Source organism: Variovorax sp. 160MFSha2.1 (assembly GCF_048305075.1).
GTDB lineage: Bacteria > Pseudomonadota > Gammaproteobacteria > Burkholderiales > Burkholderiaceae_C > Variovorax > Variovorax guangxiensis.
Window position 1 is genome coordinate 6,330,734 of the sequence record NZ_CP157624.1, and the last position, 54,079, is coordinate 6,384,812.

General features: G+C 69.6%; 55 protein-coding genes (2 of these 55 cut by a window edge). 33 read left to right on the top strand and 22 right to left on the bottom strand.

The window, feature by feature from the left end:
• On the bottom strand, positions 1-826 hold the 5' end (the start) of the coding sequence (locus ABL838_RS29270; RefSeq protein WP_418123121.1) for a PEP/pyruvate-binding domain-containing protein. It extends 1,223 nt beyond the left edge of the window; the window shows 826 of its 2,049 coding nt (coding positions 1-826); its start codon is at positions 824-826; its stop codon lies off the left edge, out of view.
• A 182-nt stretch (positions 827-1,008) separates the two neighbouring features.
• Between ABL838_RS29270 and ABL838_RS29275 the strand changes: the two genes are divergently transcribed.
• A complete protein-coding gene (locus ABL838_RS29275) occupies positions 1,009-2,262 on the top strand; it encodes a hypothetical protein (protein ID WP_418123122.1) in 1,254 nt (417 codons plus the stop codon).
• Between the two features lie 11 nt (positions 2,263-2,273).
• Here the strand turns inward: ABL838_RS29275 and ABL838_RS29280 are convergent, their stop codons facing one another.
• Positions 2,274-2,606: a zinc ribbon domain-containing protein gene (locus tag ABL838_RS29280; RefSeq protein ID WP_418123123.1), complete on the bottom strand. Its 333-nt coding sequence runs from the start codon at positions 2,604-2,606 to the stop codon at positions 2,274-2,276.
• A 150-nt stretch (positions 2,607-2,756) separates the two neighbouring features.
• Between ABL838_RS29280 and gorA the strand changes: the two genes are divergently transcribed.
• On the top strand, positions 2,757-4,115 hold the full coding sequence (gene gorA, locus ABL838_RS29285) for a glutathione-disulfide reductase (RefSeq protein ID WP_418123124.1): 1,359 nt from the start codon (positions 2,757-2,759) through the stop codon (positions 4,113-4,115).
• On the opposite strand, the gene ABL838_RS29290 is transcribed toward gorA, so the two are convergent.
• A complete protein-coding gene (locus ABL838_RS29290) occupies positions 4,112-5,023 on the bottom strand; it encodes a ketopantoate reductase family protein (protein ID WP_418123125.1) in 912 nt (303 codons plus the stop codon). The two genes, gorA and ABL838_RS29290, sit on opposite strands and share 4 nt — an antisense overlap.
• A 67-nt stretch (positions 5,024-5,090) precedes the next feature.
• The gene (locus ABL838_RS29295) at positions 5,091-6,005 is read right to left on the bottom strand and encodes a LysR substrate-binding domain-containing protein (protein WP_418123126.1); all 915 of its coding nucleotides are present in this window, start codon (positions 6,003-6,005) and stop codon (positions 5,091-5,093) included.
• A 185-nt stretch (positions 6,006-6,190) separates the two neighbouring features.
• Here ABL838_RS29295 and ABL838_RS29300 point away from each other — a divergent pair, with 185 nt between their 5' ends.
• The 8 genes from ABL838_RS29300 to ABL838_RS29335 all read left to right on the top strand — a co-directional run bounded on the left by ABL838_RS29300 (position 6,191) and on the right by ABL838_RS29335 (position 14,261).
• The gene (locus ABL838_RS29300; RefSeq protein ID WP_418123127.1) at positions 6,191-6,958 is read left to right on the top strand and encodes an ABC transporter permease; all 768 of its coding nucleotides are present in this window, start codon (positions 6,191-6,193) and stop codon (positions 6,956-6,958) included.
• Between the two features lie 19 nt (positions 6,959-6,977).
• On the top strand, positions 6,978-8,006 hold the full coding sequence (locus tag ABL838_RS29305; RefSeq protein ID WP_418123129.1) for an ABC transporter ATP-binding protein: 1,029 nt from the start codon (positions 6,978-6,980) through the stop codon (positions 8,004-8,006).
• A 22-nt stretch (positions 8,007-8,028) separates the two neighbouring features.
• Entirely contained in the window at positions 8,029-9,108 is a 1,080-nt protein-coding gene (locus ABL838_RS29310; protein WP_418123130.1) for an extracellular solute-binding protein, read from the top strand.
• Between the two features lie 6 nt (positions 9,109-9,114).
• Positions 9,115-9,939: an ABC transporter permease gene (locus ABL838_RS29315; protein ID WP_418123131.1), complete on the top strand. Its 825-nt coding sequence runs from the start codon at positions 9,115-9,117 to the stop codon at positions 9,937-9,939.
• On the top strand, positions 9,887-10,438 hold the full coding sequence (locus ABL838_RS29320) for a TIGR00725 family protein (protein ID WP_369660527.1): 552 nt from the start codon (positions 9,887-9,889) through the stop codon (positions 10,436-10,438). Before ABL838_RS29315 ends, ABL838_RS29320 begins: the two co-directional genes overlap by 53 nt.
• A 38-nt stretch (positions 10,439-10,476) precedes the next feature.
• The gene (locus ABL838_RS29325; protein ID WP_126025474.1) at positions 10,477-11,994 is read left to right on the top strand and encodes an AMP nucleosidase; all 1,518 of its coding nucleotides are present in this window, start codon (positions 10,477-10,479) and stop codon (positions 11,992-11,994) included.
• A 125-nt stretch (positions 11,995-12,119) separates the two neighbouring features.
• A complete protein-coding gene (locus ABL838_RS29330; protein WP_418123133.1) occupies positions 12,120-13,133 on the top strand; it encodes a Bug family tripartite tricarboxylate transporter substrate binding protein in 1,014 nt (337 codons plus the stop codon).
• Positions 13,134-13,307: 174 nt separating this feature from the next.
• Complete coding sequence (locus ABL838_RS29335) at positions 13,308-14,261, top strand: Bug family tripartite tricarboxylate transporter substrate binding protein (protein ID WP_418125926.1); 954 nt, start codon at positions 13,308-13,310, stop codon at positions 14,259-14,261.
• A gap of 118 nt (positions 14,262-14,379) precedes the next feature.
• Here the strand turns inward: ABL838_RS29335 and ABL838_RS29340 are convergent, their stop codons facing one another.
• Complete coding sequence (locus tag ABL838_RS29340) at positions 14,380-15,084, bottom strand: ArsR/SmtB family transcription factor (protein ID WP_184639726.1); 705 nt, start codon at positions 15,082-15,084, stop codon at positions 14,380-14,382.
• Between the two features lie 112 nt (positions 15,085-15,196).
• Here ABL838_RS29340 and ABL838_RS29345 point away from each other — a divergent pair, with 112 nt between their 5' ends.
• Positions 15,197-16,345 carry a cytochrome P450 gene (locus tag ABL838_RS29345; RefSeq protein WP_418125927.1) on the top strand — a complete coding sequence of 383 codons (1,149 nt, stop codon included), beginning with the start codon at positions 15,197-15,199 and terminating at the stop codon, positions 16,343-16,345.
• Here the strand turns inward: ABL838_RS29345 and ABL838_RS29350 are convergent.
• A complete protein-coding gene (locus ABL838_RS29350) occupies positions 16,303-17,295 on the bottom strand; it encodes a pyridoxamine 5'-phosphate oxidase family protein (RefSeq protein ID WP_418123134.1) in 993 nt (330 codons plus the stop codon). The two genes, ABL838_RS29345 and ABL838_RS29350, sit on opposite strands and share 43 nt — an antisense overlap.
• Entirely contained in the window at positions 17,292-17,948 is a 657-nt protein-coding gene (locus ABL838_RS29355; protein ID WP_418123135.1) for a glutathione S-transferase family protein, read from the bottom strand. Before ABL838_RS29355 ends, ABL838_RS29350 begins: the two co-directional genes overlap by 4 nt.
• 115 nt (positions 17,949-18,063) lie before the next feature.
• On the opposite strand from ABL838_RS29355, the gene ABL838_RS29360 reads away from it, so the two are divergent.
• Positions 18,064-18,954 carry a LysR family transcriptional regulator gene (locus ABL838_RS29360; RefSeq protein WP_418123136.1) on the top strand — a complete coding sequence of 297 codons (891 nt, stop codon included), beginning with the start codon at positions 18,064-18,066 and terminating at the stop codon, positions 18,952-18,954.
• A gap of 21 nt (positions 18,955-18,975) precedes the next feature.
• On the opposite strand, the gene ABL838_RS29365 is transcribed toward ABL838_RS29360, so the two are convergent.
• From ABL838_RS29365 to ABL838_RS29380, 4 genes are all read right to left on the bottom strand, one after another.
• The gene (locus ABL838_RS29365) at positions 18,976-19,578 is read right to left on the bottom strand and encodes a hypothetical protein (RefSeq protein WP_369660522.1); all 603 of its coding nucleotides are present in this window, start codon (positions 19,576-19,578) and stop codon (positions 18,976-18,978) included.
• Complete coding sequence (locus tag ABL838_RS29370; RefSeq protein ID WP_418123137.1) at positions 19,575-20,267, bottom strand: hypothetical protein; 693 nt, start codon at positions 20,265-20,267, stop codon at positions 19,575-19,577. Before ABL838_RS29370 ends, ABL838_RS29365 begins: the two co-directional genes overlap by 4 nt.
• Positions 20,264-21,106 (bottom strand): hypothetical protein, encoded by an 843-nt coding sequence (locus tag ABL838_RS29375; protein ID WP_369660520.1) that lies wholly within the window; start codon positions 21,104-21,106, stop codon positions 20,264-20,266. The genes ABL838_RS29370 and ABL838_RS29375 overlap by 4 nt, the downstream gene beginning before the upstream one ends.
• 99 nt (positions 21,107-21,205) lie before the next feature.
• Complete coding sequence (locus ABL838_RS29380) at positions 21,206-21,571, bottom strand: hypothetical protein (protein ID WP_418123138.1); 366 nt, start codon at positions 21,569-21,571, stop codon at positions 21,206-21,208.
• A gap of 26 nt (positions 21,572-21,597) precedes the next feature.
• On the opposite strand from ABL838_RS29380, the gene ABL838_RS29385 reads away from it, so the two are divergent.
• Entirely contained in the window at positions 21,598-22,587 is a 990-nt protein-coding gene (locus ABL838_RS29385) for an ATP-binding cassette domain-containing protein (RefSeq protein ID WP_240650834.1), read from the top strand.
• Positions 22,588-22,589: 2 nt separating this feature from the next.
• Positions 22,590-23,417: an ABC transporter permease gene (locus ABL838_RS29390; RefSeq protein WP_184639706.1), complete on the top strand. Its 828-nt coding sequence runs from the start codon at positions 22,590-22,592 to the stop codon at positions 23,415-23,417.
• Here the strand turns inward: ABL838_RS29390 and ABL838_RS29395 are convergent.
• Entirely contained in the window at positions 23,407-24,468 is a 1,062-nt protein-coding gene (locus ABL838_RS29395) for a MerR family transcriptional regulator (protein WP_418123140.1), read from the bottom strand. The two genes, ABL838_RS29390 and ABL838_RS29395, sit on opposite strands and share 11 nt — an antisense overlap.
• Before the next feature lie 163 nt (positions 24,469-24,631).
• Here ABL838_RS29395 and ABL838_RS29400 point away from each other — a divergent pair, with 163 nt between their 5' ends.
• The 4 genes from ABL838_RS29400 to ABL838_RS29415 all read left to right on the top strand — a co-directional run bounded on the left by ABL838_RS29400 (position 24,632) and on the right by ABL838_RS29415 (position 27,968).
• Positions 24,632-25,087, top strand: a complete 456-nt coding sequence (locus ABL838_RS29400; RefSeq protein ID WP_418123141.1) for a MarR family winged helix-turn-helix transcriptional regulator — start codon at positions 24,632-24,634, stop codon at positions 25,085-25,087.
• 106 nt (positions 25,088-25,193) lie between these two features.
• The gene (locus ABL838_RS29405; RefSeq protein WP_126025461.1) at positions 25,194-25,619 is read left to right on the top strand and encodes an organic hydroperoxide resistance protein; all 426 of its coding nucleotides are present in this window, start codon (positions 25,194-25,196) and stop codon (positions 25,617-25,619) included.
• Between the two features lie 163 nt (positions 25,620-25,782).
• A complete protein-coding gene (locus ABL838_RS29410; RefSeq protein ID WP_418123142.1) occupies positions 25,783-26,898 on the top strand; it encodes a DUF2855 family protein in 1,116 nt (371 codons plus the stop codon).
• A 35-nt stretch (positions 26,899-26,933) separates the two neighbouring features.
• Positions 26,934-27,968 carry a serine/threonine protein kinase gene (locus ABL838_RS29415; protein WP_184639698.1) on the top strand — a complete coding sequence of 345 codons (1,035 nt, stop codon included), beginning with the start codon at positions 26,934-26,936 and terminating at the stop codon, positions 27,966-27,968.
• Here the strand turns inward: ABL838_RS29415 and ABL838_RS29420 are convergent.
• The gene (locus ABL838_RS29420; RefSeq protein WP_418123143.1) at positions 27,959-28,861 is read right to left on the bottom strand and encodes a LysR family transcriptional regulator; all 903 of its coding nucleotides are present in this window, start codon (positions 28,859-28,861) and stop codon (positions 27,959-27,961) included. The two genes, ABL838_RS29415 and ABL838_RS29420, sit on opposite strands and share 10 nt — an antisense overlap.
• A gap of 100 nt (positions 28,862-28,961) precedes the next feature.
• Between ABL838_RS29420 and ABL838_RS29425 the strand changes: the two genes are divergently transcribed.
• From ABL838_RS29425 to ABL838_RS29435, 3 genes are read left to right on the top strand one after another with little or no spacing between them, the layout of a single operon-like run.
• Positions 28,962-30,653: an acyl-CoA dehydrogenase family protein gene (locus tag ABL838_RS29425; RefSeq protein WP_418123144.1), complete on the top strand. Its 1,692-nt coding sequence runs from the start codon at positions 28,962-28,964 to the stop codon at positions 30,651-30,653.
• A 35-nt stretch (positions 30,654-30,688) separates the two neighbouring features.
• Complete coding sequence (locus ABL838_RS29430; RefSeq protein ID WP_418123145.1) at positions 30,689-31,666, top strand: Bug family tripartite tricarboxylate transporter substrate binding protein; 978 nt, start codon at positions 30,689-30,691, stop codon at positions 31,664-31,666.
• 10 nt (positions 31,667-31,676) lie between these two features.
• Complete coding sequence (locus tag ABL838_RS29435; protein ID WP_418123147.1) at positions 31,677-32,819, top strand: CaiB/BaiF CoA transferase family protein; 1,143 nt, start codon at positions 31,677-31,679, stop codon at positions 32,817-32,819.
• Here ABL838_RS29435 and ABL838_RS29440 read toward each other — a convergent pair.
• Positions 32,805-34,151 carry a UDP-glucose dehydrogenase family protein gene (locus ABL838_RS29440; RefSeq protein WP_418123148.1) on the bottom strand — a complete coding sequence of 449 codons (1,347 nt, stop codon included), beginning with the start codon at positions 34,149-34,151 and terminating at the stop codon, positions 32,805-32,807. The two genes, ABL838_RS29435 and ABL838_RS29440, sit on opposite strands and share 15 nt — an antisense overlap.
• 96 nt (positions 34,152-34,247) lie before the next feature.
• Between ABL838_RS29440 and ABL838_RS29445 the strand changes: the two genes are divergently transcribed.
• From ABL838_RS29445 to ABL838_RS29460, 4 genes are read left to right on the top strand one after another with little or no spacing between them, the layout of a single operon-like run.
• Positions 34,248-35,276, top strand: a complete 1,029-nt coding sequence (locus tag ABL838_RS29445) for a glycosyltransferase (RefSeq protein ID WP_418123150.1) — start codon at positions 34,248-34,250, stop codon at positions 35,274-35,276.
• Between the two features lie 52 nt (positions 35,277-35,328).
• Positions 35,329-36,339, top strand: a complete 1,011-nt coding sequence (locus ABL838_RS29450; RefSeq protein WP_418123151.1) for a hypothetical protein — start codon at positions 35,329-35,331, stop codon at positions 36,337-36,339.
• A complete protein-coding gene (locus tag ABL838_RS29455; RefSeq protein WP_418123152.1) occupies positions 36,329-37,099 on the top strand; it encodes a hypothetical protein in 771 nt (256 codons plus the stop codon). The genes ABL838_RS29450 and ABL838_RS29455 overlap by 11 nt, the downstream gene beginning before the upstream one ends.
• 3 nt (positions 37,100-37,102) lie before the next feature.
• Positions 37,103-38,230 carry a hypothetical protein gene (locus ABL838_RS29460; protein ID WP_418123154.1) on the top strand — a complete coding sequence of 376 codons (1,128 nt, stop codon included), beginning with the start codon at positions 37,103-37,105 and terminating at the stop codon, positions 38,228-38,230.
• A 7-nt stretch (positions 38,231-38,237) separates the two neighbouring features.
• On the opposite strand, the gene ABL838_RS29465 is transcribed toward ABL838_RS29460, so the two are convergent.
• The 4 genes from ABL838_RS29465 to htpG form a co-directional block, all read right to left on the bottom strand.
• A complete protein-coding gene (locus ABL838_RS29465; protein WP_418123155.1) occupies positions 38,238-38,603 on the bottom strand; it encodes a nuclear transport factor 2 family protein in 366 nt (121 codons plus the stop codon).
• 170 nt (positions 38,604-38,773) lie between these two features.
• Positions 38,774-39,766 (bottom strand): Bug family tripartite tricarboxylate transporter substrate binding protein, encoded by a 993-nt coding sequence (locus ABL838_RS29470; RefSeq protein WP_418123156.1) that lies wholly within the window; start codon positions 39,764-39,766, stop codon positions 38,774-38,776.
• Between the two features lie 100 nt (positions 39,767-39,866).
• On the bottom strand, positions 39,867-40,538 hold the full coding sequence (locus ABL838_RS29475; protein ID WP_418123157.1) for a hypothetical protein: 672 nt from the start codon (positions 40,536-40,538) through the stop codon (positions 39,867-39,869).
• The gene (gene htpG, locus ABL838_RS29480) at positions 40,535-42,571 is read right to left on the bottom strand and encodes a molecular chaperone HtpG (protein WP_418123158.1); all 2,037 of its coding nucleotides are present in this window, start codon (positions 42,569-42,571) and stop codon (positions 40,535-40,537) included. The genes ABL838_RS29475 and htpG overlap by 4 nt, the downstream gene beginning before the upstream one ends.
• A 350-nt stretch (positions 42,572-42,921) precedes the next feature.
• On the opposite strand from htpG, the gene ABL838_RS29485 reads away from it, so the two are divergent.
• The 6 genes from ABL838_RS29485 (at position 42,922) to ABL838_RS29510 (ending at position 48,415) form a co-directional block, all read left to right on the top strand.
• On the top strand, positions 42,922-45,171 hold the full coding sequence (locus ABL838_RS29485) for a hypothetical protein (protein ID WP_418123159.1): 2,250 nt from the start codon (positions 42,922-42,924) through the stop codon (positions 45,169-45,171).
• 62 nt (positions 45,172-45,233) lie between these two features.
• Entirely contained in the window at positions 45,234-45,839 is a 606-nt protein-coding gene (locus ABL838_RS29490) for a hypothetical protein (RefSeq protein ID WP_418123161.1), read from the top strand.
• 44 nt (positions 45,840-45,883) lie between these two features.
• Positions 45,884-46,474 carry a hypothetical protein gene (locus tag ABL838_RS29495; protein WP_418123162.1) on the top strand — a complete coding sequence of 197 codons (591 nt, stop codon included), beginning with the start codon at positions 45,884-45,886 and terminating at the stop codon, positions 46,472-46,474.
• Positions 46,471-46,965, top strand: coding sequence for a hypothetical protein (locus ABL838_RS29500; protein ID WP_418123163.1), 495 nt, complete (start codon positions 46,471-46,473; stop codon positions 46,963-46,965). Before ABL838_RS29495 ends, ABL838_RS29500 begins: the two co-directional genes overlap by 4 nt.
• Positions 46,962-47,774 carry a hypothetical protein gene (locus tag ABL838_RS29505; RefSeq protein WP_418118307.1) on the top strand — a complete coding sequence of 271 codons (813 nt, stop codon included), beginning with the start codon at positions 46,962-46,964 and terminating at the stop codon, positions 47,772-47,774. The genes ABL838_RS29500 and ABL838_RS29505 overlap by 4 nt, the downstream gene beginning before the upstream one ends.
• On the top strand, positions 47,771-48,415 hold the full coding sequence (locus tag ABL838_RS29510) for a hypothetical protein (protein ID WP_418123164.1): 645 nt from the start codon (positions 47,771-47,773) through the stop codon (positions 48,413-48,415). Before ABL838_RS29505 ends, ABL838_RS29510 begins: the two co-directional genes overlap by 4 nt.
• Positions 48,416-48,458: 43 nt before the next feature.
• Here the strand turns inward: ABL838_RS29510 and ABL838_RS29515 are convergent, their stop codons facing one another.
• The gene (locus tag ABL838_RS29515; RefSeq protein WP_418118309.1) at positions 48,459-49,499 is read right to left on the bottom strand and encodes an ABC transporter substrate-binding protein; all 1,041 of its coding nucleotides are present in this window, start codon (positions 49,497-49,499) and stop codon (positions 48,459-48,461) included.
• A gap of 56 nt (positions 49,500-49,555) precedes the next feature.
• A complete protein-coding gene (locus ABL838_RS29520) occupies positions 49,556-50,464 on the bottom strand; it encodes a LysR family transcriptional regulator (protein WP_418123166.1) in 909 nt (302 codons plus the stop codon).
• A 104-nt stretch (positions 50,465-50,568) separates the two neighbouring features.
• On the opposite strand from ABL838_RS29520, the gene ABL838_RS29525 reads away from it, so the two are divergent.
• Both ABL838_RS29525 and aqpZ read left to right on the top strand, forming a co-directional pair.
• Complete coding sequence (locus tag ABL838_RS29525; protein ID WP_418123168.1) at positions 50,569-51,582, top strand: zinc-dependent alcohol dehydrogenase family protein; 1,014 nt, start codon at positions 50,569-50,571, stop codon at positions 51,580-51,582.
• Between the two features lie 186 nt (positions 51,583-51,768).
• Positions 51,769-52,476: an aquaporin Z gene (gene aqpZ / locus ABL838_RS29530; RefSeq protein WP_126025443.1), complete on the top strand. Its 708-nt coding sequence runs from the start codon at positions 51,769-51,771 to the stop codon at positions 52,474-52,476.
• Between the two features lie 39 nt (positions 52,477-52,515).
• Here the strand turns inward: aqpZ and ABL838_RS29535 are convergent, their stop codons facing one another.
• Positions 52,516-52,854: a hypothetical protein gene (locus tag ABL838_RS29535; RefSeq protein WP_369660497.1), complete on the bottom strand. Its 339-nt coding sequence runs from the start codon at positions 52,852-52,854 to the stop codon at positions 52,516-52,518.
• A 192-nt stretch (positions 52,855-53,046) separates the two neighbouring features.
• Positions 53,047-54,079 carry the 3' portion of a sensor histidine kinase gene (locus tag ABL838_RS29540; protein ID WP_418123170.1) on the bottom strand. 335 nt of this gene lie beyond the right edge of the window, so the window shows 1,033 of its 1,368 coding nt (coding positions 336-1,368); its start codon lies beyond the right edge, outside the window; its stop codon occupies positions 53,047-53,049.

A 54,079-nucleotide genomic window follows, 5' to 3' on the forward strand; every position in this document is an offset into this window, starting at 1 on the left:
TCAGCACGGCCGCCACCGGCGGCAGGCCGATGGGCACCTGCCGCAGCACGGCGATGTCGTCGGGCAGCAGCGCGTTGATTCCCGCGTCGTCGTCCACGATGCGTACGCGGCCGGTAGCGGTGCCGAGGTTCATCGGCAGGAAGGGCTGCTCGCGGATCAGCGCCTCCTGGCTCACGAAGTCGATGCCGGTTTCCTTCGCCACGCGCTCGTGCAGCGTGGAGTTGGTCTTGAACTTCACCGGGCCGAAGAAGCTGGCCCTGACCTGCTGCTCGGCCTGCCGCAGCAGCGGCGCGGTGAGCTTGTCGCCTTCCCAGAATTCGTAGGTGAAGCTGCCGATGTTCTGCTGCCAGCTCAGCGTGCCGAACAGGAAGCGGCGGTCGGGCACGAGGTAGTTGCGGTCGATCTCGCGCTTGACGGTGCTGGGCGCGAGCCGCGTGTCGCGCAGGAAGCGCACATGCAGCTGGTAGCGCGGCGTGTCGATGTAGTACATGCGCGGCGGCTTGGCCTGCCGGTCGATGACGAAGAGCACGTGCGCGAGCTGCATCGGCGTGCCGGCGTCGTAGACGCGGGCGAGCTGGTCGAAATCGCCCTGGCTGCGCAGCGCGGGCAGCGACGAGGGCACCGCGGGGCGGGGGACGAGCTGCGCGGCCGGGCCTTCGGGCTGCGGCTGGTTCTGCTGCTGGTAGTACGACGGCTTGCGGGCTAGCTGGGCGGCAGCGGGCAGGGCCGCCAGCATGGCGATGGCAGCCGCGACGCAAAACGCAGCCACGCTATTGTTTTGGAAGCACGATGCGCCTACGGGCCGTGCGTTGTTCTGGTTTTTCATGCGGTGTCCCTCCTTACAACCGGTTGCCGAGTGCACGCGCGCTTCACCAAGCAACGCAGCGGCGCTGACAGCGGCAGCGGATTCTCGCGCGTTAGTCACAACGCCATCGCATTCGTACATCCGGGGATCAGAGAAATCACATGACTCGCACAAGAACAAGCCTTTCGGCCCTTCAACGCCCGTTGCGCGGCTTGCTGCTCGGGTTGGCGCTGGTGTGCGCCGGCTTCGCGGCCAACGCGCAGTCCATCGGGCGCCTGAACCTGCAGCAGGGAACGGTGAGCGTCTCGTCCGCCGGCGACGATCGCTGGTCCGCCGCCCGGCCCGGGCGCGAACTCGGCGCCGGCGACCGCATCTGGACCGACCGCAACGCGCGCGCCGAGGTCTACATCGGCCCGGCCGCGCTGCGGCTCGATGGCGGGACCTACGTGGAGTTCACCGGCATCGACGAGGACACCATCCGCATCAACGCCGGCCGGGGCAACCTGCAGCTGAGCGTGCGCGACATGGCATCGGGCCAGCGCATCAGCATCGACACGCCCAATCTCTCGGCGGTGATCGGCGCGCCGGGCGAATACCGCATCGCCGTCGACGAGGCCGACACGACGACCACCTGGGCGGCGGTTGCCTCGGGCCACCTCACGCTGCGTGGCCAGAACGGCATCTCGCAACTGCTGACCGGGCGCCAGCAGACCACGGTGTCGGGCCGGAACCTCACGACCGTGCGCACCACGCGCTCGCAGAACGGCAGTTTCGACACCTGGGTGGCCGAGCGTGGCCGGTACGACGACCCCGTACGCTACGCCCAGCCGGCCGTGGCGGTGCCGCCTGCGGCACTGATCGCGCGACAGCAGCAGATCGAATACGAACAGGCCCGGCAGCAAGCGCAGTGGATGGAGCAGCAACGCGCCGCCCAGGCGGCCCAGCAGCAACAGCTGGAGTGGCAGCGCGAGCAGGACTGGCGCCAGCAGCAGGAGTGGCGCCGGCAGGAAGACTGGCGCCAGCGGCGCGAATGGCGCGATCGCGCCGAACAGGACCGCTGGCAGCAACAGCAGCAACAACAGCAGTTGCAGCTGCAACTCCAGCAGCAGCAACGCCAGGCCCTGCGCCAGCAGCAGGAAATGCAGCAGCGCGCCGCGCAGGCGCAGGCCCTGCAGCAGCAACAGCTGCTTCAACAACAGCAGGCGGCACAGATGCAGCTGCAACAGCAACGCGCGGCCCAGCAACAGGCGTTGGCCCAACAGCAGATGCTTCGCCAGCAGCAGGAGCTGCAGCAACGCACCGCGCAGATGCAGCAGCAGGCGCAGGCTCAGCAACAGGCCTTGCAGCAGGCCCAGTTGCGTGCGCTCCAGCAGCAGCGCGGCACGCCGCCGCAACCGGGCCAGCCCGCCGGCGACGATCCGCGCAGGCTCTGGACTTCGCCGGACTCGCGCCAGTAGCCGGCGCTTCTTCAGCCGCGCGGTGCACCTTCCGCAGGCTGGCCGCACTGCGCACAGAACCTTGCGCCGGCCTGCACGGCGGTGCCGCACTGACTGCAGGCAGCCGGCTGCATCGAACCGCCGCATTGCTGGCAGAAGCGCGCGCCGGACGCGCTGACGGCGCGGCATGACGGACATGCGCTGCCCCTGCCCGATGACGATGCGCCGTTGCCGTATCCGCCGTTGCCATATCCGCCGCGCGAGCCGTGGTGGCCACCGCCGCCGCCGCCGCCATGACGCGACCCGCCGTGTCCACCGAAGAGTCTTTCGAGCATGCCCATATGTTTCTCCCAGAGAGCTGGCATCCCGCGCAAGCGTCGCCGGTGGCGATGAACTCCCGCGGGGCCTGCGGGCAGTGGAATCCCTGAAGCAGCTCCAGAGTCAAGCAAGCCCCGCCCGAAGCGCCGCCTTCGGCCCGCCGCTACAGTCAGCGGCCAAAGGAGCCAAGCTTTCCCATGCCCACATTCGACTTCGATCTCTTCGTCATCGGCGGCGGCAGCGGCGGCGTTCGTGCCGCGCGCATGGCGGCGCAGACCGGCGCCCGCGTCGCCCTCGCCGAGGCCGCCGAGCTCGGCGGCACCTGCGTCAACGTGGGCTGCATTCCCAAGAAGCTCTACAGCTACGCGGCCGGCTATGCCGAATCCTTCGAGGAAGCCGCGGGCTACGGCTGGACGCTTTCCGAGGCGCCGCAGTTCGACTGGGCGCGCCTGAAGGCGCAGCGCGCGAAGGAGATCACGCGGCTCAACGGCATCTACGCCTCGCTGCTGAAGAACGCGGGCGTCACGCTCGTCACCGGCTGGGCGCAGCTGGTCGATCCGCACACGGTGGAGGTCGACGGCAAGCGCCACACCGCGCGCCATCTGCTCGTGGCCACCGGCGGCACGCCCTTCGTGCCCGACATCCAGGGCCGCGAGCACGTCGTGACCTCCGACGCGATGTTCGACCTCGACCCGTTCCCCAAGCGCCTGCTGGTGGTGGGCGGCGGCTATATCGCCTGCGAGTTCGCGTCGATCTTCAACGGGCTGGGCTCCAAGGTCACGCAACTGCACCGGCGCGCGCACCTGCTCACCGGCTTCGACGACGACGTGCGGCAGTTCCTGGCGAACGAGATAGGCAAGGCCGGCGTCGACGTGCGGCTGAACTGCGAGGTCGCCTCGATCACGCGCGGCTCCGACGGCCTCACGGTCACGCTCGCGCGCGGCCAGCAGATCGAGGCCGACACCGTGCTCTTCGCCACCGGCCGCGTGCCCAACACGCAGGGGCTGGGCCTCGAAGCGGCGGGCGTGAAGCTCGACGAGCGCGGCGCGATCGCGGTCGATGCGCACTACCGCAGTTCGGTGCCGTCGATCTACGCGGTGGGCGACGTCTCCACCCGCGTGCAGCTCACGCCGGTGGCGCTGGCCGAGGCGATGGTGGTCGTCGACGAACTCTTCGGCAAGGGCAAGCGCCGCCTCGACTACGAGTTCATTCCCACCGCCGTGTTCACGCACCCGAACATCGGCACCTGCGGCTACACGGAGCTCGACGCGCGCGCGAAGTTCGGCGAGGTGACGGTGTTCTCCAGCGAGTTCAAGTCGCTGCGCCACACGCTCTCGGGCCGCAGCGAGCGCACCTTCATGAAGCTGGTGGTCGACAAGGCCACCGACCGCGTGGTGGGCCTGCACATGGTGGGCGCCGATGCCGGCGAAGTGGTGCAGGGCTTCGCGGTGGCGATGCGCGCGGGCGCGACGAAGGCGATCTTCGACAGCACGGTGGGCATCCACCCCACGGCTGCCGAAGAGTTCGTGACGATGCGCGAGCCGATGCCCGGCTAGGCTCGGGCCGCCTGCTGCTTGCCCTCAAGCAGCTTCACCATCACGAACAGCACGCGGTTGGCCGGCGTGGGCACGCCGAGCGCCTCGCCGCGGCGCACGATCAGGCCGTTGAGGTGGTCGATCTCGCTGGGCTTGCCGCGCGCGAGGTCCTGCGCAGTGGACGAGTACTGCGAGGGCATGGTCTGTGCGATGGCGCGCACGGCGGCGTCGGTGTCGCCGGACACTTCCACGCCCTCGGCCCTGGCAACTGCGAGGCATTCGGCCACCACGTCGCGGATCATGTCGGTCACGCCGGTGCCCTTCACGAGCACGCCGTAGGGTAGCTGCGTGACGGCGGAAAGCGCGTTGTAGGCGCAGTTGAGGATCAGCTTGGCCCACAGCGATCCGCGCACATTGGACGAAATCTGCGTGGGCACGCCGGCGGCTTCGAGGTGCCTTGCCACTTCCTCGCCGCGGCCCGAGGGGGCGATCACCAGCTCGCCGCGTCCGTGGTGCTTCACGTGGCCGGGCCCGGCCATTTCGGTCGCGACGTAGACGACCGCCGCCGCCACCTCGTTCGACGGCGGCAGCACCGAGCGCACGCGCTCGTCGTTGTCCACGCCGTTCTGCAGCGTGAGCACCAGCGCGCCAGGTGCGAGATGCGGCTTGATCTGTTCAGCCGCAGATTCGCTGTCGGTCGATTTCACGCAGAACAGCACGAGGTCCGCGCCCTGAACGGCCGAAGCCTCGGTGCTTGCGGCAACGCGCACGTGCTCGTCGAAGGCCTTGGTCTCCAGGCGCAGGCCCCTGGCGTCGACGGCTTCCACGTGCGCGGGGCGGCCTATCAGCACCACCTCGTGTCCGGCTCGCGCGAGCATCGCCCCGTAGTAACAGCCGACCGCGCCGGCTCCCATGACTGCGACTTTCATCGGTTCGTTTCCTTGCTTGTCCGCATGGAGGGCAAGCCTACCGAAGATGGCGCCTTCATGCTTCGCTTCATGCCTCAGTTTCCACGCCGCGCGACTTCAGCCCCTCGGCGAGCAGCCATTCGCGGAACGCCGCAAAGGCCGGCAGGTCGAGGCGGTCGGGCCTATAGCAGAGGTAGTGCCCCTGGTTCACGCTCACCGGCGTGCCGCAGGGGCTCAGCAGGGCGCCTTCGGCGAGCTCTTCCTGCACCAGCAGCTTCGGCACCAGGCCGATGCCCAGTCCGTTCAGTGCCGCCTGGATCAGCGCCGAATACTGGGCGAAGCGCGGGCCGGCCACGGTCTGCACCTCGGGCACGCCGTGCTGCACGGCCCACAGGCGCCAGGCGGTGGGCGCGCCCTCGTGGTGCAGCAGCGTATGGCCGACGATGTCGGCGGGCTGCGCGATGCGGTGTCGCCCTTCGACCAGCGCGCGCGCCACGATCAGCACGAACTCGCGCCCCGCGATGTATTCGGACACCACGCCGGGCCAGCCATCAGGGCCGTAGCGGATGGCTGCATCGACGCCGGCCGGGATGCCGTCGCTGGGCTCCAGGTGGCGGCTGAAGCTCAGCATCACGTGGCGGCTCTTCTGGCTGAAGGCCGGCAGGCGCGGAATGAGCCACTTGGTGAGGAAGGTGGGCACGCTCGCCAGCGTGAGCAGGCCGGCGCCCGCGTCGCCCGAACGGGCCTCGAAGGTGGCGGTCTCGATGGCGCGCAGGCCGCCGGAGATCTTCTGCCAGTACACGCGCCCCTGCGGCGTGAGCTGGACGCCGCGCCCGTTCTTCTGCAGCAGCTCGCGGCCCAGGAAGGCTTCGAGCCCCGCGATCTGCTTGCTGACCGCGCTCACGGTGATGCACAGCGCGCCGGCGGCCAGCGTGATGCTCTGGTGGCGCGCGACGGCGTCGAAGGCCAGCAGTTCCTGGATGGTGGGGCAGTCGCGCTTCATGCATGACCCCGCTTCATGAAAGCCGCGTGAAAAACGCTTTCCGATTGCTCAAGTGTCGTCATCCAACTTTCACCCATAAGTTCGTACGCGATTCCTAGAATTCGAGGCAACGCGGCGGCAAGCCCGGCGCGAACAGTAGCGCATCCGGAAAGTATGCCGGGCGCCCATGACATTCGGAGGCAAGCTTGGTTCGCGTCATCTCGCTCATCTACGGCCTGTACCTGCTGCTGCCCATCGCGCTGCTGCTGGTCGGCAGCGTGGGCGGCAACTGGACCAACACGCTGCTGCCCACGGGCATCACCGGGCAGTGGTATCTCGACCTCTGGCTCGACACCTCCTTCCGAAAGGCCTTCGTGAGCAGCCTCGTGGTGGCCATGTCGGCCTGTGCCATCAACACCGTGCTGGCCCTGCCGCTGGCCTATGCGCTGTATCACGGTGCGCGGCGCGGCGGCAGCCTGGCGGCGCGCATCGTGAGCGCCACGCCGGTGGCGGTGCCGGCGATCACGCTGGCCTTCGGCTACATGATCGTGTTCAACACCGACCTGGCGCCCTGGCTGGGCTCGATGCCGCTCCTGATCGCGGCGCACGCGATCCTCACCTTGCCCTACCTCACCAACACGCTGCTGACCGACCTGCGTCACCTCGACCTGAGCCGGCTGGAGCAGGCGGCCGCCACGCTCGGCGCCTCGGGCTGGCAGCAGTTCACCGGCATCGTGCTGCCCAGCCTGCGCCAGAGCCTGATCAGCGGGCTGGTGATGGTGGCGGCCATTTCGGTGGGCGAGTTCGGCGTGTCGAACCTGCTCACGAGTTTCCAGAACCGCACCTACCCGGTGGTGCTGCTGCAGGCCTTCTACGGCGCGACGGGCTTCGCCTGCGCGGCCACGGTGATCCTGCTGGTGCTGGCGAGCGCGTCGGCGCTTCTTTCCTCTTCCCTCGTGAAGCAACGCGCATAAGCGGCAGAACCGGTACGCCATGAGCCTCCTCCTCGACAAGGTCAGCTACAACTACCCCGGCAGCACGCACGGCCTGCACGAGGTTTCGCTCGACGTGCGCACCGGCGAGCTGGTCGCGGTGATCGGGCCCAGCGGCTCTGGCAAGTCGACGCTGCTCAAACTGGTGTCGGGCCTGGAGACGGGCCACACCGGCCGCATCGCGCTCGACGGCGAGGACATGTCGCGCACGCCGGTGCACCAGCGCCACATCGGCATGGTGTTCCAGAGCTACGCGCTCTTTCCGCACCTGAGCGTGCTCGACAACGTGGCCTACGGCCTCAAGCTGCGCAAGGTGGCCACGGCCGAGCGGCACCGCCGCGCGCAGGAGCTGCTCGACATCGTGGGGCTGGGCGAGTTCTCGCGGCGCGCGGTGGCGCAGCTCTCGGGCGGGCAGCAGCAGCGCGTGGCGCTGGCCCGCGCGCTGGCCATCGACCCGCGCGCCCTGCTGCTGGACGAGCCGCTCTCGGCGCTCGACGCCAGCGTGCGCGGCCACCTGCGCGACCAGATCCGCGCCATCCAGCAGCGCTTCAACGCCACCACGCTGCTGGTCACGCACGACCAGGAGGAAGCGCTGGCCATGGCCGACCGCGTGGCGATGCTGAAAGACGGCCGGCTGCTGCAGATCGCCACGCCGCGCGACATCTACGAGAACCCCGCGAGCCGCGCGGTGGCCGAGTTCGTCGGGCTCTCGACGATCCTGCCCGCGAAGGTGGCCGCGCCCGGCCGGCTGGACATGGGTTTTGCCGAGCTCTTCGCCGACACCGGCCGGCGCGCCTTCGGCACCGAGGTGCACGTGCTGGTGCGCCCCGAGCACATCCGGCCCGACCCTGCCGCCGACGCCGTCAATCGCCTCGCGGGTCGCGCCGGCGCGCAGCGCTACCTGGGCGCGCTCACCCGCTACGACTTCGAAGTGCCGGGCGCGGCCAAGCCCTTCCTCGCCGAATCGGCGAAGCCCGCCGGCGAGGCCATCGCCATCGCGCCCGAGCACCTCCGCTTACTCGACCACTGACCTCTTCCTCCAAGGAGCCACCATGCAACGCAGACATCTGATCCAGGCCGCCGGCGCACTGCCGCTGGCCTCTCTCGCGGCCCGTACCGCATTCGCCTTCGACGGCCCCGAGCTCTACGCGGGCGAGAAGGCGCTGTACGCCGAGGCGCAGAAGGAAGGCCTGTGCGTCTCCTTCGACACCGGCCCCGAGTGGGCCAACTGGAAGTCGCTGTTCCGCGACTTCAAGAAGCGCTACCCCGAGATCGAGCTGACCTACAACGACATCGGCTCCGCCGCCACCGTGGTCTCGCTCGAGAAGACCAGGCGCCGCCCGCAGGCAGACACCGCCTACTACTTCGCCGCCTCCGCCGTCGACGCCGCCAGGAAGGACGTGGTCGCGCCCTTCAAGCCCGTCAACTTCGACAAGCTGCCGGCCGTGTTCCGCGAGGCCGAGGGCCGCTGGTTCACCATCCACACGCTCAACATCGCCTTCCTGGTCAACAAGAAGCTGGTGAAGAACGTGCCCACCGGCTGGGCCGACCTGCTCAAGCCCGAATTCAAGAACACGGTCGTGTACCTCGACCCACGCTCCACCGGCATCGGCCAGGTGCTGACCTTCGCGGCGGCCTATGCCAACGGCGGCAGCGTCGACAACGTGCAGCCCGGCACCGACTACCTCGGCAAGCTGCATGCAGCGGGCAACGTGCTGCGCGTGGAAGGCACCACGCCCTATGCCAAGTTCCTGAAGGGCGAGATCCCGGTGTGGATCAGCTACGAGAACGACGGCCTGAAGGCCAAGCACGTCGACGGCATGGGCGACGCGGTGGAAGTCGTGATCCCCAAGGAAGCCAGCGTGGCAGCGCCCTACGCCATCAGCCTCGTGAAGAACGGCCCGAACCCGAACGCCGGCAAGCTGTGGCTCAACTTCATCATGAGCGAGGCCGGCCAATCGCTGTTCGCCCAGGGCTTCGTGCGCCCCGCCGTGCCGGGCACGCCGCTGTCGGCCGACATGGCCGCCAAGATGCCGGCCGCGCCGCAGATCAAGCCGCTCGACGTGGTGAAGGCCTCGGAGCGCAAGGCGGAAATCGACAAGCTCTGGGCGCAGGCCGCACTGGGCAAGTAAGCAGCCATGCGACGCTTTGGCGCCTGGCCCGCGTGGGCCTTCATGGCGCTGTTCTTCGCGGTGCCGCTGGCGGCGCTGCTGCCCGAGGCCTTCGGCGAAGGCGGCAGCGCCTTCGGCCGGCTGTTCGGCAACGCGCTCTTCTTCGGCGCGCTGCGCAACACGCTGGCGCTCGGGCTCGCGGCGGGTGCCATGTCGGCGATCGTGGGCACCTGCATCGCGATCGAACTCGCGCGCCAGCCCGAAGCGCGCCGCCGCTGGATGATGACGCTGCTGGGCCTGCCGCTGGCCTTTTCGGGCCTGGTGATCGCCTACGGCTTCATCCTGGCCTTCGGCCGGGCGGGCTTCGTAACGCAGCTGCTCGCGGGGCTGGGCGCCGACCCGGCCGCCATCGGCAGCTGGATCTACAGCGTGTCGGGCCTGGGTTTTGCGTATGCCTACTACCTGATTCCGCGCGTGGCGCTGTCGCTGTACCCGGTGTTCGCGAACCTCGACCTGCGCCCGGCGCAGGCGGCGCGCACGCTGGGCGCCTCGCGCTCGCGCGCCTTCTGGGACACGGTGGTGCCCGAGGTGCTGCCTTCGGTCCTGTCGAACGCCTGCATGGTGACCGCGATCGCGATGGGCACCTACGGCACGGCGCTGGCGCTGGTGGGCACGCAGCTCAACATCCTGCCGCTGATGCTGCTGGCGCAGGTGGGCGACGGCGGTTCCGATTTCGCGGTGGCGGCGGCCCTGTCGCTGGTGCTGATGGTTGTGTGTGTGATCGTGATGGGAGTGGGCGATGTCTTTACGCGAAGGCGCGAGCGCGGCGGTGCTGCCGGCGCCGGTCACTGAGGCGCTGGAACGCCTCGCGCAGAAACAGCGGGGGCCGCAGCGCCACCGCCAGCCGGTGGCCATCATCGGCCCCGGCGACGGCGGTCCGGCCGAATGCGAGGCCGCCCATGCGGTGGCGCATGCGCTGGCCGGCGCGGGCATGGCGGTGGTCTGCGGCGGGCGCGGCGGCGTGATGGCCGCAGCCTCGCGCGGCGCGGTGGAAGCCGGCGGCATCGCCGTGGGAATCCTGCCCGAGGACGACGACCGCAATGCCAACGAATGGCTCAGCGTGGCCATTCCCACCGGCATGGGCGAGATGCGCAACGGCATCGTCGCGCGCAGCGGCGTGTGCCTGGTCGCCATCGGCGGCAACATGGGCACGCTGTCTGAAATGGCGCTGGGCCTCAAGTGGGGCAAGCCGGTGTTCGTGATGCACGGCGACGTGGCGCTGCCCGGCGCGGTGCAGGCCACGGACGTGAACGACATGCTGGCGAAGGTGCTGGCCTGCCTGTTGAACTGACCCGAGCTGACGGGGCAGCCGCATTGCACAATGCCGGCATGCCCTACATGCCAACCTTCGTCGCTCCCGCCCGCTTCACCGACGCCGCCGCCGCACTCGAACAGGTCAAGCTGATCTACCAGAGCGGCCTCGCGCACCTGCGCGAATCGATGCTGCGCTTCGTCGCCGGCGAAGAACTGCCGGGTCGGGTGCGGGCCTGCTACCCCTTCGTGCGGGTGCACACCCACACCGTCTCGCGCCACACGCCGCCGGCCAACGCCGGCCTGAGCTACGGCTTCGTGGCAGGCCCCGGCCGCTACGAGACCACGCTGACGCGGCCCGACCTGTTCTCGCGCTACTACCTCGACCAGTTCCGCCTGCTGCTGGAAAACCACCAGGTCGAGCTCGAGGTCGGCACCAGCACGCAGCCCATTCCGATCCATTTCTCCTTCGCCGAGAACGACCACATCGAAGGCACCATGAGCGCCGAGCGCCGCGCCCTCATGCGCGACGTGTTCGACCTGCCCGACCTGGGCGTGATGGACGACGGCATCGCCAACGGCACCTTCGAGGCGCGCGACGGCGAGGCGCAGCCGCTGTCGCTGTTCACCGCCGCGCGGGTCGACTACTCGCTGCACCGCCTGCGCCACTACTCGGGCACGGCGCCGGAGTGGTTCCAGAACTTCGTGCTGTTCACCAACTACCAGTTCTACATCGACGAATTCGTGCGCCTGGGCCACGAGGCCATGGCCGACGAGAACAGCGAGTACGTCGCCTTCATCGAGCCCGGCAACGTGGTCACGCGCCGCCGCGGACTGCCCGCCGGCTCGAGCGCTACCTACGGCCACCTGCTCGACGGCAGCCAGGGCACCGCGCCGCCGCGCCTGCCGCAGATGCCGGCCTACCACCTGGTGCGCGAGGACTGCAGCGGCACCACCATGGTCAACATCGGCGTGGGCCCGGCCAACGCCAAGACCATCACCGACCACATCGCGGTGCTGCGCCCGCATGCCTGGATGATGCTGGGCCACTGCGCGGGCCTGCGCAACACGCAGCAGCTCGGCGACTACGTGCTGGCCCACGCCTACGTGCGCGAGGACCACGTGCTCGACGAGGAACTGCCGCTGTGGGTGCCGATCCCGGCGCTGTCGGAGATCCAGCTCGCGCTGGAAAAAGCAGTGGCCGACGTCACGCGCTACGAGGGACCCGACCTGAAGAAGATCATGCGCACCGGCACCGTGGCCAGCACCGACAACCGCAACTGGGAGCTGCTGCCGGGCAACCAGCCGCAGCGCCGCTTCAGCCAGAGCCGCGCGGTGGCCCTGGACATGGAAAGCGCGACCATCGCGGCCAACGGCTTCCGCTTCCGCGTGCCCTACGGCACCCTGCTGTGCGTGAGCGACAAGCCGCTGCACGGCGAGATCAAGCTGCCCGGCATGGCCAACCACTTCTACCGCGAGCGCGTGGAGCAGCACCTGCGCATCGGCATGCGGGCCATCGACATCCTGCGCGCCGAGGGCTCGACCCGGCTGCACAGTCGCAAGCTGCGCAGCTTCGCCGAAGTGGCGTTCCAGTAAGAAGAACGGCTCCAGCAGGGGCCCGGCAAGGGCCGGGGCCTCAGGGTTTGTCCTGCCCGCGGCCGCGCGGGATTGGCGCGTTTCGCGGACATCATCCGGTCTATCCCACGACAACCGGAAAGAAGATGACCCAGTCGCGCTCCGTTCCCCCCATCTCCCGTCGCAGTTTTTCTGCATGGATCGCGGCCTCGGCCGCCGCAGCCGGCGCAGGACACGCCGCGCTGTGGCCGCGCGCCGCGCACGCCGCCGACGCGCCGCTGAGCAACCGGCTGCGCATCGTGATCCCCGCCAACGAAGGCGGCGGCTGGGACCAGACGGGCCGTGCGCTGGGCGCCGCGATGCTGGCATCGGGCGCGGTCGGCAACGTGGTGTACGAGAACGTCGGCGGCAAGGGCGGCACGATCGGTCTCGCCAGGTACGTCGAGAAATACGACGCCGATCCCGACACGCTGCTGATGAGCGGCATGGTCATGGTCGGCGCGGTGGCGCTGCAGAAGCCCACGGTCACCATGGCCAACATGGCGCCCATCGCCCGCCTCACCAGCGACTACGAGGTGATCGCGGTGAAGGCCGACTCACCCATCAGGACGCCGAAGGACCTGATCGCGCAACTGCGCGCGGACGCGGCCGGCACCGTCATCGCGGGCGGCTCGGCAGGCGGCGTGGACCACATGTACGCCGGCATGCTGGCGCGCGTGGCCGATGCCTCGCAGTCGCTGGTCTACCAGGCGCACCCCGGCGGAGCGGAGGTGGTCGAGGCACTCGATACCGGCAAGGCCGTGGCGGGCATCTCGGGCTACAGCGAGTTCGCCGAGGGCCTGGCCAGCGGCAAGCTGCGCGCCATCGGCGTGTCGTCGAAGCGGCCGTTCCAGGGCATCGCCTCGGTGCGCGAACAGGGCGTGGACGCCGACCTCGCCAACTGGCGCGGCGTGCTCACCGGCCGCAAGGTACCGCCATACCGCAAGGCGGCCCTGCTGACGGTGGTGCGGCGCGCCACCGCCACCGAGCTGTGGCAGAAAACCGTCAAGCAGAACAACTGGGACCCGTTCTGGCTCGACGGCAAGGAGTTCGAGAACTTCCTCGAAACCGACACCGCGATGGCCGGCCCGCTCATCTATCTGCTGAAGCTCAAGGCCTGAACCGCCGGTTCGCTCGGTCGGGCCTTGTTCGGGTTTACCCCGAGCAAATGACACTAATGACTGACACGGTTTTCGTCGATCATCCGGTTACTTTTATAGGGAGCCGGAAACAAAATGACGCATTTCGTGCCAACTGCCCCCACGGGGCTGTCTCGCCGTGGCTTCACCGCCTGGATGGCATCGGCCGCCGCCGTGGGCGTTGTGCCCGCGCTGCGGCCTTCAGCAGCGGGCGCGGCTGAAGCGCAACTCGCCCCCAAGCTGCGCATCGTCATTCCCGCCAACGAAGGCGGCGGCTGGGACCAGACCGGCCGCGCGCTGGGCGCCGCGATGATCGCCTCGGGGGCGGTGGGGGACATCAGCTACGAGAACATCGGCGGCAAGGGCGGCACCATCGGCCTGGCCAAGTACGTCGAGAAATACGACGCCGACCCCGACACGCTGCTGATGAGCGGCATGGTCATGGTCGGTGCCGTGGCGCTGCAGAAGCCCGCCATCACCATGGCGCAGGTCGCGCCGGTGGCCCGGCTCACCAGCGACTACGAAGTGGTGGCCGTGAAGGCCGACTCTCCCATCAAGACGCCGAAGGACCTGATCGCGCAGCTGCGCGCAGATGCCGCGAAGACGGTCATTGCGGGCGGCTCGGCCGGCGGCGTGGACCACATGTACGCGGGCATGCTGGCGCGCGTGGCCGGCAACGCGGGCGCGCTGGTCTACCAACCGCATCCTGGCGGCGCGCAGGTGGTCGAGGCGCTCGAATCGGGCAAGGCAGCCGCCGGCATCTCGGGCTACAGCGAATTCAGCGAGCAGCTCGCCAACGGCAAGCTGCGCGCCATCGGCGTGTCGGCCAAGCGGCCGTTCCTGGGCATTCCGTCGGTGCGCGAACAGGGCGTGGACGCCGACCTCGCCAACTGGCGCGGCGTGCTCACCGGCAAGAAGGTCACGGCGGAACGAAAGGCCGTGCTGCTCGAAGCCGTGCGCCGCGCCACCCAGGCCGACGTCTGGCAGAAGACCATCAAGCGCAACAACTGGGACCCATACTGGATGGCGGGCAAGGACTTCGAGAGCTTCCTCGATCTGGATACGGCGATGGCCGGGCCCCTCATCTATCTGCTCAAGCTCAAGGCCTGAGGCAGGTTCACCCCCAGGCTTCGCGCACTTCGTGTCGCTGCGCCAACCCCCTTCCGGGGGCGACACCTGCGGCCCGGCAAAGCCGGTTCCGCGGTGTCTGCGGCCTTGGGCCGCTCGATCAGGAAAAAAGCTCCGGCATCTCCCGCCGCGCCTTCGGCGTCAGCGTGAGCGCCCGCCCGTCCAGCTCCTGCCGCACCCATCCCCGTTTCAGCGACAGCTGCAGCCACGCCGCGCCCAGCGCGCCGCCCAGGTGCGGGCGGCGCTCGCTCCAGTCGAGGCAGGCACAGGCGAAGCGGCGGCGCGAGCGGCGCACCTCGTCGATCTCCACGCCCAGGCTCTCCAGCGCGATCGCACCATCGGGCGTGAGTTCGTAGGAGCCGCTTTGCAGTCCGCTGAGCCAGCCCTGCGCATGCAGCCGGTCGTGCAGCGCGACGCCGGCCGTGCCCGCCATGTGGTCGTAGCAGGTGCGGGCGCTGCGCAGGCGGCTCGGCGTGCTGGGCCTGAACTCGGGCGCAGGTGGCGTGCGTGGGGTGCCGGCCACCACCATCAGGCTTTCGAGCGCGGAAGCGACGTCGTCGTTGGCGAGGCGGAAGTAGCGGTGCTTGCCCTGCACCAGCACGTCGACCAGCCGCTCTTCCTTCAGGCGCGCCAGGTGTGCGCTGGCGGTGGAGGCGGCCACCTCGGCGACGGTGGCGAGCTCGGTGGCGGTGCGTGCATGGCCGTCCATCAGGCAGCTCAGCATGCGGGCGCGCGCCGGCTCGGCGATCGCGCCGGCCAGGCGGGCGAGCTGGAAGTCGGCGGATGAGGAAAGGGTGTCGTCCATGCGCCCATCCTAAGACGGCGGCGCACGCCACACTTCGTTCGCGGGCGAAGTGTGGCGGCAGCTTCGACCGCACACTGGCGCCATGACGAACACGAGCCCCACGCCCTCCGCCATGCCCGCCGATCCGGTCGCGGCCGCCACGCATGCCGATCCCTACCCGTACTACGCCACTCTTCGCGACGGACCGCCGCTCGCGTGGAACGAGAAGCTGCGCCTGTGGGTCGCGAGCCGCGCGGACGTGGTCGAACAGGTGCTGCAGGCCCACGGTGCCTTGCGCGTGCGGCCGGCCGCCGAACCCGTGCCGCGCGCCATCGTGGGCAGCCCGGCCGGCGAGGTGTTCGGTCACCTGGTCCGAATGAACGACGGTGCCGCGCATCAGGCCCACAGGCCCGCGCTGCAACGCGCGCTCGCCGGGCTCGACCTGAACGCGGTGTACGCGTCCGCCCTGCAGGTCGCGCAGCGCGTGCCTCGGCAGCAGCCGCTTTCCGACACGCTGTTCTCGATGCCGGTGCAGTCCGCCGCGCACCTGCTCGGCTTTGCCGACGATGCGCTGCCGCAGGTGGACCGGTGGATGCGCGACTTCGTGGCCTGCCTGTCGCCGCTTTCCACGCTCGAACAGTTGCAGCGCGCGAGCACTGCCGCCGCGGAGCTGATGGCGCGCTTCGAAGTCCTGGCAACCGGTAATGCGCCGCGGCACGGCACGCTGCTCGCCGCGGTGATGGCAGAAAGCGCAGGCGGCGATGCGCCCCTGTCGCGCTCGCTGCTCGCGAACCTCGCTGGCCTGCTCTCGCAGACCTGCGACGCCACGGCCGGATTGGTCGGCAACAGCCTGATCGCACTGATGCGCGAGCCGTCGCTGCGGCCTTCGGCCCGCACGCGCGATGGCCTCCAGGCCGTCGTCGAGGAAACCGCGCGCCACGATCCGTCGGTGCAGAACACGCGGCGCTTCGCCGCAGAGGCCGTGACCATCGCCGGCACCGACGTGGCTGCGGGCGACACGGTGCTGGTGCTGCTGGCATCGGCCAACCGCGATCCGGCGTTCAACCCCGAGCCCGACCGGTTCATGCCCCTGCGCGAACGGCGCCGCATGCTCGGCTTCGGCCACGGCATGCATGCCTGTCCGGGACAGGCGCTGGCCTGCACGCTGGCCGCCGCCAGCCTCCACACGCTGCTGCAGCATGCAGCCCACCTCGATGCCCAGCGCCTGCGCGGCTGGAGCTACCGGCCGTCGGCCAACGGGCGCATCCCCGTGTTCCACTGACCCGTGCCCGCAAGGTGCGGCGATAGCTGCGCGTCGCCCCAGCGCAGCGGCAGTGCACCCGGCCGGCGCAGCGCGTGCGTGACGCGGAAGCGCACCAGCCGCTCGGCGCCTTCGAAGGCATCCACCTCGGGGCCGTTCCACATGATCTCGGCTGTGGCCGCCACGTGCAGCAGGTCGCCGCTATCGAAGTCGACGAACAGCAGGCCCGCGCGCGGATGCACGGCGAGGTTGCCCAGCGTGTTGAAGAAGCGGTTGCCGTTGAAGTCCGGCAGCACGAGCGTGTCGTCGCCATCGATGCGCACGAAGCCCGGACGGCCGCCGCGGTGCGACACGTCGACGCCGTGCGAGCTCGCGTCGGCCTCGTCGCCCGCCGCGGCTTCGTGGGGGTAGGCAGTGGCAAGGAACAGCGTGTCGGCGCTGCCGATGAGGCGGTGCGCGGCAAGATCCAGCCTGTCGAGCCACTGCACGGGAGCCGCACCGGTAGCGCGCGGCGCGACGAACTCCGGCTCGCGCGCCTGGATGTAGCGCGGGCAGTTGCCGAAGCTCTGCTGCACCGCGACGCTGAAGCCCGCCGCATCGAGCGCCTCCACCGTGCCGTTCATGCGGTTGCGCCGCCGCGTGTGCGGCTGGATGCCGAGCAGCCCCAGGGTTGCGCCCTGCTTCAGCTGGCCGAGGAGCGGATCGCCCGCCGTGGGCAGCGCATCGACGCGCAGGTGCGTGGCATCGGGCGAATGCACGAAGCCGGCGGGCCCGGCGAGCACGCTGGCCCAGGGCTGCAGGTCGGCGTCGAGGCTGCCGGCCACGATGAAGGGCAGCAGCGAGAAGAACTCGCGATGCTGGTCGGGCATGTAGTCGCGGATCACGCGGGGGCCGGCGACCTCCATCTGTTCGCGCGAACCCGCCAGCGCCTGCAGCGTGCGCTCGCCGGCATGGAATGGAGCGGCGATCATGAGCTGGCCCCCGCGGCGAGTCCTACGGCGGTGCGCACCATCGGCACGAAGCCGGGCAATGCCTCGACGCGCGCCAGCCACTCGCGCACGCTCGGATAGCCGTCGAGCGACACGCTGCCTTCAGGGGCGTGCGCCACGTAGGCGTAGTTCGCGATGTCGGCCAGTGTGGCCTCGGGGCCCGCGAGGAAGGGCTGCTGCTGCAGGTGCGTTTCCATCACCGAGAGCAGCGCGTGCGAGCGCTTGACTGTTTCGGTGGGATCGGTCGCGTGGCCGAACAGCACCATGACCCGCGCGGCCGCCGGGCCATAGGCCAGCGGACCGGCGGCCACCGAGAACCAGCGCTGCACACGCGCCGCGCCGATTGCGTCGCGCGGCATCCAGCGCAAGGGGTCGGCCGAATAGCGCTCATTGAGATAGACCAGGATGGCGTTCGAATCGGCCAGCGTGAGATCGCCGTCCTCGATCACGGGCACCTGGCCAAAGGGATTGCGCGCAAGGAACTCTGGCGTGCGGTTCTCGCGCTTGCGCATGTCGAGCTCGATGCTCTCGAAGGGCAGGCCGAGCATCGTGAGAAACAGGCGCACGCGATGCACATGGCCCGAGATGGGGGAGCCGTAGAGCTTGATGGGCTGGGCGGGACGGACGGCGGTCATGGCAATTCCTTTTCTGCAAAGAGGTGGGACACGGATCGGATTCTTCTCTCTTGCACCGAATGAATGAATAGCCTTTCCTGTATTTGACTGCTGCGTTTTCCGGTTTAATTGCTGCATGGATCGCTTCAAGGCCATGCAGACCTTCGTTCAGATCGCCGACCAGGGCAGCCTGACCCGCGCCGCCGAGGCGTTGGGCACATCGCTGCCCGCGGTGGTGCGCTCGCTCGCCGCACTGGAGGCGCACCTGGGCGTGCGCCTGTTCCACCGAACCACGCGCCGCCTCTCGCTCACCGAGGAGGGGCGCAGCTACCTGCCGAGCGCACGCGAGGTGCTGCTCGCGGCCGATGCCGCCGACCTCGCGCTGAAAGCCGAGGCGCGCGAGCCCGCCGGCCAGCTCACCATCACCGCGCCGGTGCTCTTCGGCCACATGTACGTGGCACCTGCCATCGTGCGCTTCATGAAGCGCTACGAAAAAGTGCGCTGCAGCGTGCGGCTGTACGACCGCACCGTGAACCTGCTGGATGAAGGCATCGACGTCGGCATTCGCATCAGCCCGCTGGAAGATTCCTCGCTCGTCGCGCAGACCATGGGCACCATCCGCCGCGTGCTGGTAGCGAGCCCCGACTACCTTGCGCAGCACGGCACGCCGACGCACCCGCGCGAACTGAACGGCGCCCCGTGCGTGCGCGGCCGCGTCGATGCGCCGGCACAGTGGCAGTTCTACGAGGGCGGTAAGGCGATCAGCGTGACGCCCGACAACCGGCTGGAATTCAACCACCTAGCGCCCGCCATCGAATCGTGCGCCGCGGGCATGGGCTTCGGCACCTTCTTCTCGTACCAGGTGATGCCGCACGTGGCACGGGGCCGGCTGAAGCTGGTGCTCGAAGACTTCGAGCCGCCACCGCGGCCGGTGAGCGTGATCTATCCGAATGCGCGGCTGCTGCCGGCGCGCACTCGGGCGTTCATCGAGTGGATGAAGGCGGAGTTCTGCGGGCTCAGGCTTTGAACGGCGGAGCGCACCGCAGGTTCATGCGGCGGCCTCCAGCCATCCCGCGTCCATCGACTCCCGGCTGTCGAGCAGGCAGATCTCCGTCTCCTGCTTCAGCAGCGGCCAGCCCTGGCGCTCCAACTGGCCGGTCAGTGCCGCGACCCGAGCCTTGAACCCGTCCAGCGGTTCGCGGCTGCGCAGGGTGGCGAAGCGCACGTCCGTCTCGTCCTTCAGGCTGTTGCGCGAGAGGCGCGCGCCGTGCGTCTCGCACAGGTGCTGCAACGCGGAGGCGTCGTGCACGCGCAGCTTGCCGTGCCATTCGAAGTACTCGTCGGGCCGGCTCAGGCATTCGTGACCCTGGATGGGGGCCTCGACCTTCACGCGCAGCACGGCCATGCCCGCGCGCGCCAGCCACTGCGCAAGCGCCATCGCCTCGGCCTTCGCCTCGGCGAGGTCGCCACGCAGCCAGGTGGTGGCCATGGGCTGCTGCTTCTGCTCGCCGTGGGCGAGGTCGATCAGCAGCGGCTTGAGCCCCACCTGCTCGCAGACCTCGACGAAGAAAGGAATCCGCGCGGCATCCATCGCACCGCAAGTCAAGTGGAGTTCGAGCCGGCCTTTCAGCGGCCGCGGAATCGTGTTCATGGCGCGCCCCCCCGATCTGGCAGGGGCTTGCCGTCGCACAGCGCGGCCGTGTCGGCGACCATGCCGCGCACCGCTTCTTCCATGCCGAGGTTGAGCACCGACATGAATTCGCCATTGCCGCTGGCCCAGTTCGCGCGCGTGCCCATGCCGTGGTACTGGCGCATCACGGGCTCGGCGCCGGGCATGCGGTAGCTGGCCTGCAGCACGACGTGCGAGACGAGGTTGAGGCCCGACGACCACGAATGCGCCAGGCGCAGCGCGACGTCGGCCGTGACCTGCCTCGCAGCAGCGCCCGTCGAGGGCGGCACGGCACTCACCACCTGCAGGCTGTAGCGGCTTGCGGACAGCAGCGCACTGCGCGCCCACTCGACAGGATCGCCGCCGGCACGGATGGACTGCACCTTCACCGGCGTGGCGTGCAGCGTGGGCAGCATCAACGTCAGGTTGCCAACGCTGGCCTTGTTCAGGCGCATGTCGTCGATCTTCGGCAGATACAGCGTGCAGCCGCTGGCTACGCGCAGCACAGGGGCGGGCGTGCTGTTGGGCCGCTCGGCCGGCTCGGGTGCCGCTTCGTAGACCATGGGAAGCGGCTCGGTCTCGGTCAGCGCGTGCGAGATGCCCGGCGCGGCGCCGAGCATGCACAGCGCGCTGAAAGCGGCCGGCCTCCAGGCGTGGCGCCGCGGCGTCATGGCGCAGCGCTCCTGACCGAATAGAGCGCGCCGTCCTGGTCGCGGAACAGCACGCGGCCCGGCCGCTCGTCGAAGCTCTGGCCGGCCAGCGTCACCCACGAGCCGTTGACGTTGAAGCGCGCGGTCTTCACTGCGCCCGAGCGCGCGCCGGCGATGTCCAGCGCCACCGCATGCAGCGTCTGCGTCATCGACTCGCGCATCATGCCGCGCAGCACCTGCCCGTCATCGGCAGTGAGGCGGCGGATGACGGTGGCGCGCGCGACGCCGCCCACGGGCGTCTGGAAGATGGCCGCGGCGCGATAGCTGGGCTCGCTCCTGCCGTCCTGCCAGAGCAGGGCCGAGGTGCGCGTGGTGAAGGCGCCCAGGCCGGGCTCCAGCGCGTACTGCAGCAACAGCACCATGTAGGCGGGACCGTTCTTCGTGGCGGCGATGCGGGCCTCGTGCTCGGCCTTGACGGGCATGGCCGGAAGCAGCCGCGCGGAGCGGATCTTCAGCGGGAACGAAGACGGCTCGCCGAGCTGCGCCTCGAGCGCCCGGGCTGCCTCGGCGCGGTAGTCGTAGTCGAGCAGCGGGCCGACGATGGCCTGCACCTCGGCGCTCATGTCCTTCTGGCGCGACTGCTGCACGGAGGAATCGATGAGCGCACCGATCAGCCCGCCGCCCGTGGCGGCGCTCACGCCGGGCGACTGCGCGGAGAACATGAAGCTCTCTTGCGCGACGACCACGCGCAGGTCGACTTCCTGGACCTTGTTGCGGTCCGCGGCCGCCAGGGGCCGGTGAAAGGGTGCGCAGGCGCCGAGCAGCAGCAAGGCCGCCAGCGCCAGCCAGAAACGCAGCATTCTTGGGTCTCCCCCCGTGTGCAATGCCATTGGCTCATTCATCCGTCGATCGATGGGTGCGGCGATTTTGCCGCTGCCGGGAGCTCGCTCCGCCCCGGGTTATCGAGGGCCCATGGCGCCGGTCGTCTTCAGGCGGCTGTCGAGCATCCAGCCCATAGTGTCCTCGCCCGTCTTCGGGTGGATGAACATCACCTGAACCCATTCCTTGTACGGCGTGTAGACGGTGACGCGGTCCTTGGGTATCAGGAACTTGCCGCTGTCGCAGGCGGCGTCGGGCGCCGTGTGGAGATGCGCCCTGCCGGCGCCGACAACGACCGCGCCGTAGCGCGGGACGAAGCCAGGGCTCGCATTCGCGACCTCGTGGAGCTGTTCGCACCGTTTCGGATCGGCCGGCGCTGCCGCCGCCGTCACCTGCACCGCCGTGGCGGCCAGGCACGCCACGATCCATGAAGTTGCTCTGAACATCGGCGGATTGTCCATCGATTGAAGCGATGGGCACGCCCCGCGTCCGGCTGCGTCAGAATGGCCGCGTGCCGCCTACACCCTCTTCCTCCGCCCCGCCTCCCCTCTTCCACGCCAGCCATCTGCACAAGCGCTATGGCGACACCACGGTCGTGAACGACCTGTCGTTCGAGATCGCACCCGGCGAGTGCCTCGGCGTGATCGGCCCGAACGGCGCCGGCAAGACCACCACCATCCGCATGTGCCTGGGCCTCACCGCGCCCGACGGCGGCGAGATCTCGGCGCTGGGGCTGCAGATGCCGCGCGATGCGCTGGCGATCAAGGCGCAGCTGGGCGTGGTGTCGCAGTTCGACACGCTGGACCCCGACTTCAGCTGCGCCGAGAACCTCGTGGTGTACGGCCGCTACTTCGGCTTCAGCAAGGCGCAGGTGCGTGCGCGCGTTCCGCAGTTGCTGGAGTTCGCGGCGCTCTCGCACAAGGCCGACGCGAAGCCGGGCGAGCTCTCGGGCGGCATGCGGCGGCGGCTCTCGCTGGCGCGCGCGCTGGTCAACGACCCGAAGCTGCTGCTGCTGGACGAACCCACCACCGGGCTCGACCCGCAGGCGCGGCATCTGATGTGGGAGCGGCTGCAGGTGCTGCTGCAGCAGGGCAAGTCGATCCTGCTGACCACGCACTTCATGGACGAGGCCGAGCGCCTGTGCTCGCGCCTGCTGGTGCTGGACCACGGCCGCAAGATCGCCGAGGGCCGCCCGCGCGACCTGATCGCCGAGCACCTGGAGCCCGACGTGGTCGAGGTGTACGGCAACGGCGCGCTCTCGCTGGCCGGGTCGGCCGAACTGAAGGCGATGGCGGCGCGCGTGGAAGTCAGCGGCGAGACGGTGTTCTTCTACACCCAGGACGCGCGGCGGTTGCTCGATGCGCTGACGCGGCACGGCGGGCTGCGCACCTTCCACCGGCCCGCGAATCTCGAAGACCTCTTTCTCAAGCTCACGGGTCGCCAGATTCGTGAAGATGGCTAGACATGAACACGACCACCACCACAACCGCGCCCCCTTCGCCCTCACCGTGGCGCCCGCCCCAACTCTCGCTGCGCTGGTGGCCCGTGTTCCTGCGCAACCTGCTGGTGTGGCGCAAGCTCGCCATACCGAGCCTGATCGGCAACATCGCCGAACCGCTGATCTGGCTCGTGGCCTTCGGCTACGGCATGGGCGCGCTGGTGGGGCAGGTGTCGGTCGACGGCGTGAAGGTGCCGTACATCCTGTTCCTGGCGAGCGGCTCGATCTGCATGAGCGCGATGAACGCGGCGAGCTTCGAGGCGCTCTATTCGGCCTTCTCGCGCATGCACGTGCAGAAGACCTGGGACGGCATCATGAACGCCCCCGTGGGCCTCGATGACATCGTGCTGGCAGAGATGCTGTGGGCGGCGTTCAAGTCGATCTTCACCGTGACGGCCATCCTTTTCGTGATGCTGGGGCTGGGCATCAGCCACAGCCCGAAGCTCATCGTCGCGTGGATGGTGCTGATCGGCGCGGGCATCACTTTCTCCTCGATCGCGCTGATCTTCAATGCGCTGGCGAAGGGGTACGACTTCTTCACCTACTACTTCACGCTGTTCATGACACCGATGATGTTCCTGAGCGGGGTGTTCTTTCCGCTGGAGCAGTTGCCCGCCGCCGTGCAGGCAGTGGCCGCGTGGCTGCCGCTGACGAACGCCGTGGCGCTGGTACGGCCGCTCTTCATGGACCAGTGGCCCGCCGGCTGGTGGGTGCACGCGGTGGTGCTGGCGGTGTATGCGGTGGTGGCGTTCTGGATTGCGCTGGGGCTGACGCGCAAGAGGTTCAGGGCGTAGCAGCAGCGGCCTCCACGCGGCCCGGCGGAAACCACGCGATGACGCCCGCCGTCCGCGCGCGCACTTCCGGGGAGGCCAGGCAGGTGGCGACCGCTTCGTAGCCGGGTGCGCCGGAATACGGCGCGACCTGCATCGGCGGGCTGTGGTTGGCGGGACAGAGGATGACGGTTTCGTCAGGGCCCACGGCGGACAGGTCCAGGATCGCGCTGGAGCGGGTGAGCATGAAGATCGGCCGTGCGCCGGGGGCTCTTCGGCGCAGCCAGGCGATCAGGGCTTCCTGCGTTTGCTGGTCCAGGCCTTGCTCGATCATGTCCACGATGAGTGTGGTGGGGCCTTCGGCTTCGAGTTCGGAGAGCAGCACCAACAAGGCGTCCGATGGAGTAGCACCGTCTTCAGCGAGCCAAGCCATAGCTTCGTCGACTCTCGACTTCAACCGATGGTCGGCATGCAGTCTTGCCTTCGCTGCTGCCGCCTCGGCTTCTTCAAGTCTGTGCAATCCCAGGAAGACTGCATCGGGCAGCGCCTCGGCAAGGCTGTGCGCAAGCCGCGTCTTGCCGCTGCCGAGCGGGCCGATGATGTAGTTCAGCGCGCGGATGTCCCGCAGCTCGAAAAGCTCGCCACCCCAGGGCCACGGAAGCCGAAACGCGACGCGAACCTCGGTGGTTGGTGCGCGCAGGTCCGCGAGTTCGCCGATGGTCGGCGTGCGGCCTTGCAGCAGATCGGTTCGCAGGCTCCGAATCTTCGCGACCGTTGCTGCAAGCCCATGCAACTGCGCCTCCAGCGCTGCCTGATGAGCCGCCAATGTCTGCTCCAGCCCCTGCGGGTCGCCTTGCAACACTCGCCCCACCTGAGCAAGGCTGAAGCCGAGCGCTCGAAGCGCGACGATTTCGGCGGCAAGGGCCATCTGCTCAGGGCCATAGACACGCCAGCCTGCAGCGGTCCGCTCGGGCTCCACCAGACCACGCTGCTCGTAGAGCCGCAGGGCCTTGGCTGACACGCCGAGCCGCCTTGCGGCTTCGGACGGGCTGAGGAATCGGGTGTTGGATCGCACGATGAGAACCTTTTTCGACGAGTCTGCCTTTGTAAGGGCTGTCCCTGGGGCCGGGTCAACAGGCCGACACGAAAACCGGGTTTCATGTGCCCTGACCTCACCTCGATACTGACACTTTCAAATTACATTGCACACAATCTAATTGCTCGCTACAATTCAGCCTATGCGCTCCACCGCCATCAACGCCGACGAAATGCTGAAGCTGGACAACCAGCTGTGCTTCGCCGTCTATTCCGCTTCGCTGGCCATGACGCGGCTGTACAAGCCGGTGCTCGAGAAGCTGCAGCTCACCTACCCCCAATACCTCGTGATGCTCGCCCTCTGGGAGCAGGACGGCCTCATGGTCTCCGAGCTCGGCGAGCGCCTCTCGCTCGATTCGGGCACGCTCACGCCGCTGCTCAAGCGCCTGGAAGCCAGCGGCTACGTGGCCCGCGTGCGCGACGTGGCCGACGAGCGCCGCGTGCACATCACGCTGACTGCGGCGGGCCGCAGGCTCAAGAACCGCGCATCCAGCGTGCCGGCCTGCCTGATGGCCGCGGCCGAGTGCTCGGTGCCCGAGCTGGTTTCCCTCACCCAGCAGATCCAGGCGCTGCGCGACCGCATCAGGAAGGCAGCCTGACGGCAGCGCCACATTTTTCTCCCGCTCCGCTCGACCTCCGCAAGGAAAGAGAACGAAGCCTTTTCACCACCCTCCCTTCAACTTCATCACCACCAAAGGAATCACCATGACCACCAAGCTCGACAAAGTGCTCTACACCGCAGAAGCCCACACGGTCGGCGGCCGTGACGGCGCAGGCAAGTCCAGCGACGGCGCGATCGACGTCAAGCTGAGCTCGCCCGGTTCCGGCAAGCCCGGTACCAACCCCGAGCAGCTGTTCGCGGTCGGCTATGCCGCCTGCTTCATCGGCGCGATGAAGGCCGTCGGCCCGAAGATCGGCGTGAAGGTGCCGGAAGACGTCGCCATCGACTCCAGCGTTTCGCTTGGCCCGACGAACGGCGGCGCCGCCTACGGCATCGCCGTGAAGCTGGCGATCACGCTGCCCGGCCTGGATGCCGAGGCCAAGCAGAAGCTGGTCGACACGGCCCACCAGGTGTGCCCGTACTCGAACGCCACGCGCGGCAACATCGACGTCGAACTCAGCATCGCCTGAGCCTCGCGTACAAGCGAACCCGAAGCGGCCCGGCCCCAAGCCGGGCCGCTTTTTTTTTGCCCGCCGATGTCTCACGGGTGACGCCAAACACGGCTGCGCGATGGCGCCTTTCATCAAGCTTGGCTAACGTAGGCGAACACCACAACCGCCAGGAGCCACGCTCATGAGCACCACCAGCCTCCTCATCCGCAAAGACCAGCTCTCCACCACGCGCCTCCACACCGCCACAGACGAAGCACTCGCCGACGGCCAGGTGCGCGTGCGCATCGACAGCTTCGCGCTCACGTCCAACAACATCACGTATGCCGCCTTCGGCGACGCGATGAGCTACTGGCAGTTCTTCCCGAGCGGCGAGGAAGGCTGGGGCAGCATCCCTGTGTGGGGCTTCGCGAGCGTGGTGCAGTCGCTGCACCCGGGCGTGCCGGTGGGCGAGCGGCTCTACGGCTACTGGCCGATGGCCTCCAGCACGGTGCTGAGCCCCGGGCGGCTCTCGCCCGAGCGCTTCACCGACATGGCGCCGCACCGCGCCGAACTGCCCGCCGTCTACAACCAGTATTTCCGCTGCGCGAGCGACCCGCTCTACACGGCCGGCACCGAGGACATCCAGGCGCTGCTGCGCCCGCTGTTCATCACCTCGTGGCTGATCGACGACTTCATGGCCGACAACGACTTCTTCGGCGCCGGCACCATGCTGCTGTCCAGTGCATCGAGCAAGACGGCCTACGGCACCGCCTTCCAGATGCACAAGCGCGAGGGCATCGAAGTGATCGGCCTGACCTCGCCCGCCAACGTGGCGTTCTGCGAGAGCCTCGGCTGCTACGACCGCGTGGTGACCTACGACGCGCTCGACAGCATCGCGGCCGACACGCCCTGCGTGTACGTCGACTTCGCCGGCAACGGCACGCTGCGCAACGCCATCCATGAGCGCTTCGCCAACCTGAAGTACAGCAGTTCCATCGGCGGCACCCACGTCGAGCAGCTCGCGTCCAAGGGTGCGGGCAAGGACCTGCCGGGCCCGCGCGCCACGCTGTTCTTCGCGCCGGCGCAGATCAAGAAGCGCACCACCGAATGGGGCCCCGAGGAGTTCGGCCGCCGCATGGTCGCGGCCTGGCACGACTTCATGGCCACCGTCACCGATGCGAAGGCGCCCTGGCTGCATGCCGAGCATCACAACGGCGGCGTGGCGGTGCAGGCCGCCTACGCGCAGGTGCTGGCGGGCAAGGGCGATCCGCGCACCGGCCACATCCTGTCCCTTTGCAAGCAGTCCGCCGCAGGCTGACGCCAGGGGCATCGCGCGGCGACGACAATCGCCGCATGACCCAATCTTCCGCGGCGCCCGCGAACACACATCCTTACGAGAGCCTCACGCCGGACGTGGTGCTCGACGCGCTCGCGACGCTCGGCCTGTACGGCGACGGCCGGCTCACCGGCCTGAACTCCTACGAGAACCGTGTCTACCAGGTCCACCTGGAAGACCGCAGCGTGGTGGTGGTCAAGTTCTACCGCCCCGGCCGCTGGAGCGAGGCCGAGATCCTCGAGGAGCACGGCTTCTCGCTCGAGCTGGCCGCCGCCGAGGTGCCTGCCGTGCCCCCGCTGGCCTTCGACGGCAGGACGCTGCACCACCACGCCGGCTTCGCCTTCAGCGTGAGCCCCTACCGAGGCGGCCGCGCGCCCGAGCTCGACGATTTCGAAGTGCTCGAATGGGTGGGCCGCTTCCTGGCGCGCATCCATACGGTGGGCAGCGCCAGGCCTTTCGAGGCCCGCCCCGCGCTCGACCTGCAGAGCTTCGGCATCGCCTCGCGCGACTGGCTGCTCGCCAACGACAAGATCCCGCTCGACGTGCAGCGCGACTGGGAAAAGGCCTGCAACGAGGCGCTGGACATGATCGGCGCCACCGCGCTCGCGGCCAGCCCGCCTTCGGCCGACTTCCAGCCCCGCAAGCTGCGCCTGCACGGCGACGTGCACCCCGGCAACATTCTCTGGACGCCCACCGACCGCCCCGGCGGCGGCCCGCACTTCGTCGACCTCGACGACGCGCGCACCGGCTTCGCGGTGCAGGACCTGTGGATGCTGCTGTCGGGCGACCGCGCACAGCGCACCTCGCAGCTGTCGGGCCTGCTCGACGGCTACGAGCAGTTCCGCGAGTTCGACCGCCGCGAGCTGGCGCTGATCGAGCCACTGCGCACGCTGCGCCTCATCCACTACAGCGCCTGGCTGGCGCGGCGCTGGGAAGACCCGATCTTCCCGATCAACTTCCCGTGGTTCGGCTCCAGCGACTACTGGAAGGGGCAGATCCTCATGCTCGAGGAGCAGTGCGAGCAGATGGCGGAAGAGCCGCTCTACGCCTGATCGCCGCGGGTGGCGGCAAGGCTTTCGGCCACGCCTTCCAGCAGCCGCTCGACCAGCACATTGGCCGGCCCGCTGCGCCAGATGCCGTAGGCCTCCGACTGAGCCACGGCCCTGTCGAGCGGCCTGAACACCGCGCCGCGCAAGGCCGAATGCCGCATCGCCTGCGGCACCAGCGCCACGCCCAGCCCCTGCGACACCCACGAGACCACCGCGAGCCAGTGCCGCACCTCGTGCCGTACCTCGGGCAAGAAGCCCGCGTCGGCGCAGATGCTCAGGATGCGCTCGTGATAGTCGGGCGAGACCTCGCGCGAGAACAGCACGAAGGGCTGCTCGCGCAGGTCGGCCGGCGCCAGCACGCGCTTGCGCGCCAATGCGTGCCCGGCAGGTAGACAAGCCACGAAGGGCTCCGACAGCAGCAGCCGGTGCTGCAGCTCGTCCGGCACGCGGTGCGTGTGGGCGAAGCCCAGGTCGAGCCGGTCGTTCAGCAGCTCGGCGACCTGCATGCCCGAATTGAGCTCGCTCAGCGTGATGCGCACCGCCGGGTGCCTCGCCTGGAAGGCGCGCAGCGCCTGCGGCAGGCCCCGGTACAGCATCGCGCCGACGAAGCCGATGCGTAGCCGCCCGGCCGACCCCAGCGCCACGTCGCGCGCCTCGATGGCGGCCTCCTCGGCCTGCAGCAGCAGCCGGCGCGCCGAAATTCGCAGCGCCTCGCCCGCAGGCGTGAGCCGCACCTCCTTGCTGTTGCGCTCGAAGAGGCGCGCGCCCACGTTGTCCTCGAGCTGCCGTATCGCCACCGACAGCGGCGGCTGCGAGATCGACAGGCGCCGCGCCGCCCGCCCGAAGTGCAGTTCCTCGGCAAGCACGGAGAAGTAGCGCAGGTGCCGCAGTTCCATGGATAGTCAGATCGAATCGAACAAGACCGAATCGATATTAGACACGGATCGTTCGGGCTTCAACAATGCGCCAAACCAGAGACTCAAGGAGACAAAGCGCATGCCAGAGCACGCCCATCCGATCCCCGATCGCCACGGCCAGAACCTCTTCACCACCGACGCCGAGCTGCACGCCCTGCTCGCGCTCTACCTGCCCGACGACCTGCGCCGCCACATGCAGCCGCACTTCGAGCGCCTGGGCGGCCTCGCGGGCGGCCTGATCGACGAGTTGGCCGGCACCGCCGACCGCAACCCCCCGGTGCTGAAGCAGCGCACCCGCACCGGCCTGGACGAGCAGAAGATCGTCAAGCACCCCGCCTACGTGGAGATGGAGCGCCTCGCGCTCGCCGAATTCGGCCTGGCCGCCATCTCGCACCGTGACGACACGCTGGGCTGGAAGGGCAGGATGCCGCCGCTGGTCAAGTACGTGCTGACCTACCTGTTCGTGCAGGCGGAGTTCGGCCTGTGCTGCCCGGTGTCGATGACCGACTCGCTCACGCGCACGCTGAAGAAGTTCGGCAGCCCGGAGCTGGTCGCCAGATACCTGCCGCGCCTCACCTCGCTCGACTTCGACGAACTCGCGCAGGGCGCGATGTTCATGACCGAACAGGCCGCCGGCTCCGACATCGCCGCCACCGCCACGCTGGCCCGCCGCGAATCGGACGGCAGCTGGCGCCTCACGGGCGACAAGTGGTTCTGCTCCAACCCCGACGCCGACTTCGCGATGGTGCTCGCGCGCGCCGATGACGGCCCGCAGGGCATGAAGGGCGTGTCGCTCTTCCTGCTGCCGCGCCGGCTCGACGACGGCAGCCTCAACAGCTACCGCATCATCCGGCTGAAGGACAAGCTCGGCACGCGCTCCATGGCCAGCGGCGAGATCCGCCTCGAAGGCGCCACCGCCTGGCTGGTGGGCGAGGAAGGCCGCGGCTTCGTGCAGATGGCCGACATGGTCAACAACTCGCGCCTGTCGAATGGCGTGCGCGCCGCCGGCCTGATGCGCCGCGCGGTGGCCGAGGCCGAGTTCATCGCATCCGAGCGCCGCGCCTTCGGCCGCACGCTGGAGCAGATGCCGCTGATGCAGCGCCAGCTCGACAAGCTGCGCCTGCCCGCCGAGCAGGCGCGCACCATGGTGTGCCAGACGGCGCTGGCGCTCGCGCGCTCCGACGCGGGCGAGCCCGATGCGTACGCGCTGCTGCGCATCCTCACGCCGCTCATCAAGTTCCGCGCCTGCCGCGATGCGCGCAAGGTCACGGGCGACGCGATGGAGGTGCGCGGCGGCTGCGGCTACATCGAGGAATGGAGCGACGCGCGGCTCGTGCGCGACGCCCACCTGGGATCGATCTGGGAAGGCACGAGCAACATCGTGGCGCTGGACGTGATCCGCGCGGTGAAGCGCGAAGGCTCGCTGCCGGTGCTGCGCGCGCACTGCGAGAAGCTGCTTGCAGATGCGGCGCTGGCTCCCGCCTTCGCCAAGGCCCTGCGCGACGCGCTCGACCGCGCCGCCGCGCTCACCGAGACCGCCGCACGCGAAGGCGGCGACGTGCTCGCGCGCCAGGCCGCCTCCGCCCTCTACCACTGCACCAGCGCCATCGCCATGGCCTGGGAGGCCGCGCGCGGCGGCTCCGCAGCGCGCATGCGCTGGGCACAACTGGTGCTGCTGCACCGCGTGCTGCCGCGCGATCCGCTCTCGCCCGACGCGATGCCAGCCGACTGGAACGCGACGGCCGTTTCGCCCACGGCCGTGCCCGCCTGAGCTTTCTCTTTCATTCGAAGAATCGGAGACATCCCTTGAAACGCTTCACCCTCCTGCTGGCCGCCTGTGCCGCGCTGACGGCGGCCATGCCCGCTGCGCAAGCTGCCGACGCCTTTCCCTCCAAGCCCCTGATGCTGGTCGTGCCCTTCCCGCCCGGCGGTCCGACCGACGCGATGGCCCGCACGCTCGCCGCCGAGATGAAGGACCGCCTCGGCCAGCCCATGATCGTGGAGAACCGCGCGGGCGCAGGCGGCAACATCGGCGCCGAGTACGTGGCGCGCGCCGAGGCCGACGGCCACACGCTGCTGTTCGGTACCTCGGGCCCGCTGGCCATCAATTCGAGCCTGTACCGCAAGATCAACTACGACCCGGTGAAGAGCTTCGCGCCGGTGATCCAGGTCGGCTACCTGCCGAACATCCTGGTGGTCAACCCCACGCTGCCGGTGAAGAACGTGCAGGAGCTGGTGGCCTACGCCAAGGCCAACCCGGGCAAGCTCAGCTATGCCTCGTCGGGCAACGGCGCCTCGTCGCACCTCGCGGGCGTGCTCTTCAATTCGGTGGCGGGCACCGACCTGCAGCACATTCCCTACAAGGGCACGGGCCCTGCGCTCAACGACCTGCTGGGCAACCAGGTCAGCATGACCTTCACCGACATCCTCACCGCACTGCCCTACGTCAAGGCCGGCAAGCTGCGCGCGCTGGGCGTGGCCACCGTGGCGCGTTCGCAGGCGCTGCCCGATGTGCCGACGATTTCCGAGCAGGGCTACAAGGGCTACGACGTGAGCGTGTTCTTCGGCATCGTCGCGCCGGCCGGCACGCCTGCCGACCGCGTGAACAAGCTCAACCATGCGTTCGCCGAGGTGCTGAATTCGCCCAAGGTGAAGCAGATGTTCGCGGCGCAGGGCCTCGAAGTGCCGGCCGATACATCGCCGCAGAAGCTCGGGCAGTTCATCGCTGGCGAATCAGTGAAGTGGAAGGACGTCGTGAAGAAGTCCGGCGCGCAGCTCGATTGAGAACACCGAAATGAACCAGGCCTCCAAGGGCGCCCTCGCCGGCATCCGCGTACTCGACATCTCCCGCATCCTCGGCGGCCCCTACTGCGGCCAGATCCTCGGCGACCATGGCGCTGACGTGCTCAAGGTCGAGCCGCCCCAGGGCGACGACACGCGCACCTGGGGCCCGCCCTTCAGGGAAGGCGTGGCCTCGTACTACCACGGGCTCAACCGCAACAAGCGCGTGCAGCACCTCGACTTCTCGACCGAGGAAGGCCGCGGGGCGCTGCTCGCGCTGGTGGCCGAGGCCGACGTGCTGATCGAGAACTTCAAGACCGGCACCATGGAACGCTGGGGCATCGGCTACGAGGAGCTGTCGAAGCGCTTCCCGCGCCTCGTGTGGTGCCGCGTGTCGGGCTTCGGCGCCGACGGCCCGCTGGGCGCGCTGCCGGGCTACGACGCCGCCGTGCAGGCCATGACCGGCATCATGAGCATCAACGGCGAGGCCGACGGCGGCCCGCTGCGCGTCGGCCTGCCGGTAGTGGACATGGTGACCGGCCTCAACGCGGTGATCGGCGTGCTGCTCGCGCTGCAGGAACGCAACCGCAGCGGCCGCGGACAGTTCGTGGAGGCGGCGCTGTACGACAGCGGCCTGTCGCTGCTGCATCCGCATGCCGCCAACTGGTTCATGGACGGCACCGAGCCCCGCCGCACCGGCAACGCGCATCCGAACATCTATCCCTACGACGCGCTGGCCACCGGCACCGATCCGGTGTTCGTCGCCGTGGGCAACGATCGCCAGTTCGCGAGCCTGTGCCGCTGCATCGGCCTGCCCGAACTCGCTGAAGACCCGCTCTTCCGCACGGCCGGCGCACGCTCGGTGAATCGCGCGCAGCTCAAGCAGCGGCTCGAGGTCGCGATGGCCGCCTTCGATGGCCGCGCGCTGGTCGATCAGCTCATGGCCGCCGGCGTGCCCGCCGCGCCGGTGCTGCCGGTGGATGCAGCGCTGCAGCATCCGCACACGCTTCATCGCGAGATGGTGGTGGAGATGCCCGGCGGCTACCGCGGCATAGGCGCACCGGTGAAGCTTAGCCGCACGCCGGCCAGCTACCGGCATGCGCCGCTCACGCCGGGCGATGCCTTTGTGCCTTCGGAAGACTCAGCGCAGCATTGACGACCGGCCCCGGCCGATGCCGTAGTAGGCGATGCCCGCCGACTCGGCCTGCGCGGCGTCGTAGAGATTGCGCCCGTCGAAGATGACCGGCGGCGCGTTCAGCTCGTCGGCGATCAGCGAAAAGTCGGGCCGCCGGAACTCCTCCCACTCGGTGACCACGGCCAGCGCATCGGCTCCTTGCAGCGCCTCCTGCGCGGTGGTGCACCAGTGGATGTCGTCGCGCTCGCCGACGATGCCGCGCGCATTCGGCATCGCGGCAGGGTCGTAGGCCCGCACGCGCGCGCCGGCCGCCCACAGGCGTTCCAGCAGCACGAGGCTGGGCGCGTCGCGCATGTCGTCGGTGTCGGCCTTGAAGGCCAGGCCCCACACGGCGATGGTCCGGCCCGCGAGCGTGCCGCCGAAGTGCCGCGACATCAGCTCGAAGAGCCTGCCCTTCTGCTCGTGGTTGGTGGCAGCGACGGCGGAAAGGATGCGCAGCGCATGGCCCGCACGTTCGGCCGCATGCGTGAGCGCCCGCACGTCCTTCGCGAGGCAGGAGCCGCCATAGCCCACGCCGGCCTGCAGGAAGTCGGGCCCGATGCGCCGGTCGGCACCGATGCCGCGCCGCACCGCCTCGATGTCGGCGCCCGCCTGCTCGGCCACGCGCGCCATCTCGTTCATGAAGCTGATGCGGGTGGCGAGCATCGCGTTGGCCGCGTACTTGGCGAGCTCGGCCGAGCGGCGGTCCATCACGAGCAGCTGCCTTTGCGGGTCTTGAATGAAAGGCGCGTAGAGCCTGCTCAGCAGCCCGATGGCCCATGGATCTTCGCTGCCGATCACCACGCGGTCGGGCTGCCGGCAATCGCGCACGGCCGAGCCTTCGCGCAGGAACTCGGGGTTCACCGCCACCGCAATGCGGTGCCTCGCGCCGCGCTGCGCAAGCTCGCCGCCCAGCACGGCCTCGACCTGCGCGGCCGTGCCCACGGGCGCGGTCGATTTGCAGACCACCAGCGCGTCGCGGTCGCGATGCCGCCCGATGGCGGCGGCCACCGCGATGACGTGCCGCAGGTCGACCCGCCCCTGCGCATCGGCCGGCGTGTTCACCACGATGAAGAGCAGCTCGCCATGCTCGCAGGCTGCGCGCTCGTCGGCGGTGAAGCGCAGCGCGCCCGCCGCGACGCCCGAGGCCACCAGCGCTTCCAGGCCGGGCTCATGCAGCGGCATCCGGCCGCCCTGCAGGCCCTCGATGCGCGCCGGGTCGGCGTCCGCGCAGAGCACCTCATGGCCCGCCTCGGCCAGGCAGGCGGCGAAGCTCAGGCCCACGTAGCCCGCGCCGAAGATGGTCACCTTCATGGACGGTCCCATGGCGTGCGGCACTGGTGGCGGGCGCGGTTGTGCGATAAAAGCAGGATGCAAGCCTTCAAAACGATGTCCGGACAGGAAAATTCGATGATGCCCGATCAAGTTGCCGCGCGTTGCGCGCTGGTCCTGGAGACCAACAACCTGCGCGGCGGCGCCGATGCAGAGGCCAGGGCGGGCGAAAGCCTGCAGCGCCTCGTCGCCCTGCTGGCGAAACAGAAGCTGCCGCTGAGCGCGCTCGCGCAGGTGGTCATCACGCACGACGGATTGAGCCCTGCCACCTGCGAGGCCGTGAGCGCGCTCGCCGGCCGCCCCATCGACTTCGTGCGCATCGACACGAGCACCGGCTATTACGACGCCAAGAACGCCGGCTTCGCGGCCACCGACGCGCAGCGCTGCACGCACGTGGTGTTCGCCGACGCCGATTGCCTGCCCGACGACGACTGGCTGCTGCAGATGCTGCTGCCGTTCACCAAGGGTGCCGACGCCCCCGCCGTGGTGGCTGGCCGCACCAGCTATGCGGCCAATGTGGTGGGCACGGCCCTCACCACCATCGACTTCATGTACTTCCCCAACGCCGACCATGCGGGGGCCACGAGCAACTTCTACGCGAACAACGTGGCCTTTCGCCGCGACGTGTTCGAGCAGCACAGCTACCAGGCGCTCGACGGCGTCTACCGCGCGCACTGCCAAGTGCTCGGCATGCGGCTGAAGGCGGCGGGCGTGCCCATCCACTACGCGGCCGCGGCGCACACCGAGCATCGCCTGCCCGACACGCGCGCCGAAGCGCTGAAGCTGCGCTGGATGCGCGGGCAGGACACCTACTCGCTCACGCCGCACCTGCTGCGCAGCTACGTGTCGCCGCGCTGGCAGTGGCTCGCGAAGAGCGGTCCGATCGGGCCGCTGGCGGTGCTCTTCACGCGGCTGGGCTTCAGCATGAAGGCGCTGAACCATCAGGACCTGCCGCCGCTGCGCGGACTGCGCTGGCTCGCGGGCGTGGCGCTCATCCTCGGTTTCTCGGCCGTCGACATGCTGGGCGCGTTCGCGCGCGGCATCGGCTGGCACACGACCGGGCGCACCAATGCCGATGCGCAGGCGCTGTCGTATCACCGGCCCTGACCGAGCCCCCTTTCGCCTGCTTTATTCCGCAGAAAAAGAAGAACCAAAGATCATGCTCAGCTTCCCTTCGCTTTCCATCCGCCGCGCGGCACTGGGCCTCGCGCTCACAGGCGCGTTCACGCTGGCTGGTGCCGCCGACTTCGCGGGCCGCGGCGTCTTCAACTTCAAGTCCGACGCCGGCTGCCCATTCGCGGCGCTCGCGGGTGGCGGCAGCGAGTGCAACCGCCTTGCGCTGGACGACGCCGACACCCACGCCGCGCTCGACGCCGCGGCGCACACCATCCGCTTCGCCAGCACCCGCAGCTATCCCGAGAAAACCATCGTCGGCGACGTGCTGCTGCAAGGCTCGGGCCGCGCGCGCGACGGCCAGCGCGTGCCGCTGACCTTCCACGCGCTGCTGAGCCGTTCGGGCACCGAGTGGTCGGTGAGCAGCCATGCGCACTCGCCCGTAAGCGGCGAGTTCGACGACATCCGCATCGATCCGTACAAGGTGACGGTGAACGAGCCCGGCACCGAGCGCGTGATGCTCGCCCCCGAGCAGATCGTCGAGGCACTGGCCAGGCCATCGCTGGCCGCGCGGCTGGCCAACGTCTTCGTGCAGGTGGACGACAACCGCGCCGACGGCGCCAGGGACGCCGACATCACCATCGGCCTGGGCCTGAGCCGCGCCTCGAAGTCGGTGGCGCGCGCGCGTTTCCGCGCGCCGGGCGCCAAGGGCCGCGACCTGGCGGAGGCGATGCAGCAGGGCAACTGGACGCTGGAGCTGCAGGCACTGAGCGGCCAGATCCCGCGCCAGGTGGTACAGCGCGACCTGTTCCTGTACGGGCTCGAATCGCAGTCGCTGCTGCAGCCCTTGCTGCAGCGCGGCTTCCGCAAGAACGAGAAGCTGCTTCTAGGCGCCGCCAACGGCAAGGGCTACATCCGCTACGACGGCCAGCAGCGCGAGTTCGCGGGTGCCGACGCGGCCGCGCGCGCCTTCCTGCAGGACAGCTTCATCGGGCTGGTGCTGGGCTGGCAGCAGCAACAGCCGCAGACGGCGAAGACAAAGGCCGATGGCCGCTGAACCCGCATCCGGCACCGCGCCCGGCTTCGACTGCCTCTCGCCGCCGCGGCTGCGCGGCTGGCCCGCGCTGCAAGCCTGGCTGGTGCATCACGTCAAGCGCGCCGCGCTGCGCCAGCTGCATGCGAGCAACGAGGGCGAGATGCTGCTGCTGCGCTTCTACCTGGTGGGCGAGGAGTCGTCCGAGCAGGCCCTGCAGCGCGAACTGCGCGTCGCGCCGCCCGAGTGGCTGGCGCGCCAGCTCGACCAGCACCTGGCCGACGAGCAGCTGCACGCGCGCCTGTTCGCGCAGGCCATCGTCGAGCGCGGCGGCAATGCGCAGGCCGCTGCGTCGCCGGAAGAAGCGCCACAGCCCGACTGGTTCAGCCGCCGCAAGCTCGCGCGCTGGCAGGCGCTGATCCGCCGCCACGCGCCGCACTTTGCACACGGTGGCCTGGTGCCGGCCTACGCCATCGGCCTCGCGGCCGAGCAGATGGCCTCGCGCATCCTGCAGCGCCACTGCGCGCTGATCGGCCCGCAGCACGCGCTGCATCCGCTGCTGTCGCGCGTGATGGCCGACGAGGACCGCCACATCCGGCTGTGCAGCCACACGCTGCAGCGATGCGTGGCGCCGCACGAGCAGCAGCGGCTCGCGCGGGTGATGCGCGAGGTGCGCGACACCGAGCGCGGCTTCGGCGTGACCGGCGCGCTCGGCATGTGGCTGGCCGGCGTGGCGCTGCGCCTGCGCCCCGGCTCGGCACCGCCGGTGCGGCACCACGCCTGAGCGATGCCGCCGCGCATCCTCTACCTCGCGACCGCGGACGCGCGCGGCCACCTCATGCGCGCGCAGCTGCTCACGCATGCGTTGCACGAAGCGGGGGCGCAGGTGCGCGTGCTCACCACCTCGGACGAAGGCGCGCGCTTCCTGGCCGGCTTCGGCATCGACGCGCCGGTGCTCTCGCGCCACTACGCGGTGCAGTTCGACACGCAGCAGAACATGCTGCGCCGCGAGACCGACCGCAACGTGGCGCTGTACATGTTCAGGCCCGAACGCATGCTGCGCGACGTGTGGAAGCTGCGCGCACACTTGCGCGATGCCGACCTGGTGGTGAACGACTCCTTCCACCCCGCGCTGCTGCTGATGGGCTGGCTGCCCTTGTGGCGGCGCAAGGTGGTGCACGTGTACGGCGCGAGCCTGCGGCATGCGCTGGAGACCAACTTCAGCGGCCGCATGCCGGGCTTCGTCGCCCGGGTGTTCGGCCGCATCGTGGCCTGGCAGATCGACCGCAGCCTCGCGCGCATCGAGCACGACTTCGCCTACGGCGAACCGCAGCACGATGGACATGGCCGCCACCGGCTGGCCACGCCGGTGGCGGTGGTCGATGCGGTGGACAGGGGCGATGCAACGCGGCAACGCGTGGCGGCCGTCTACCTCAACCCGCACTTCCAGGAACCGGCGCTGGCCGACGGGCTCGAGCAGGGCCTCGCCGACGCCGGCGTGCCCGCGCACCTCGTCGGCGAGGGCTATGCGCATCGCCCGCACTGGCATGCGCGCGACGAGCACTGGATCGAGGCCGCCGCGCACAGCGCCTTCATCGTCTCGGCGCCGGGCATGGCGGCGCTGTCGATCGCGGCGGTCTACCGCAAACCGATCCTGCTGCTGCTTACCGACCAGCCCGAGCAGGCGATCAACGCGGGCCGCGCGGCGCAGTTGGGGCTGGCGCACCGGGTGGTGGTGTGGCGCGGCGATGCACCGAAGTTCGCGCGGGCGGTGGCGGGCGCGGCGGAGGAACTGCTCGCGGCATCTGCCGATGGCGCAGCGCGCAATGCCGATGGCCGGCAGGCGGCCATCGAGCGGCTCCGGCAATGGGTCGGGCTGCTTTACGGGCTTGCCGCGGCCAACGCGCAGCGATAGGCGGCCCTCAGCCCTGGGCCTGCGGGCGGGCTTCGACGACGAAGGCCTGCAGCTCGGCCAGCCGGCCGTCGCGAAAGCGCCAGACGTCGCAGTACGCATGGCGGGTCGCCTTGCCGGCCTCGTCCTTCAGCGTGATCTCGCCAAGGGCCGCGAGAAAGTCGCCGTCGGCGATCAGGCGGTGCACCTCGAACCGGGGCGGCTCCCGGTAGGCGGTCGCCATCCATTCGCGCACCGCCTGCTTGCCATCGAGCGTTCTGTCGCCGACGAAGGTCCACTTCGTGTCGTCGGTGCAGAACGCGAGAAATCCTTCGTGGTCGCCCTGGGTGATGGCTGCGTTGGCCTTTTCGAGAATCGCCTTGTGGGTCTCGGACATCCGGAACTCTCCTGTGTTCGTGCGGCGCATGCGAATGCACGCGTGCCGGCGAAGGCGAATTTCCATCAGTCCGGCCTGCCCGGTTGCCGGCCCGGCCGCAACGACGATGTCAGTCTTCGGCTCGTGGGCTCCTGTTACTGGTGTCCTCCCGGGACAAGCAAGGGGCCTGGCTAATCCAACGAAAGATTCAGGTCGCGGATCAGCGGATGCCACCGCGCCGATTCGCCCTGCAGCAGCGCCGCGAAGCGCGAGGGCGTGTCGCCCGCGGGCTCCACGCCGAACTCGGCCAGCCTGCGCAGCACTGCGGGGTTGTGGATGGCGCTGGCCACCGACTGCTGCAGCCGCGAGACGATCTCGCCCGGCGTGTTGGCGGGCACCACCAGGCCCAGGAGCGCGGCGGCCTCCACGCGCGGCAGGCCGATCTCGGCGAAGGTGGGCACGCGCGGCAGCTGCGCCAGGCGCACGGGGTTCGCCACCGCCAGCGGGCGCAGCCTGCCGCCGGGGATGAAGCGGCGCGAGGCGGCCAGGTCGCACATGATCACCGGCAGCTGGCCGCCGGCCACGTCGGCCACCGCGGCTGCGGCGCTGCGATACGGCACGTGCACCATTTCCAGGCCAGCCTCTCGTTCGAGCAGCTCCATCGAAAGGTGCTGCGGGCTGCCGGTGCCGGCCGAGGCGTAGCTGACCTTGCCGGGGAAGGCGCGCGCGTCGTCGATGAAGGCCCGCGCATCCTTCACGCCGCTGGCCGGCCCCACCAGCAGCACCATCGGCAGGCGCCCGAGCAGGGTGACGGGCTCGAAGTCGCGCGAGGGGTTGTAGCTGAGGTTGCGGTACAGCGCCGGGTTGAACACCAGCGTGCCGCTGTCGGCCGACAGCAGCGTGTAGCCGTCGGCCGGGGCGCGCGCCGCCTCGATGGCGCCGAGCGCGGTGTTGCCACCGCCGCGGTTCTCGATGGTCACCGACTGGCCCGAGTCGATGGCCAGCTGGGCGCCGATGGTGCGCGCGACGATGTCGGTGCCCGCGCCGGCCTGGTAGGGCACGATCCAGCGGATGGGCTTGGAGGGGTAGGCGAACTGCGCCTTCGCCGCTCGCGGCAGCCACGGCGCGGCCGCGAGCGTGGTCGTGGCCAGCAGTTGCTGCAGAAGCGGTCGGCGGCGTGTCATGGGGCGGAGGAAGGGTCCTGCGCCATGGTAGTGGCATCGCCCGATGCCGGGCGGCTCGGGGCGCACGAGGCCACAAGGGCCGAGCGGGATCAGGAAGAGATCAGGGCGCGACCGGATTGCCAGGCGTGCCGGCCTCGCGGGCCGATGCCGCGGCGGCGGCCACGGCCGGCGTGCGGTAAGTGACGTTCACGGCGGGCGCCGCTGCGGCGACAGGCGCCACGGGAGCGATGGGCTCGGGCGGCGGGCGCGTGATCTTGACCAGCGGCGCCCTCCTGACTGGCGCAGGCGCCGCGGCCACCGGAGCCGGCGGAACGACAGGCGCCACGGGCGTGAACGGCGCCTCTGGCGTCGAGTAGTACTGCACGGGGGTGCCGGGCGCGGCGGCGGGCGCTGCGGCGGCCACCCCGCTGGTCGCCGCGGCTGGTGCAACGGGTGCGCCAAGTGCGGCGGGCGCCGCCACCGGCTGGCCCTTCGGGTCGTAGAGCATCGCGCTCTTGCTCACGCCGGTGCGCACCGGCCCCACGCCGACGCCCACGCCGGCCGAGCCCGACACCTGCCCGCCGTTGTTCACCGCCACGCCCGCGCCGAGCGGGCCGAAGCCGGTGTTCAAGCCGACGGAGAAATTGCCGTCCTTCGTGGCGCCGAGCCCCAGCGAGAGCCCGGGCACCAGTGGAATGCCGACGTGGTAGTGGGAACAGCCGCCCGCCAGGAGCAGCAGCGCCGCCGCCGGAACGACGGCCGCTGCCCGGATGACGCGCGGCCGGCCGTTCACACCAGCAGCGCGTTGACGCGCCTCACGTAGGCCGCCGGGTCCGCCGGCAGGCCGCCTTCGGCCAGCAGGGCCTGGTCGAACAGGATGTTGGCCAGGTCGTCGAAGTGCGAGGAGCCCTCGAGCTTCTTCACCAGCGGATGCTCGGCGTTGACCTCGAGCACCGGCTTGAGCTCGGGCGCGGGCTGGCCGGCCTGCTTGAGCATGCGCGCGAGCTGCGTGCTCATGCCGCCGTCCTGCACCACCAGGCAGGCGGGCGAGTCGACCAGGCGGGTGGTCACGCGCACGTCTTCGGCCTTGTCCTTGAGCGCCTCCTTGAGCTTCTCGAGCACGGGCTTGAACGACTCGGCGGCTTCCTCGGCAGCCTTCTTCTCGGCCTCGTCCTGCAGCTTGCCGAGGTCGACCGCGCCCTTGGCCACGCTCTGCAGCGGCGTGCCGTCGAACTCGTTGAGGTAGTTCAGCGCCCACTCGTCGACACGGTCGGTCATGAGCAGCACCTCGATGCCCTTCTTCTTGAAGACTTCGAGCTGCGGACTGTTCTTCGCGGCTGCGAGCGTGTCGGCCGTGATGTAGTAGATGGCGTCCTGGCCTTCCTTCATGCGGGCCTTGTAGTCCGCGAAGCTCACGCTCACCGAGTCGGTGGTGGTGGAGGCATAACGCAGCAGCTTGGCGATGCGGTCGCGGTTGGCGAAGTCCTCGCCCAGGCCTTCCTTGAGCACCGCGCCGAACTCGGCGTAGAACCTGGCGTACTTGCCCGATTCGTCGGCTGCGGCTGCGGCGGTTTCAGCGGCGGTGGGGGCGTTCTTGTCGACCACATCGGTCACGCCTTCGGTGGGGTCCGGTGCCGGCACCGACTCGCCCGAGCCCACGTCGATCCTGCCCTCGCCGCTCTCGGGCGCGGTCTTCTGCTTCTTCGCCAGGTCTTCCAGCATGCCGAGCACGCGCTTGGTGCTGCCCTCGCGGATGGCCTTCACGTCGCGGCTTTCCTGCAGCAGCTCGCGGCTCACGTTCAGCGGCAGGTCGGCCGAGTCGATCACGCCCTTGACGAAGCGCAGGTAGCTGGGCATCAGCGCATCGGCGTCGTCCATGATGAAGACGCGCTTCACGTAGAGCTTCACGCCCGCGCTCTTGTCGCGGTTCCAGAGGTCGAAGGGGGCCTTGGCCGGGATGTACAGCAGCTGCGTGTACTCGGTGCTGCCTTCCACGCGGTTGTGGCTCCAGGCGAGCGGGGCCTCGTAGTCGTGGCTGATGCTCTTGTAGAACTCCTCGTACTGCTCGGGGGTGATGTCCTTCTTGGGGCGGCTCCACAGGGCGTTGGCCTTGTTGACGGTTTCCCACTCGCCGGTCTTCACCATGTCGCCGGGCTGGTCGTTCTCGCCGTCCTTCCACTCTTCCTTCTCCATGAGGATGGGCAGGGAGATGTGGTCGGAGTACTTGCCGACGATCTGCTTGAGCTTCCAGGCGTTGAGGTATTCGTCTGCATCTTCGCGCAGGTGCAGCGTGATGCTGGTGCCGCGCTCGGCACGCGTGATGTCGGCCACCTCGAAGTCGCCGGCGCCGCCGCTCACCCAGCGCACGCCCTGGTCGGCCGGAAGGCCCGCGCGGCGCGACTCGACCGTGATCCTGTCGGCCACGATGAAGCCCGAGTAGAAGCCCACGCCGAACTGGCCGATGAGCTGGGCGTCGGCCTTCTGGTCACCGCTCAGCTTGCTCATGAAGTCCTTGGTGCCGCTCTTGGCGATGGTGCCGAGGTTGTCGATCGCCTCCTGGCGCGACAGGCCGATGCCCTTGTCGGTGATGGTGATGGTGCGCGCGGCCTTGTCGAAGCTCAGGCGCACGTCGAGGTCGGACTGGCCTTCGTAGAGCTCGGGATGGTCGAGGGCCTCGAAGCGCAGCTTGTCGCAGGCGTCCGATGCATTCGAGATCAGCTCGCGCAGGAAGATTTCCTTGTTGGAGTACAGCGCATGCGTGACGAGGTGCAGCAGTTGCGCGACTTCAGCCTGGAACGGGAGTTTGGTTTTGGAGGAATCAGCCATGGAAATTGAAATGTCGAAACCGGAAAAATTCTAAGTCGGGCGCGGCGCTGCAGGGCGCCGCCGCGCCAACGTCTTCAATTGGGCCGTCTTTTGTTCTCATCAAGAGCAAATGAAATCCAACGTTCCATTTTTGGCCTTCCTGAAGGTCCGAGGCTCGCGTCCTCCTCTGGGGAAAACCCTCCGCGCCCCGAAAAATTGACTCTTGTTAACAGTTCTGAAATATCCTGACGACTGCCAAGAAGTGACACGAACAGGGGTGCAGCCCCGGGGAACGAGACAAGGGATGACTTCTGATGACTTGCACGTCGCCAGGGGCCGTTTCCGGCCCGCCCGGAGCCGCGAGGCGCCCGGTGGCCGCCCTTGCATGGCTCGAGTGCACGACCGCCCTCGCCTGGCTGTCCTGTGCGCAGGCACAGGCGGAACCCCAGCAGCAGTCGCAGGCGAGCGCCCCGGCCGCCCATGCCGTGGCTGACGCGCGCATCGAAACCCTCGACCGCGCGCAGGCGGAGCAGGCGCGGCTGAAGGCGCTCATGGAATCCGCGCCCAAGGCCTACGAAGACCGCTTCATGACGCCCGACACCGCCCCGCCGGACCGGGCTTCGGCCGAGCAAGAGCCCGAAGCCGCGCAGCCCGAGGGCTACCGCGCCTGGCTGGTGGAAAGCCGCATCGGCTTCGGCGAGGCCACCACCACCGGCTACGGCCGCCAGCGCGCGACCGAGCTGGGCCAGCGCTTCGAGTACCGCCGCGAGACCCTCAACTACGGCGAATTCGTGCTGCAGGCCGACGGCCGCCACCTCGGCGGCGACAACACCACGGGCAGCGGCTTCGGCATCGGCTCGCTGGGCTATGCGCGCGAGAACACCAGCGGCCGCTTCACGCTGCGCAACCTCGGCTTTCCGCTGACCACCCGGACCTTCGCCGACACCACCGTGGGCGACACCTACAGCGAGCTCACCGACGGCCTCTCGCGCAACTACCGCCTTTCGCTGGGCTCGACCACCGTGCGCGGCGCCTCCGCCCGCGTCTTCAACAGCGGCCTCGACCTGCGCGCCGGCTTCGGCCAGCGCGGCAACCTCACGGGCGGGCCCTATCCGGGCTTCGAGAAGAGCCAGGGCACGCTGGGCTGGCTCGGCGCCACGCTGCGGCTGGACGACAAGTGGTTCACCGCGTTCCAGCTCGACCAGGCGCGCAATGTGCCCGCCTACTACTACGACCCGCTGACGGCCCAGGGCTTCGGCCGCAAGGACGTCACCAGCTGGGCCACCTCGCTGGGCTACGGCCGCGAGGTGCTGCGCGACGGCGACCTCAAGGCGCGCGCCACGCTGGTGGGCAGCCGCGTGAGCTCGCCCACGCCGGGCGTGGCCACCGGCGATTCGCACGGCCTCTTCGTCGAGGCGAGCGCGCGCACCGGCCTCTACCGCCACGAGTTCGGCGCCTATGCCGCGCGGCCCAACCTGTACTTCGGCGACTACGCGCTGGCCACCGGCACACGCGGCGCCTATTGGCGGGTGGATCGCAACACCAGCCGCATGAGCTGGGGCGCCGGGCTGGACTACGAGCGCGCGGCGACCGACGCGAGCTTCCGCCTCTCGGGCTACCGGCGCGTGGGCGCGAACGGCAACTTCCAGTACCTCTTCGACCGCTACAACTCCATCGGCGGCAGCGTGAGCGCCTACCGCACGCGCTACGAAGCGAGCCCCGCCGGCAGCCTGCCGGGCACGTCCACCGGCGCCGGCGACGGCCGCAGCCTCTACGCGAGCGCCTTCTACCAGACCCGCTTCTTCGACTGGCCGCGCAGCCGCTTCACGCTGACGGTGCGGCGCAACGAACTGGTCGTGCTGGGCGACACCGCCGCCACGGGCCAGGAAGTGCAGTGGGAGCAGGACTGGATCGGTGGGCGCTCCGAGACCATGCGCCCCGAGCTCACCACCACCATCGGCCACGCGCGCGACCGCAGCGGCGGCACCGCCCGCAGCTATCCGACGGCGGGCCTGCAGTTCCGCTACTGGTTCGACGGCGGCTTCAACGTGGGCGGCAACCTGCGCTACACCTCGCAAAGCGGCGGCCTCTACACCAGCCGGGGCCTGTCGGGCTCGCTCACGGCCGAGAAGGACCTGGGCTCGGGCTGGCGGCTGGGCTTCATGGCCAACTTCAACCAGGCGCGGGCCTCGCTGCTGCCGACATCGTGGTCGGGCCCCAGCCTCTACCGCAGCAATGAGAAGACGGCCTATGTCTACCTGCGCTGGGAGGGCAGCGCCGGCACCGGCTACCGGGCCGCCGGCATGCGCACCGAGGGGCCGGGCGGCGGCAGCGTGTCGGGCCGCGTGTTCTACGACGCCAACCGCGACGGCGAGGAGCAATCGGGCGAGGGCGGCGTCTCGGGCGTCGAGGTGCTGCTCGACGGCCGCTACCGCGCCGTCACCGACCGCGACGGTCGCTTCGAATTTCCGATGGTGACCACCGGCCGCCACCAGCTGACGCTCCGGCTCGAGAGCGTGCCGCTGCCATGGGGCGCGGCCGGCGAGAACGGGGTGAGCGTGAACGTTCCGCTGCGCGGCCATGCCGGCGCGGCGATCCCCGTCGTGAAGGTGGGCGAGTGAACGAACGAACCGAGCTGCCTGCCGCCTCTTTCCCCCTCATGCATTCAACCCAAGGAGAGTCCATGACCAGAGCACCCATCTCCCGCAATCTGCAGGCGCTGTGCCTCGCGGGCCTCGCGCTCGCCGGCGCCAATGCCATGGCCGAGAGCCAGTACGGCTCCGGCACGGGCACGATCACGGCGCAGGCCAGGGTGAACCTGAGCGTGACGGTACCCAAGCTGATCCTGCTGCGCGTGGGCTCGACCGACACCACCATCGACACAGTGACCTGGGCCTCCACCCTCAGCATCCCGCCGGTGCCGACCACGCCGGTCACGGGCAACAACACCAGCGTCGACTGGAACGGCGCGGCGCCCACCGTCGCGCCCGCGTCGACCACGAACACGCTCAACGTGTACGCCTGGACCAACGCGGGCGCAGGCACCATCAATTGCGCCATGGGCACCTGGGCGCCCGCGGCCGGCGGTCCGGCGAACGCGGACTTCACCGTCGCGACCACGGGCACGCTGCCGCACCCCGGGGCCAACCTCGGCGCCTGCGCCTCGACCTCGTTCCCCTCGAACGCAGTGGCATCCGGCACCTGGGCCTACACGCTGGGCGGCGCGCCCGCCGGCTGGGTCGCGGGCACCTACACGAACACCATCACGTACACCGCCCAGGGCATCTGATGCCCGCGCGTGCGGCAATGGCGACGGCGCTCACGGCTGCGGCCATGCTTTCCGCAATGCCCGCGCGCGCCGTCATCACCACGGTCACCGACACCGGAAGCACCTACAGCCTGACGCTGCGCGTGGGCTCGGCCGGCGCGACCGTCGACACGGTGGCCTTCAGCGTGACCGGCGCCAACGCGGGGCTGACACCCACGGCCGTGACCGGCACGCCGGCCATCAGCGTCTGGGTGATGCCGGTGCGGCCGGTGGCCAACACCACCGTGGCGCGGCCGGTGACGCTGCGCGTCGATTCATCCGCTGCCCTGACCTGCCAGTCGGGCGGCTGCGGCAGCACTGCCATTCCGTTCAGCAGCATCAGCTGGGTGGCCACGAACAACAGCAGCGCGGCCTCGGGCGACATCCAGAGTGGCCGCTTCACCGCCACGGCCAACCAGACGATCGCAAGCTACAACGCCAACGCCACCTTCTGCGTCGGCCCGCTCGGCCTGCCCTGCGTGCTGGGCGTCGGCACCTGGACCTACCTGTCGAACAACATCACGGCCACGCAGCTGCAGTTCTCCTACGACAACAACGTCGTGTATCCGGGCGGCAGCTACAAGGGAACCGTGCGCTTCACGGCGTCGATGGAATGAAGCGCCCGCCCCTCCGCACGGTCCTCGCGGCAGGAGCGGCTGCTGCGTCGCTGCTGTGCGTGCCGGCGCGGGCGGCGCTCGAGCGGCTGGACGACTCGGCCTCGCCGCGCGCACAGGTGCGCAGCGACTTCGCCAACGCCCAGGGCATGGACGGCCACATGCTGGTGCTGCCGCTCGGGCGGGTCGAGTACCGGCTGGCCACCGCGCCGCACGTGGGCCGCCGCGCGCGCATCTTCTACGTGATCCCGGCGATGGTGGCGGGCCTGCGCTCTCCCGCCGGCATGCTGGTGCAGTGGCGCGGCAACGGCGCCTTCGCCGGCGGCAGCGGCCGCCCCGGCGACCGGGTGCAGGTGTGGAACGGCGTGGTCCAGTCGCCGTGGATGAACGAGACCTTCGAGCTGACGCTGCGCGTCGATCCGCGCGAACTGCGCATGCCATCGGGCTCGGCGCTGAGCTTCGAGTCGTTCTTCGAAATCGAGACGCTGCCATGAACGCACCAGCCTTTCTCGCACCCCTCTTCCTCGTGCTGCTCGCCGCTGCCGGGACGGCGACGGCCGCGCCCTTCGAGCTGGCCGTCACCCCGTCGCGCTTCGAGCTCGCGGGCAAGGCCGGCGCGCGGCTCGGCCAGTCGCTGGACATCCACAACCTGGCCTCGACCGCCTCCGAGGTGACGATGCGCACCATCGACTGGAGCTATTCGCCCGAAGGCAACATCGGCTATCACGACGAGCTGCTGCCCGGCAGCTGCAGGCCGTGGGTGGTGCTGGAGCGGCGCAACGTGACGGTGCCCGCGCGCGGCAAGCGCTCGTTCCGCTTCCAGGTCGAACCGCCGGCCGATGCGCCGCGCGGCGAGTGCCGATTCATGATCGCCATCGAGGGCACGGAGCCGGCGCAGCAGACCGTCATCCGCGGCGGCGGCGCCAGCCTGAGCCTGCCGGTCACCGGCCGCATCGCGGTGGCGGTGTACGTCATGCTCGACGGCGCGGAGCCCAGGCTGGAGATCAGGCAGATCGCCAGCGGAGAAGCCGGCGGCGCGCGGCGCGCGGTGGTGACGGTGGCCAACACCGGCGACGCCCACGGCCGGCTCGAAGGCAGCCTGGACGCCACCGACAGCAAGGGCCTCGCGTTCGAGCTGGTGCCCGAGGGCACGCCGATCCTGCCGGGCCAGACGCGCACGCTGGCGCTGGTGCCCAAGGGCGAGGGCGGGCAGCCCCCGCCGCAGCCCGTCTATCCGGTGAAGGCCAGCGGCAGGCTGGACTGGGAGAAGGGCAGCTTCAAGGTCGACGTGGAGCTGAAATGACGCTTCGCGCGACGCACGCCGGACTGCTGGCCCTTGCGCTGGGCACGGGCCTGGTGACCGCCGCGCGGGCCGCCTCCAGCACCGCCGGCCCCAGCGCGACCGTGCCGCTGAGCACGGGCGTGAACCTGGACTTCACCATCGCCATCGACAAGTTCATCTTCTTCCGCATCGGCGACGGTGCCTGGCCCACGCCGGGCGGCACCGTGAGCACGGTGAGCTTCGCGCTCACGCCGTCGATCCCGGCCGTGCCCACCACGCCGATCGCGGGCAACAACACACCGGTGAACTGGAGCGGCGCGGCGCCCGGATTCGGCGTCACGCCCTCGGGCAACGCGCTGCCGGTGGAGGTGCGCAGCAACGCGGGGCAGGTCACGCTGCGGGCCACCGCGACGACGCCGCTGGCCAGCGGCGCCAACACGATCCCGCTGTCGGAGATCACCATCGCCAGCAGCGACGCCAACCTGCCCGCGCCGCAGATTCCGAACACGGGCACCGGTGCCGCCGTGAATGTGGTCGGCACGGCCTTCGCCAACCTCGTCACCCAGCGCACCGCGACCTGGACCTTTTCCTACGCCAACCTCGCCAGCCGCACCGCCGGCACCTATACCGGCCAGGTCACCTTCACCGCCAGTTCGCCCTGAAGCGGCTCGGCTCGGAGAATCGTTCACGGTGCCGGGGCGAGCCCTATCTAGGCAACGACTCCACCTCGCGCGTCCAGCGGTCGATGAGGCGCTTGCGCTCGGCCGCCTTGCCGTACTTCTCGAAGTCGTACCTGATCAGCTTCACGTCGGCCATCGACGGGATGCGCGGATCGGGCTTGAAGGTCTTGTTGGCCGGCGACTGCAGGCTGCCCGCCTTGCCGCCGATGGCCTGCCCCGCGGGGCTCATCAGCCAGTCGTAGTAGCGCCTGGCGTTCTCCTTGTTGCGCGCGCCCTTCACGAGGGCGATGCCGCCGATCTCGTAGCCGGTGCCCTCGCAGGGCGCGGCGGTCTTCACGGGAAATTTGTCATACCGCCAGCGCTCGAAGCCGAAGATGAAGCTCACGCCGATGGCCACCTCGCCCTTGGCCACGTTGGGCGCCTGCGCCTGGCCGCTGCGGGTGTAGCTGGTCACGTTCCTGTGCAGCTTCTTCAGATAGTCGAAGGCCTCCTCCTCGCCCATCTGCTGCACCAGCCCCGCAATGATGGTGTAGGCCGTGCCGCTGGTGGCGGGATGCGATATCTCGATCTCGCCCTTGTATTCGGGCTTGATCAGGTCGGCCCAGCACCTGGGCTCGTGCAGCTTTTTCTTCTTGAGCACGTCGGTGTTGAAACCGAAGCCGATGGCGCTGGTGTAGAAGCCGCCCACCATGTTCTGCGACAGCGCGTACTGCCGCACCGCCCAGTCGTGCAGGTCGTTGATGTAGGCCGGGCGGTAGGGTTCCAGCAGGCCCTGCTCGGCCGCCTGCAGGAACGGATCGCCGGTGCCGCCCCACCAGATGTCTGTCTTGGGATTGGCGGCCTCGGCGCGCAGCTGGGCGCCGATCTCGCCGGTGCCCTTGTGGGCCTGCTGCACCTTGATGCCGGTCTCGCGCGTGAAGGCCGTGGCTGCCGCCTCGCACCAGCCGGCATCGGTGCTGCACAGCGCGTTGACCGTGCCTTGCGCGGCGGCGTTCGACGCTCCAAGAAGGGCTGCCGTGGCGAAGCCTGCGGCGACGGCGATGTGACGGATGGCGGCTGGGCGCATGCGCGGATCTCCTCGTTGTCTTTGTTGGAAGGCGCAGGATAGCGCCCAACAGGCGTTCAGCGCGCGGCCAGCAACGGCGGCAGGTGCTCGGCCAGCCAGTCGGTCACCACGCGCGTCTTCAGCGGCAGGTAGCGGCTGCGCGAGCGGATCACGTTCAGCGCGAAGCCGAAGGGCCGGGGCTCTTCGAACACGCGCACCAGCGTACCCGCCGCGAGCGCGTCGGCCGCGAGCCATGCCGGCAGCCGTGCGAGGCCCATGCCGCCGACGGCCGCCTCCAGCAGCACCTCGGCGCTGTCGCAGCGCAGCCGCGAGGGCGGCGTCACTTCGACGAGGCGCCCCTCGGCGTCGTGGAAGCGCCAGGACGAGACCTGCCCGTCGCGCGCGTAGAGCACTGCCCCGTGCCCTTTCAGCTCGTCGACGCCGGCGGGATGCCCATGCGCGGCCAGGTAGCCGGGCGAGGCGCACAGCACCATCCACTGCATGCCGACCGGTCGCGCGACCAGTTCCGCGCTGTCGGCGAGCTCGCCGCTGCGGATGGCGAGATCGAGTCCCTCCTCGACAAGATCAACGCGCCGGTCGTTGAACGAGAGCTCCAGCGACAGCTGCGGATGGTGCCGCGCCAGCGCCAGCAGCAGCGGCCCGACCTTCAGCCGGCCCAGCATCGCCGGCATGCTCAGTCGCACGAGGCCCGAGGCGGTGCTGCGCGCCACGTCGGCGATGGCCTCGGCCGCATCGAGCTCGGCGAGCGCGCGGCGGCAGCGCTCGTAGTAGCCGTGGCCCTCCTGCGTGAGGCTCTGGCTGCGCGTGGTGCGCAGGAAGAGCCGCGTGTCCAGCCGCGATTCGAGCCGCGCGATGCTCTTGGCGACTGCCGAGCGCGTGACGTGCAGACGCTGCGCGGCCAGCGCGAAGCTGCCCGCCTCCACCGCCGCGACGAACTCTTCTATGCCTTGCAGACGCTGGCTCATTGGATACTTTTGGGCGCCATTGATCGGAAAATTATCCACCACCGGATATCTTTGATCGTCAATAGCATGAAGGCTTCTTGTCTTTCTTTCCCTGGAGCACCTTCATGCAAGAACCCCGAACGCTGCGCCGCTGGCAGCTTCCCGAATTCGGCCGCGCCCATCTCGAACAGGGCGAGGCGCCGCTGCCCACGCCGAGCGCGAACCAGATCCTCGTGAAGGTAGGCGCGGTATCCCTCAACTACCGCGACCTGCTGATGATCCGCGACGGCATGGGCATGGCGATCGGCATGCCCTTCGTGCCCGGCTCCGACATGGCCGGCACCGTGGTGGCCATCGGTGCTGGCGTGACGCGCTTCGCGGTTGGCGACCGCGTCGTCAACACCTTCTGGGGCGGCTGGATCGACAGCCACTGGCATGCCGACACCACGCCGCTCGGCGGGCCCGGCCCCGGCATGCTGGCCTCGCACGTGTTGCTCGATGCCGCATGGGCGGTGGCCGCGCCCGGGACGCTGAGCCTGGCCGAAGCCAGCACCCTGCCCTGCGCGGGCCTCACCGCATGGTTCGCGCTGGTAGAGACCGGTGCGCTGCGTGCGGGCGAGACGGTGCTGATCCACGGCACCGGCGGCGTTGCGCTCTTCGGCCTGCAGATCGCGCGGCTGCACGGTGCGCGGGCCATCGTGGTGACGGGCGGCGACGAAGCCAAGCACGCGCAGGCCCTCGCGCTCGGCGCCACGCACGTGCTCGCGCGCGACGGCGACTGGCCCGCAGAAGTGCGCCGCCTCACGCAGGGGCGCGGCGCCGACCACGTGCTCGAACTCGCGAGCGGCCCGAACCTCGACCGCTCGCTGCAGGCCGTGAAGCAGGGTGGGCGCGTGTCGATCATCGGCATGCTCGGCGGCGAGACGCTCAGCGCATCGTTCTACGCGATGGTGCTGGGCCGCGTGACGGTGCAGGGCATCGGCGTGGGCCATCGCCGCGCGCTCGAGGACCTGGTGCGCGCCGTCGATGCGAACGCGCTCAAGCCGGTGATCGCGGCGAGCTACTGCTTCTACGCATTGCCCGAAGCGCTCGACCATCTGGAGCGCGGCGCCTTCGGAAAGATCGTCGTGGCGCTGTAAAAGATCACGAAACCCATTGGTGCCGCAGATGCAACGCAGTTGCGGCAATGCACAAAGCCGCGGCATCCGTGAACAGGTTCCGTTAGTGCCAACGACTTGCTCGACGCTCCCTGTTTGCGTTCCTAGAATCCGCCCGCGCATCGCCCCGGCGGCATGCGCGCCTTCTCAACTTCAGGATGGAGCGGTATGGAACACAGTACCTATAAAAAATGGTCTGCCGAGTTCATTGGTACTTTCTGGCTCACGCTCGGAGGCTGCGGAAGCGCAGTTCTGGCGGCTGCCTTTCCAAACGTCGGCATCGGCCTGCTCGGCGTCTCGCTGGCCTTCGGCCTCACGGTGGTGACAGGGGCCTACGCACTGGGCCCGATCTCGGGCGGGCACTTCAATCCGGCGGTGTCCATCGGCCTCGCCGCCGCGGGCCGCTTCAAGGCCTCGCAGCTCGCGGGCTACATCGTGGCGCAGGTGCTCGGCGCCATCGCGGCGGCGGGCATTCTCTATCTCATCGCCACCGGCAAGCCTGGCGCGGACATCGGCGGCTTCGCCACCAACGGCTATGGCGAACACTCGCCCGGCAAGTACGGCATGACGGCCGCATTGCTGTGCGAAGTGGTGATGACGGCCGTGTTCCTGATCGTGATCCTCGGTGCCACTGCCAGGCGCGCGGCCGGCGGCTTCGCGGGGCTGGCCATCGGCCTGTGCCTCACGCTCATCCACCTGATCTCGATTCCCGTGACCAACACCTCGGTCAACCCGGCGCGCAGCACGGGCCCGGCCCTCTTCGGGCCGTCCTATGCGGTGTCGGAACTGTGGCTCTTCTGGGCAGCGCCCATCGCGGGCGCCATCATCGGCGCGGTGATCTATCGCGCACTGCTCAGCAACGGCAACGACGACTGATCGCCGTCGTCACCGGCCGGCGGCGGTTGGCCTTCCGGATCAGCTGCCGCTGCCCGACTTCACCATCGGCAGTGAAGTCGATTGCCCGATCGGCTCGGTGCCCGTCGGGTGCGACGCCGCATAAGCGCCGGCCTGGATGTCGGCCACCGGCATCGTCGAGCTCATCGCGGGTGCGCTGGTCGACTGGCCGATGGGCTCGGTGCCGGTCGGACGCGCGGCGGCCATGGCGCCGGCCTGGACCTCGGGCTTCTCGGGCGAATTCATCTGCAGCGGATGGAAGTCCGAACCGTCGGTGGTTTCGGCCGATGCGTTGATGGTGCCCACCGCTGCCAGCGCAGCAAGGGAACCGACGGCGAGAAGCTTGAAGGAAGTGCGCATGGTGTGTTCTCCTGATTGATTGAAGCAGGTTGTCTCCGGTCACATGCCATCGCGCGAACTGCGCGTGGCAGGACCTGAACGCACTCTAGGCACGCCGACTGAGTTGGATGTGAGCGAAGAGTTAGGCGCGCGTGAGCGCCGCTCTTTTTTCTAAAGCTTTGGACCGCACCGCCTGCCAGTGCGCAGCAGTACTCAAGGCAGATGCACCCGCGCCATCAGCCCCGGCCCATCGGTGCGGTTGCGCAGTTCGATGCGCAGTCCATGGCGCTCCGCCGCCGTGCGGGCAATCGCCAGCCCCAACCCGCTGCCGCCCGCCGCCGCACCCGGCACGCGGAAGAAGCGGTCGAACACGCGCCCCATGGCGGCCTGCGGAATGCCGGGGCCGTTGTCGAGCACGTCGACCACCGCGTGGCCTTCGACCTGGTGCAGCTTCACGTCGACCACGCCGCCTTCGGGCGCGTAGCGCAGCGCGTTGTCGATCAGGTTGTCGAACACGCTGCGCAATTCAGCCACCGGCGCGACCACCACGGCGGCGATGCCGCCCTCGAAGCCGATGTCCACGCGCCGCGCGTCGGCCAGCACCATCAGCTGGCTCACGCTGTCGCGCAGCAGCACCTCGATGTCGACGCGCTCGTTCGCGCCGCCCACGCGCGGCGCGTCCTGCCGCGAGAGATGCAGCAGCTGCTCGATCAGGTGCTGCGCGCGCGTGACGCCCGCCTCCAGCTGATTGAAGCGCTCGGTGGCCTCGCCGGCCGGCACGTGCGCGCGCAGGTTCTCGATCTGCAGGCCGATGGCGGCCATCGGCGTGCGCAGCTCGTGCGCCGCGTCCTGCACGAAGCGCCGCTGCGTGGCGAAGGCGCTGCGCACGCGCGACAGCAGATTGTTGAAGGCGCTCACCAGCGGCGCGATCTCGTCGGGCACGCGCGCGAGCGACAGCTCGGTGGGGCTGCGCTCGTCCTGCGAGGCCACGTCGCGCGCCACCGCGCGCAGCGAACGCGACGCGGCCGACACGATGATCCAGAGGATCAGCAGCGCCAGCGGCAGCAGCAGCGTGATCGGCAGTCCTTCCAGCAGCGCGCGGCGCAATGCGCGGCGGCGGCGGTAGTCCTCGTTCTGCAGCACCTGCACGCGCGGCTGGTCGGCGCGCGAGCCGGGCTCGGCGGTGAATACGCGCCATGCGGAGCCCGAGTGCGTGCCGGTGTTCACGTCGCTGAAGCCGGGGCGC

What these genes read in the sequence shown, in the direction of transcription:
- ABL838_RS29280 (WP_418123123.1), bottom strand. Translation starts at nt 2,606, where the DNA reads ATGCCAGCTCTCTGGGAGAAACATATGGGCATGCTCGAAAGACTCTTC.
- gorA (WP_418123124.1), top strand. Translation starts at nt 2,757, where the DNA reads ATGCCCACATTCGACTTCGATCTCTTCGTCATCGGCGGCGGCAGCGGC.
- ABL838_RS29290 (WP_418123125.1), bottom strand. Translation starts at nt 5,023, where the DNA reads ATGAAAGTCGCAGTCATGGGAGCCGGCGCGGTCGGCTGTTACTACGGG.
- ABL838_RS29295 (WP_418123126.1), bottom strand. Translation starts at nt 6,005, where the DNA reads ATGAAGCGCGACTGCCCCACCATCCAGGAACTGCTGGCCTTCGACGCC.
- ABL838_RS29305 (WP_418123129.1), top strand. Translation starts at nt 6,978, where the DNA reads ATGAGCCTCCTCCTCGACAAGGTCAGCTACAACTACCCCGGCAGCACG.
- ABL838_RS29310 (WP_418123130.1), top strand. Translation starts at nt 8,029, where the DNA reads ATGCAACGCAGACATCTGATCCAGGCCGCCGGCGCACTGCCGCTGGCC.
- ABL838_RS29315 (WP_418123131.1), top strand. Translation starts at nt 9,115, where the DNA reads ATGCGACGCTTTGGCGCCTGGCCCGCGTGGGCCTTCATGGCGCTGTTC.
- ABL838_RS29320 (WP_369660527.1), top strand. Translation starts at nt 9,887, where the DNA reads ATGTCTTTACGCGAAGGCGCGAGCGCGGCGGTGCTGCCGGCGCCGGTC.
- ABL838_RS29325 (WP_126025474.1), top strand. Translation starts at nt 10,477, where the DNA reads ATGCCCTACATGCCAACCTTCGTCGCTCCCGCCCGCTTCACCGACGCC.
- ABL838_RS29330 (WP_418123133.1), top strand. Translation starts at nt 12,120, where the DNA reads ATGACCCAGTCGCGCTCCGTTCCCCCCATCTCCCGTCGCAGTTTTTCT.
- ABL838_RS29335 (WP_418125926.1), top strand. Translation starts at nt 13,308, where the DNA reads ATGGCATCGGCCGCCGCCGTGGGCGTTGTGCCCGCGCTGCGGCCTTCA.
- ABL838_RS29340 (WP_184639726.1), bottom strand. Translation starts at nt 15,084, where the DNA reads ATGGACGACACCCTTTCCTCATCCGCCGACTTCCAGCTCGCCCGCCTG.
- ABL838_RS29345 (WP_418125927.1), top strand. Translation starts at nt 15,197, where the DNA reads ATGCCCGCCGATCCGGTCGCGGCCGCCACGCATGCCGATCCCTACCCG.
- ABL838_RS29350 (WP_418123134.1), bottom strand. Translation starts at nt 17,295, where the DNA reads ATGATCGCCGCTCCATTCCATGCCGGCGAGCGCACGCTGCAGGCGCTG.
- ABL838_RS29355 (WP_418123135.1), bottom strand. Translation starts at nt 17,948, where the DNA reads ATGACCGCCGTCCGTCCCGCCCAGCCCATCAAGCTCTACGGCTCCCCC.
- ABL838_RS29360 (WP_418123136.1), top strand. Translation starts at nt 18,064, where the DNA reads ATGGATCGCTTCAAGGCCATGCAGACCTTCGTTCAGATCGCCGACCAG.
- ABL838_RS29365 (WP_369660522.1), bottom strand. Translation starts at nt 19,578, where the DNA reads ATGAACACGATTCCGCGGCCGCTGAAAGGCCGGCTCGAACTCCACTTG.
- ABL838_RS29370 (WP_418123137.1), bottom strand. Translation starts at nt 20,267, where the DNA reads ATGACGCCGCGGCGCCACGCCTGGAGGCCGGCCGCTTTCAGCGCGCTG.
- ABL838_RS29375 (WP_369660520.1), bottom strand. Translation starts at nt 21,106, where the DNA reads ATGCTGCGTTTCTGGCTGGCGCTGGCGGCCTTGCTGCTGCTCGGCGCC.
- ABL838_RS29380 (WP_418123138.1), bottom strand. Translation starts at nt 21,571, where the DNA reads ATGTTCAGAGCAACTTCATGGATCGTGGCGTGCCTGGCCGCCACGGCG.
- ABL838_RS29385 (WP_240650834.1), top strand. Translation starts at nt 21,598, where the DNA reads ATGGGCACGCCCCGCGTCCGGCTGCGTCAGAATGGCCGCGTGCCGCCT.
- ABL838_RS29390 (WP_184639706.1), top strand. Translation starts at nt 22,590, where the DNA reads ATGAACACGACCACCACCACAACCGCGCCCCCTTCGCCCTCACCGTGG.
- ABL838_RS29400 (WP_418123141.1), top strand. Translation starts at nt 24,632, where the DNA reads ATGCGCTCCACCGCCATCAACGCCGACGAAATGCTGAAGCTGGACAAC.
- ABL838_RS29405 (WP_126025461.1), top strand. Translation starts at nt 25,194, where the DNA reads ATGACCACCAAGCTCGACAAAGTGCTCTACACCGCAGAAGCCCACACG.
- ABL838_RS29410 (WP_418123142.1), top strand. Translation starts at nt 25,783, where the DNA reads ATGAGCACCACCAGCCTCCTCATCCGCAAAGACCAGCTCTCCACCACG.
- ABL838_RS29415 (WP_184639698.1), top strand. Translation starts at nt 26,934, where the DNA reads ATGACCCAATCTTCCGCGGCGCCCGCGAACACACATCCTTACGAGAGC.
- ABL838_RS29420 (WP_418123143.1), bottom strand. Translation starts at nt 28,861, where the DNA reads ATGGAACTGCGGCACCTGCGCTACTTCTCCGTGCTTGCCGAGGAACTG.
- ABL838_RS29425 (WP_418123144.1), top strand. Translation starts at nt 28,962, where the DNA reads ATGCCAGAGCACGCCCATCCGATCCCCGATCGCCACGGCCAGAACCTC.
- ABL838_RS29435 (WP_418123147.1), top strand. Translation starts at nt 31,677, where the DNA reads ATGAACCAGGCCTCCAAGGGCGCCCTCGCCGGCATCCGCGTACTCGAC.
- ABL838_RS29440 (WP_418123148.1), bottom strand. Translation starts at nt 34,151, where the DNA reads ATGAAGGTGACCATCTTCGGCGCGGGCTACGTGGGCCTGAGCTTCGCC.
- ABL838_RS29445 (WP_418123150.1), top strand. Translation starts at nt 34,248, where the DNA reads ATGATGCCCGATCAAGTTGCCGCGCGTTGCGCGCTGGTCCTGGAGACC.
- ABL838_RS29450 (WP_418123151.1), top strand. Translation starts at nt 35,329, where the DNA reads ATGCTCAGCTTCCCTTCGCTTTCCATCCGCCGCGCGGCACTGGGCCTC.
- ABL838_RS29455 (WP_418123152.1), top strand. Translation starts at nt 36,329, where the DNA reads ATGGCCGCTGAACCCGCATCCGGCACCGCGCCCGGCTTCGACTGCCTC.
- ABL838_RS29460 (WP_418123154.1), top strand. Translation starts at nt 37,103, where the DNA reads ATGCCGCCGCGCATCCTCTACCTCGCGACCGCGGACGCGCGCGGCCAC.
- ABL838_RS29465 (WP_418123155.1), bottom strand. Translation starts at nt 38,603, where the DNA reads ATGTCCGAGACCCACAAGGCGATTCTCGAAAAGGCCAACGCAGCCATC.
- ABL838_RS29470 (WP_418123156.1), bottom strand. Translation starts at nt 39,766, where the DNA reads ATGACACGCCGCCGACCGCTTCTGCAGCAACTGCTGGCCACGACCACG.
- htpG (WP_418123158.1), bottom strand. Translation starts at nt 42,571, where the DNA reads ATGGCTGATTCCTCCAAAACCAAACTCCCGTTCCAGGCTGAAGTCGCG.
- ABL838_RS29490 (WP_418123161.1), top strand. Translation starts at nt 45,234, where the DNA reads ATGACCAGAGCACCCATCTCCCGCAATCTGCAGGCGCTGTGCCTCGCG.
- ABL838_RS29495 (WP_418123162.1), top strand. Translation starts at nt 45,884, where the DNA reads ATGCTTTCCGCAATGCCCGCGCGCGCCGTCATCACCACGGTCACCGAC.
- ABL838_RS29500 (WP_418123163.1), top strand. Translation starts at nt 46,471, where the DNA reads ATGAAGCGCCCGCCCCTCCGCACGGTCCTCGCGGCAGGAGCGGCTGCT.
- ABL838_RS29505 (WP_418118307.1), top strand. Translation starts at nt 46,962, where the DNA reads ATGAACGCACCAGCCTTTCTCGCACCCCTCTTCCTCGTGCTGCTCGCC.
- ABL838_RS29510 (WP_418123164.1), top strand. Translation starts at nt 47,771, where the DNA reads ATGACGCTTCGCGCGACGCACGCCGGACTGCTGGCCCTTGCGCTGGGC.
- ABL838_RS29515 (WP_418118309.1), bottom strand. Translation starts at nt 49,499, where the DNA reads ATGCGCCCAGCCGCCATCCGTCACATCGCCGTCGCCGCAGGCTTCGCC.
- ABL838_RS29520 (WP_418123166.1), bottom strand. Translation starts at nt 50,464, where the DNA reads ATGAGCCAGCGTCTGCAAGGCATAGAAGAGTTCGTCGCGGCGGTGGAG.
- ABL838_RS29525 (WP_418123168.1), top strand. Translation starts at nt 50,569, where the DNA reads ATGCAAGAACCCCGAACGCTGCGCCGCTGGCAGCTTCCCGAATTCGGC.
- aqpZ (WP_126025443.1), top strand. Translation starts at nt 51,769, where the DNA reads ATGGAACACAGTACCTATAAAAAATGGTCTGCCGAGTTCATTGGTACT.
- ABL838_RS29535 (WP_369660497.1), bottom strand. Translation starts at nt 52,854, where the DNA reads ATGCGCACTTCCTTCAAGCTTCTCGCCGTCGGTTCCCTTGCTGCGCTG.